Here is a 57,012-nt window from a genome sequence, read left to right as displayed (position 1 = left end):
TTCTGGGTGAAAACATTTCGCGCAACATTTCGCTGGCCAATCTGCGCGGCGTCAGCCCGAAGGGCGTTATCGACGATATTCGCGAAATGAAGGTTGCCGGTGAATATCGCAACCAGATGAGCATTCGCAGCCACAATGTCTTTCAGCAGACGGGCACGCTTTCGGGCGGCAACCAGCAGAAGGTGGTGCTGTCGAAATGGCTGTTCACCGGACCGGATGTGCTCATTCTCGATGAGCCGACGCGCGGCATCGATGTCGGCGCGAAATACGACATTTACACCATCATCAATTCACTGGCGGAGAGCGGCAAGGGCGTGGTCGTCATTTCTTCTGAAATGCCGGAACTGATCGGCATCTGCGACCGCATCGTCGTCATGCATGAAGGCGCTTTCGTCGGCGAAGTCGCCGGCGAAGAGGCAACGCAGGAAAACATCATGCGGGCCATCATGCGGAACAAGGGAAAACGGCAATGAGCGAGAATATTATCGGAAGCAGCCAGACGAGCAGCGTTGGGCGTTATCTCAAGAACAATCTGCGCGAATCCGGGATGCTGCTCTCGCTCGTCGCGATCATGATCTTCTTCCAGATCGTCACGGGCGGCGTGCTGATGAAGCCGCTGAACCTGACCAATCTGGTTCTGCAGAACAGCTACATCGTCATCATGGCGCTCGGCATGCTGCTGATCATCGTAACCGGCCATATCGACCTGTCGGTCGGTTCGGTGTGTGGTTTCATCGGCGCATTGGCGGCGGTGATGATGGTGCATTGGGGCATCCCGTTCCCGATTGCCGCCATTCTCTGCCTTCTGGTCGGTGGTCTGATCGGCGCATTGCAGGGCTTCTGGGTCGCCTATTTCAACATACCGTCCTTCATCGTGACGCTGGCGGGCATGCTGGTCTTCAAGGGCCTGATGCTGGCTGTGCTCGGCGGCCAGTCGGTTGGCCCGTTCCCGGTCGTGTTCCAGAAGCTCTCGTCGGGCTTCATTCCGGAAATTTTCGGCACCACGGCAGGCGGCGTGTACCTGACCTCGCTGATCATCGGCGTGCTGCTGGCCGCTTTCATGATCTGGCAGAATGTGAAGTCGCGTCAGCGCCATATTGCGCATGAAGTGGAAACGGAGCCGTTTGGCCTGTTTGTCATCAAGAACATTCTGTTCTTTGCGGCTATTGCCTATCTGTCGCTCCTGATTTCCATGCATCGCGGCCTGCCGAATGTGCTGATCATCATGGCGGTGCTGATTGCGGCCTATGCGTTTCTCACCAATCGCACGGTGATCGGTCGCCAGATTTATGCGGTCGGCGGCAACCGTCATGCGGCCAAGCTTTCCGGTGTGAAAACCGAACGGCTGACCTTCCTCGCTTTCGTCAATATGGGCGTGCTGGCAGCTCTCGCCGGTCTGGTTTTCGCGGCGCGCCTGAATACGGCAACGCCAAAGGCGGGTATCGGCTTCGAGCTGGACGTGATTGCAGCCTGCTTCATCGGCGGTGCATCGGCTTATGGCGGTGTGGGTCGCGTGACAGGTGCAGTGATCGGCGCGCTTATCATGGGCGTCATGAATAACGGCATGTCGATCCTCGGCATCGGTATCGACTATCAGCAGGTCATCAAGGGTATCGTGCTGCTGGGTGCTGTCTGTATCGACGTCTATAACCAGAAGCGCTGATTATTTTGGCTCTGGCGGCCTGCAAGGCAAGCCAGCGTCACATCATTTTGAGGCTTCGCCGTCGGGGGGCGGGCGAAGCACCAGACCGCGCTGGAAGCAATTCCGGCGCGGTTCTGTTTTGTTAGATCGCCGTGCGGCGAGCGTGGTCGAGATAAATCTCGCGCAGGCGTTGGGCGACCGGACCGGGCTTTCCCGTGCCGATGGTCTTGTCGTCAATGACGGTGATCGGAGTGACGAATGTGCCGGCGCTGGTGAGAAAAGCTTCCTTGGCCGCGTAGGCTTCGTCGATGTTGAAAAGGCGTTCTTCCAGCTTCATGCCGGTCTCGGCAATCAGTTGCAGCAGCGACAGGCGCGTGCAGCCGGGCAGAATGGCGTTGCTGTTGGGGCGCGTGACGACAACATCATCCTTGGTCACGATATAGGCCGTGGACGATGCGCCTTCAGTGACATAGCCGTCTTCGATCATCCAGGCTTCATCGCAACCGGCATTCTTGGCGATTTCCTTGGCGAGCGCTTGCGGCAGCAGGCACACCGTCTTGATGTCGCGGCGCTTCCAGCGCAGATCATCCAGCGAGAGCACGCGCGCGCCGGTTTTCAGCGCAGGCTTGTCGAGCAGATTGGCTTCCTGTGTGAACAGAACTACCGATGGCTTGATACCTTTACCCGGCACAAAGTCGCGGTCGCGGCCATCGCCACGGGTGATCTGGAGATAGACCAGTCCCTCGGTCAGATTGTTGCGGCGTACCAGCTCGCGCTCGATCGCGACGATCTCGTCTTCGCTCAACGGCATCGGAATGCCGATTTCGCCGGTGGAACGGCGCAGGCGTGTCATATGCGGGCCGCTGTCGATCAGCTTGCCTTCCAGCACGGCGGTTACTTCATAAATGCCGTCGCCGAAAAGGAAGCCTCGGTCGAAAATGGAAATGCGGGCATCGCGCGCGGCAACATAGTCACCGTTGACATAGACAATACGGTTCTCGAGGTCTTCTGCTGTAACGGCCATGGTGGAATCTGTCCTGAAAAGAAAGGGCCGCGACGAATGTCGCAGCCCTTTCATAATCCACCCGATATTCTCAAGAAACCGTTATTTTCAGGCAGCCTGTCTGGCTGCCTCAATGGCTTCGCTGCGAATTTCTTCCGTCAGTTTGAGGCGCAGTTCGGAAAATTCCGGGCTTGCCTTGATGTGGTAGGAACGCGGATGCGCGATATCGACCGGCGTGATCGATTTGATCTTGCCGGGGCGTGCGGTCATCGTGACCACGCGTGTGGCCATGAAGATCGCTTCTTCGATATCGTGGGTGACGAAAATCACGGTCTTGTGCTCGCGTTCCCAGATGCCCAGCAGCAGTTCCTGCATCAGGCCGCGTGTCTGGTTGTCGAGTGCGCCGAAGGGCTCGTCGAGCAACAGGATTTTTGGATCATTGGCCAGTGCGCGGGCAATGGCGGTGCGCTGCTGCATGCCGCCCGAAAGCTGTTTCGGCCAGTGATTTTCAAAGCCGCGCAGCCCCACCTTGTCGATATAGCTATCGACGATTTCGCGGGCCTCTTTTTCCGGCAGGCCCTTTTCACGCAGGCCGAAGCCGACATTCTGGCGGATGGTGAGCCATGGAAACAGCGTATAGGACTGGAACACCATGCCGCGATCAGCACCCGGTCCGGCAACCGGCTTGCCTTCCAGCGTCACCGTGCCTGTCGTCGGCTTGTCGAGACCGGCGATGATGCGCAGAAGCGTGGACTTGCCGCAGCCCGAAGGGCCAAGAATGGTGACGAAGTCGTTCTTTGGAATGATGAGATCGGTTGCTTGCAGGGCCAGCGTCGGCTTGCCGCCATGCACGCCGGGGAAGGTGCGGCTGACGCCCTTAACAACCAGTTCCTGATCGGTCTTGGGAGCCATTATGCGAACCTCCATGCAAAGAGCCAGCGGTTGAAATATTTGAAGGCAAGGTCGGAAATCAGGCCGATGACGCCGATGATGATGATGCCGAAAATGATCTGGCCAGTGGCCATCAGCGCCTGGCTGTTGATGATCATATAGCCGATGCCCGATGATGCGCCGATGAGTTCGGCCACGATCACATAGGTCCATGCCCAGCCGAGCACGAGACGCAGCGTTTCGGCAATGTCGGGCGCGCTGGCAGGCATGAGCACGCGGCGGATGATGCCGCTGTTGGACGCGCCCAGCGTATAGGCAGCTTCCACCAGATCGCGGCGGGTATTGGCGACGATGACCGCGATCATGAGGATGATCTGGAACACCGCGCCGATGAAGATAACGAGCAGCTTCTGGGTTTCGCCGATGCCAGCCCAGAGGATCAGGAGCGGCACGAAAGCCGAAGCAGGCAGATAGCGCGCAAAGGAGACGAAAGGCTCCAGCAGCGCTTCGATGGGCTTGTAGGCGCCCATGGCTACACCGACCGGAATGGCAACGAGGCTTGCCAGCACGAAGCCGCCCAGCACGCGCCAGACCGTCATGCCGATATCGGACAGGAAGCCCTGATTGGCGATGAGGTCATAGCCGTCTTTGACCATGGTGATCGGATCGGCGAGGAAGGTGGCGGAGACAAAGCCGCCAAGCGTGGCAATGCCCCAGAACACAAAAAATAGAATGAAAAACAGGATGCCCAGTAAGATCCGGGTCGTGTTGCCTATCGGCTGCAAAGGCTGCATGTCATTGTCCGTTCAGTCGCGCGCCCGTCTTCAAAGAGAGACGGAAGGGGAGAGGTCGGTCCGGGCGTCGCCGCCCGGAACAGCACTCACTATCTGTTCTGAACACTTTGCCCGAAAGGTGTTTCATGCCTTTCGGGCTGCGTTCCAGAAAGCGATCTTACTTGATGAAGCTCGTATCCACGATGTCATCGAGGTTCGGCTTCGACTTGATCACGCCAGCCTGCAACAGCAGATCAGCCGCTTCAGCGGAGAATTCCTTGAAATCGCCATCGAAGAACTTGTGGTTGGCGGCCTTGTCCTGCCAGCGCAGATATTCGGCGGATGCACCGAATTCCTTGCCCGACTGCTTCACGTCCTTGCCCATGATTTCATAGGCCTTGTCCTTGTCCGCAGCGATCATTTCGAGTGCTTCGAAATAGCTGTCGGCAAGCGCCTTGGCAGCTTCCGGGTTCTTTTCGAGGAAGGCAGGCGTGCAGCCAACCGTATCCGTCACAGCCGGATAGTCGAGCGTGGTGGCGAGAATCTTGCCCTTGTCAGGTGCAGCACGCACGGTCGAGAGATAAGGCTCATAGGTCATGGCGGCGTCGTTCTGGCCAGCCACGAATGCCTGTGCTGCCGGTCCCGGCTCCATGTTGACGACCTTCACATCCTTGGTGGTCATGCCGTTTTTGGCGAGCATGAAAGCCAGCAGGAAGTAAGGCGAGGTGCCCGGTGCGGAAGCGGCAATTGTCTTGCCCTTCAGGTCGGCGAAGGAGTTGACGTCGGCGCGCACTGCAATGCCGTCAGCGCCATAGGACTTGTCCATCTGGAAAATCTGCTTGGATTTCACGCCGACAGCGTTCCAGACGATCCAGGTTTCAACGGTAGTGGCTGCGCACTGAATGTCGCCCGATGCCAGCGCCAGATGGCGGCTCGCCTGCGGGATTTTGTTCAGCGTCACGTCCAGTCCGTGTTTTTTGAAAATGCCAGCTTCCTTGGCCAGCGTCAGCGGGCCAAAACCCGTCCAGCCGGAAAAGCCGATGGAAACGGCTGTCTCAGCATGTGCTGCCGATGCGAAAGCGAATGCTGCCAGCGCAACACCTGCAAACCACGATTTTTTCATGAATAGTACCCCTTTTATGTGTTTATAAGCCTATACATATCGATCTTAGCAAATTAGCAGGACCGTATTTCCTGTCCAGAGAGGCCGACAAAGATTTCTTTGCGGGCATTTCCGGCGGGAATTCATTTAAGCGTCTGATCCAATTGCGATAATCGTGATCAGAAACAGGTCTCCCTTACCCTTTAGTTCAACGGAATTTGTGACAGGCGCAGTCAGGATTGCAGCTTCATGGGGACCGAGATGTACGATTCCCGTGTCGGTCTGGAGTGCAAATTCTCCTTCTGCACAGAAAATAAGCAGCGTTTCGCCCGTGGCCCCGGTTTCCAATGTCGCCGCAGCATTGCTCCCGCTGATGCGGCGGACGCGATGCATATAGCGCGTGCGTCGAGTCATGACATTGAGATCGGTAATGGCGGAGCCGATCAGGCGCGCAGCCGAATGGCTGTCTGCCGCAAAGGCCAAGGGCGCGCTGTCGCGGGTGAGGGTGCTCTGCTGTCCGTCGACATCGAGCAGGATGCCGTCGCCCTCGAGCACCGATAAGGTGCGGTCGATACCGGGAAAGACGGAAAACGGGCCGTCATTTGCGACGGTCGCCATGGAGATGCGCCAGTCGAAATCATCGACCGACGCGCCTTGCGGGTGGACGGCGATCTCAACCGTCACGCCGCCGCCGTTTTTCCACGGCATGCGGCGATGATTTTCGGCCTTGAGAAGAGTGACGGCCATTCGACCTCAATTCCCCAGAATGCCGGGCAGGCGCAGGCCCTGCTGCTTGGCCCAGTCGAGCGCTTCTTCATAGCCCGCATCGGCATGGCGCATGACGCCGGTGGCGGGGTCGTTCCACAAGACGCGCTCCAGACGGCGGTCGGCGTCTTCCGTGCCGTCGCAGCAAATAACCATGCCCGCATGCTGGCTAAAGCCCATGCCGACGCCACCGCCATGATGCAGTGACACCCAGGTTGCACCAGAAGCGGTGTTGAGGAGGGCGTTGAGCAGCGGCCAGTCGGAAACGGCATCCGAACCGTCCTTCATGGCTTCCGTTTCGCGGTTTGGCGAGGCGACCGAGCCGCTGTCGAGATGGTCGCGACCGATGACGATAGGCGCTTTCAATTCGCCATTGCGGACCATTTCGTTGAAAGCGAGGCCGAGACGATGGCGATCACCGAGGCCAACCCAGCAGATGCGTGCTGGCAGGCCTTGAAACGCGATGCGTTCTTTCGCCATGTCGAGCCAGTTGTGCAGATGCTTGTTGTCCGGCAGCAGTTCCTTCACCTTGGCGTCGGTCTTCGCAATATCTTCCGGGTCGCCGGAAAGGGCAGCCCAACGGAACGGGCCGATGCCGCGGCAGAACAGAGGACGAATATAGGCCGGCACGAAGCCGGGGAAGGCAAAGGCGTCTTCAAGGCCTTCTTCCAGCGCCATCTGGCGAATATTGTTACCATAGTCGAGCGTCGGAATGCCCATATTCCAGAAATCGACCATCGCCTGCACATGCAGTTTCATGGAGGCGCGCGCGGCCTTTTCGACGGCTTTCGGGTCGCTCTCTTGGCTTGCGCGCCATTCGGCCACGGTCCAGCCGAGCGGCAGATAGCCATGCACCGGATCATGCGCGGAGGTCTGGTCGGTGACGATATCCGGCTTCACACCACGCTTGACGAGTTCCGGGAAGATTTCAGCCGCATTGCCGATCAGCGCGATGGACTTTGCCTCGCCTGCCTTGGTCCAGGCATCGATCCTGGCCAGCGCTTCGTCGAGGCTGTGGGTCTTCTCATCGACATACCGGGTGCGCAGACGGAAATCGGCGCGGGTTTCGTCGCATTCCACGGCGAGGCAGCAGGCGCCAGCCATCACCGCCGCCAGAGGCTGCGCGCCGCCCATGCCGCCGAGGCCGCCGGTCAGAATCCACTTGCCGGTGAGGTTGCCGCCAAAATGCTGGCGACCGGCTTCGACAAAGGTTTCGTAAGTGCCCTGAACGATGCCCTGCGCGCCGATATAGATCCACGAACCGGCGGTCATCTGGCCATACATGGCGAGACCCTTCTTATCCAGTTCGTTGAAATGATCCCAGGTTGCCCAATGCGGCACGAGGTTGGAATTGGCGATCAGAACACGCGGCGCATCCTTGTGGGTGCGGAAAACGCCGACCGGCTTGCCCGATTGCACCAGCAGGGTTTCGTCTTCATTGAGCGTCTTGAGGGTGGCAACGATGCGGTCGAAATCGTCCCACGTGCGGGCAGCGCGGCCAATGCCGCCATAGACCACCAGCTCATGCGGACGCTCGGCCACATCGGGGTCGAGATTGTTCATCAGCATGCGCAGCGGCGCTTCGGTCAGCCAGCTCTTGGCGTTGAGTTCGTCTCCGCGCGGCGCCCGGACTTCGCGCTCGTTATGGCGTGGGTTCGACATGGTGTTCTCCTCAGGCTTTCAGGTCGTGCGCAAGCTTTTCCAGCCGCTGCAAAAGGGTTTTGAGATGGACGCGCAGCCTGTCCGCCTTGGCCGGGTCATAGGCGAAGGGAACGGCTTCGGTCGCAAGATGGGTTGATTGGGCAAGCTCCATCTGGATGGCATGCACGCCGGTTTCCGGCTTGCCGTAATGGCGCGTCGTCCAGCCGCCCTTGAAGCGGCCATTGAGGATCGACGTGTAACCTTGTGCCGCGGCGGTCACTTCGACAGCCGCAGCCTCGATCTTCGGATCGCAGGTCTTGCCCATATCCGTGCCGATGTTGAAATCGGGCAATTTGCCTTCAAACAGAAAGGGAATATGCGAGCGGATCGAATGGCAGTCATAGAGGATGGCAACGCCGTGGATCGCCTTCACACGGCTGATCTCGGCGGCCAGCGCTTCGTGATAGGGCTTGTGGAAGCGTGCCGTGCGGTCGGCAATATCGGCTTCAGTCGGCGCTTCGCCATCCTTCCAGATCGAAAGCCCGTCGAAGTCGGTTTCGGGGATCAGCGTCGTCGTGTTCTGTCCCGGATAGAGGCTTGCGCCCGCCGGATCACGATTGGCGTCGATGCAATAGCGATGGAAGGTTGCACGCACCATGGTCGCGCTGTCGATGAGACCGTCATAGAGGTTGTGAATATGCCAGTCGGTATCGGCAAGAATTTTGCCATTGTCGTTGAGCCGCGCCCAAATATCCTGCGGCACATCGGTTCCGGTGTGCGGCAGGCCGATAATGACCGGCGATGCTCCCTGACGAACTTCAAACGGGCTCATGATCACGCCTCCAGCGCTGGCAGGATGCCGCTTGAAACTGCACCGGCAAGCGCACCGTCAGCCACCAGATCGGCGGCGTTCTTGAGGTCGTCGGCCATATAGCGGTCGTCTTCCAGCGTCGGCACGCGCCCGCGCAATACGGCGATGACCTTGGCCAGTTCCGGGCTGGTGGTCAGCGGCTCGCGCAGCTCGACGCCGAGTCCGCCGGTCAGCGCCTCGATGCCGATAATGGCATTGAGATTGGCGGTCATCTGCAACAGGCGGCGCGCGCCATGGCAGGCCATGGACACATGGTCTTCCTGATTGGCGGAGGTTGGCGTGGAATCGACGGAAGCGGGATGCGCCATCTGCTTGTTTTCGCTCATCAGCGCGGCAGAGGTAACTTCCGCGATCATCAGGCCGGAATTGAGCCCCGGCTTGCGGGCGAGGAAGGCCGGCAGGCCGAAGGACAGCGCCGGATCGACCAGCAGCGCGATGCGGCGCTGGGCGATTGCACCGATTTCGCAGACGGCAAGCGCAATCTGGTCGGCGGCAAACGCGACAGGTTCGGCGTGGAAATTGCCGCCTGATACGGCGCGCCCATCCGAGAGAACCAGCGGATTGTCGGTAACCGCATTGGCTTCAATTTCCAGCGTGCGGGCGGCCTGTCGCAGAATGTCGAGGCAAGCGCCATCGACCTGCGGCTGGCAACGGATGCAATAGGGGTCCTGCACGCGCTGGTCGCCTTCAAGATGGCTCTGGCGAATGACAGAACCGTCGAGCAGGGCGCGCAGTGCCCGGCCAGCATCGATCTGGCCCTTATGGCCACGCAGCGTATGGATTTCCTCGTGGAACGGCGCATCCGATCCCATGGCGGCATCGGTGGACAATGCACCGGTGATCAGAGCCGTCTGTGCTGCGCGATGGGCGCGGAACAGACCTGCCAGCGCAAGGGCCGTTGATGTCTGCGTGCCGTTGATCAGTGCCAGCCCTTCCTTGGCGGCAAGCACGACCGGCTTCAGGCCGGCCTTTTCCAGCGCCTTAGCACCGGAGAGGCGTTCGCCCCGATAGAAGGCTTCGCCTTCGGCGATCATGGCCGCCGTCATATGGGCAAGCGGCGCAAGATCGCCGGACGCGCCGACAGAACCCTTTTCCGGGATCATCGGGATCACGCCTTTTGCCAGCATGTCTTCGAGAAGCGTGATGACTTCAAGCCGCACACCGGACGCGCCGCGACCGAGCGAAATCAGCTTCAGCGCCATGATGAGGCGCACGATATTTTCCGGCAGCGCCTCGCCGACGCCGCAGCAATGCGACAGGATAAGGTTGCGCTGAAGCGTGGCGACATCGCCGGGCGCAATGCGGATTGAGGCGAGTTTACCGAAACCGGTATTGATGCCGTAAACCGGCTCGTCGCCCGCTGCGATTTCTGCAATGCGCGCGGCTGCCTTTTCAACACCGGCATGAAATGCGGGGTCGATGCGCACAGGAACCGCATCGCGATAGATGGTTTCCAGCGTTTCAAGCGGGACAGAACCGGGCTTGAGGATGATGGTCATGACAGGCTCCGTTGCGGATAGTTAGATGTGGCCCTTGAAAACCCGCTTCCACAGCGGGTTGAAGCCGATGCGATAGACGAGTTCGGCGGGCCGCTCGACGTTCCAGATGGCGAGATCTGCATCCTTGCCGACCTCCAGCGTGCCAGTCTGGTCAAGAATGCCCAGCGCCCGCGCAGCCTCGCGGGTGACGCCTGCGATGCACTCATCAACCGTCATGCGGAAGAGCGTTGCGCCCATATTCATGGTGAGCAAAAGCGAGGTCAGCGGCGATGTGCCGGGATTGTTGTCGGTGGCGAGCGCCATCTTTGTGCCCGCGGCGCGGAAGGCCTCGACCGGCGGCTTCTGCGTTTCGCGGATGAAGTAATAAGCGCCGGGAAGCAGGACGGCCACTGTTCCGGCCTTGGCCATGGCGGCAGCACCTTCCGCATCGGTATATTCGAGGTGGTCGGCGGACAATGCGCCATAGGATGCGGCGAGGGCTGCGCCATGCAGATTGGAAAGCTGGTCGGCGTGAAGCTTGACGGCGATGCCATGCGCCTTGGCCGCATCGAATACGCGGGCGATTTCATCCGGCAGAAAGGCGATGCCCTCGCAGAAGCCATCCACCGCGTCGGCCAGATGCTCGGCTGCAATGGCGGGCAGCATGTCATCGATGATCTTGTCGATATAGGCAGCCTTGTCGCCATTCATTTCCGGCGGCAGCGCATGTGCGCCAAGGAAAGTGGTGCGGATTGCCACGTCGCGTTCTTCGCCAAGCCGACGGGCGGCTTTCAGCGACTTGATTTCGCTGTCGCGGTCGAGACCGTAACCGGATTTGACCTCGACGGTCGTAACGCCTTCGGCGATCAGCGCATCAAGACGGGGCAGGGTCTCACGCACCAGATCGTCTTCGCTGGCAGCGCGCAGGTTCTTGACCGAAGAAACAATACCGCCACCGGCCCGCGCGACTTCCTCATAGGAAGCGCCCTGCAAGCGCAGCTCGAATTCATGCGCGCGATTGCCGGCATGAACGAGATGGGTGTGACAATCGACGAGGCCCGGCGTGATCAGCCGGTTTTCACAATCGATTTTGTCAAAGGTCGCATAGTCTTCGGGCAGCGCCGACTGCGGGCCGACATAGGCGATCAAGCCGTCCTTGACCGCAAGCGCTGCATTCTCGATGAGACCGAGACCGTCCGCGTCATCGTCCAGCGTGGCAATGCGCGCATTGATAAAAACGATGCTTGAATTCTTGAGCATGATCGTTTTCTCGCTTCCCCTGTTTTTTGATAATGTATATACATATTAGTGAAACAGCCAAGAGAAAAAATGCGCAGACAAGCGAACTGTTGAAAGATGGCATTTTAACCTGAAAACTGTGACACGGCTTTTCGCGTTGGAATGGGTAAAACAACAAGCGCAGTCTGCGCGGGAACATTCGAGGAGAACCGATCCATGTCAGCTGCTACGCCCGAACAGCGTTTTATCCATGCCGGTCAGGCGCTTCTCGACAATGGTTGGGCGGGAAATGTCCGCATTGGCATCGCTGGCGGAAAGATCGCTTCTCTTGAAGTGGATAAGGCTGCCGGGGCAGGGGATGAACGCCACGCGGCGATTGTCGCAGGCGTGCCGAACCTGCACAGCCATGCGTTCCAGTATGGGATGGCGGGGCTTGCGGAAAAGCGCGGACCGTCTGCCGATTCGTTCTGGAGCTGGCGCGAGATCATGTACAAATTCGCGCTCACCATGTCGCCCGAACAGGCGGAAGCCGTGGCGCTGCGGCTTTATGTCGACATGCTGGAGGCGGGGTTCACCCGCGTCGGCGAGTTTCATTATCTGCATCATGACCGCGACGGTACGCCCTATGCCAATCTCTCCGAAATGGCCGACCGCATTGTCGCTGCCGCAAAGGCGGCGGGCATCGGCCTGACGCTGCTTCCGGTTTTCTATGCGCATTCGGGTTTCGGCGGCAGCGCGCCCAATGGAGGCCAGCGCCGCTTCATCAACGATCCGGACCGCTTTGCGCGGCTGATCGAGGGCTGCAAACAGGCGCTGTCGGGTTTCGACGGCGCGGTTTTAGGCGTTGCACCGCACAGCCTGCGCGCCGTGACGCCGGATGAACTCAATCTGGTGACGAAGCTTCTGCATGAGACGCCAGTGCATATCCATGTGGCCGAGCAGGTGAAGGAAGTGGAAGACAGCATCGCCTGGTCGGGCAAGCGTCCGGTCGAGTGGCTTCTCGATAATCAGGACCTGTCCTCGCGCTGGTGCCTGATCCACGCGACCCATATGACCGATGACGAAACCCGACGCATGGCCAAGGCCGGTGCGATTGCCGGTCTCTGCCCCGTGACGGAAGCCAATCTCGGCGACGGAACCTTCAATGCAACGGTGTTTGCGGAGGCGGGCGGCAAGTTCGGTGTCGGCTCAGATTCCAATGTGCTGATCGGCATTGGCGATGAATTGCGCCAGCTGGAATATTCGCAGCGCCTCCATCATCGCGCCCGCAATGTACTGGCCGAGAGTGAAGCTTCCACGGGTCGCGCCCTGTTTGATGGTGCGGTGCGCGGCGGCAACATCGCGATGGGTCGCGCCGATGACGGATTGAAGCTTGGCGCTTCGGCGGATTTTGTCGCGCTGGATACCGGACGTTTGCCGCACGCCAAGGGTGATGCCGTACTGGATGGCTGGATTTTTGCCGGGCGTGCGCAGGTCAGTGATGTGTGGGTACGCGGCGTGAAACAGGTGGAGGGCGGACGTCACCGCTTGCGCGATCAGGCCGAGCGTGCTTTCCAGAAGGCGATAGGCGAGTTGCTTGCCTGACGCATTTCCGGCAAAAGCGGGAAAACAAAGGGGACGTGGCATGGCGGATGACGATTCAGCGGCAAAAGACGGTCCGGTGCTTTCACTGCATCAGCGTATTTTGGACGATATTGAATCGCGCATCCTGTCGGGGGAATGGGCGCCCGGCCACCGTATCCCGTTCGAGCACGAGCTGACCGAACAATATGGCTGTTCGCGCATGACGGTGAACAAGGCGCTGACCCAGCTTGCCAAGGCTGGCCTGATCGAGCGCAAGCGCAAGTCCGGCAGCTTCGTTTCCTTCCCGCGGTCGCAGGCCGCCATTCTCGAAATTCATGATATTCGCGATGAGGTCGCGGCGCTCGGCGCGCCGTACAGGTTCGAACTGCTTAAGCGCTGGGACCGTCTGAGCGGGCCAGCCGATGCGCAGAAGATCGATATTCCGCGCCACACGCAGATCATCGATCTGGTCTGCCGTCATCATGCCGGACAGCGGGTTTTCGCGCTGGAAGAACGTATCATCAATCTGGACGCGGTGCCGGATGCGGCTGCGGCGGATTTTTCCGAACATTCGCCCGGTCCGTGGCTCGTGGCTTGCGTGCCGTGGAGCAGCGCGCAGCACTCCATTCGCGCCACAGCGGCGACGCCGGAAAATGCTGCATTGCTCGATATTGCGCCGGGTTCGCCCTGTCTGGTCGTTGAACGTCAGACCTGGAATGCCGATCTGCCGGTGACGCATGTGCGCTTCACCTATCCCGGTGACAGCCACGCGCTGGTGGCGAAATTTACACCGTCGCAAGGCTGACCTCGCTAGAGCGGTTCCTATTTTAACAGAATCGTCGGAACCGCTCTATCCATTTGTTTTCACGCATTATCCTACGCATCGAAGCAGGATCAGAAATCAGTCCAGTGGACTGATTTCCCTGCGTAGACGCTTCGCACTTTTGCTGGAAATGCTCCAAGAAAAAAGCCGCCGCAATGGGAGCGGCGGCCAAGTGGCGGTATGATCTGGGTGGTGATCACACCGCGCATTGGTTGGAAGTTTTATGCGGCGCGCTTCAGGGCGTCACGGATGACCGAAACGATCGTGTCGATCTGTTCCTTTTCCACGATCAGCGGTGGCGACAGTGCAATCACATCGCCGGTGACGCGGATCAGCAGGCCCTTCTTGAAGCAATCCACGAAGACGTCATAGGCGCGTGCGCCCGGTGCATCCTTACGCGACGAAAGCTCGATGGCGCCGACCAGACCGAGATTGCGGATGTCGACGACATTCGGCGCATCTTTCAGCGAATGCAGCGCTTCCTGCCAATGATCGGCAAGCTGCGCGCCACGGGTCAGCAGGCCTTCTTCGGCGTAGACTTCCAGTGTTGCAAGGCCAGCGGCACAGGCGACCGGATGGCCGGAATAGGTGTAGCCGTGGAAAAGCTCGATTGCGTTTTCCGGGCCGTTCATCAGGCCGTCATAGACCTTGCGCGCGGCAAAGACAGCGCCCATCGGAATAGCGCCGTTGGTCAGGCCCTTGGCGGTGGTGACGAGGTCTGGAACCACGCCGAAATAGTCGACAGCAAACGGCGTGCCGAGACGACCGAAACCGGTGATGACTTCGTCGAAGATCAGCAGGATGCCGTATTTGTCAGCGGTGGCGCGGATGCGCTCCAGATAGCCCTTCGGCGGCAGGACGACGCCAGCCGAACCGGACATCGGCTCGATGATGACAGCGGCGATCTTTTCAGCGCCGTGCAGCTGAACCAGACGTTCCAGATCATCCGCCAGCTCGATGCCATGTGCAGGCAGGCCTTTCGAGAAGGCATTGCGCTCGATGTCGAGCGTGTGGCGCATATGGTCGGCAGGGATCTGCGGGAAGACGCGGCGATTGTTGACCAGACCGCCAACCGAAATGCCGCCGAAACCAACGCCGTGATAGCCCTTTTCGCGACCCAGCACCATGGTGCGGGTGCCCTGACCGATTGCGCGCTGATAGGCGATGGCGATCTTCAGTGCCGTATCGACCGATTCCGAACCGGAATTGGTGAAGAACACGCGGTCGAGCTGCGCAGCCGGGCCACCCGGCGCGATGGCAGCGAGCTTTTCGGCGAAATCGAATGCAATATTGTGGCCCATCTGGAAGGTGGGCGCGAAGTCCATCGTGGAAATCTGGCGCTCAACGGCTTCGGTAATCCGCTTGCGGCCATGGCCGGCATTGCAGCACCACAGACCAGCCGTCCCGTCGAGAACCTGATGGCCGTCAGTGTCGGTGTAATACATACCCGATGCGCTGGCGAGCAGGCGCGGAGCGGCCTTGAACTGCCGGTTTGCGGTGAACGGCATCCAGAAGTTTTCAAGACTGGGCGCGTTGGTTTTGGTGAGCATGGTAACCTCCTATTTTAAGCCAACAGGACACGCTTTGCGAAGGGCAACAAGCCCTTTTCTTCAAGAGTTTAACCCATTGAAATCATGTGACTTGGAATAAAAAGTTGTGCTATATCGAACATCATAAACAGAAGGGGAATGCCCAATGAGCATCGATATCGGCGGAAGGTTGCGCTATGTGCGCATGCGGCAGAATCTGTCGCAGCGCGAGCTTGCCAAACGGGCTGGTGTGACCAACTCGACCATATCGCTGATCGAGGCCAATCAGTCCAATCCGTCGGTCGGCGCTCTCAAGCGTATTCTCGATGGAATTCCGATCGGCATGGCCGAGTTTTTCGCGCTGGAGCCGGATACGCCGCACAAGGTATTCTATCAGGCGGAAGAGCTGGTGGAAATCGGCAAAGGCCCCATTTCCTACCGGCAGGTGGGCGACCATCTTTTTGCGCGCTCGTTGCAGATATTGAAGGAGCGCTATGAGCCGGGCTCCGACACGGGCAAGGTGCTGCTCATGCATGAGGGCGAGGAGGGCGGCATTGTCATATCGGGACGCATCGAGGTGACAGTCGGCAGCGACCGGCGCATATTGGGGCCGGGAGACGCCTATTATTTTTCCTCAAAACTGCCGCATCGCTTTCGCTGCATCGGGCCGACAGCCTGCGAGGTCGTCAGCGCCTGCACGCCGCCGAGTTTCTAAAGCATTTCCAGCAAAAGTGCGAAGCGGTTTTGCGTTCGGAAATGCGGAGGAAGAAAGTCATTTCCAGCAAAAGTGCGAAGCGCCTACGCGGGGAAATCAGTCCACTGGACTGATTTCTGATCCCGCTTCGATGCGTTCGGAAATGCGGAGAAACACAATGGCGCGCAGGCGGTGTCTTTTTAATTGTAGCGCGAGATGCCGAGATCGTCGGCGCGGATATCCGGCTTGTTGCCGCTGACCAGATCGGCCAGAAGCTTGCCGGAGCCGCAGGACATGGTCCAGCCCAGCGTACCGTGTCCGGCATTGATGAACACATTGTCGTAACGGGTTCCGCCGATGATCGGCGTGGAATCCGGTGTCATCGGGCGCAGACCCGACCAGAAGGTCGCGGCCTTGAGGTCGCCGCCCGGGAACAGATCGCTGACCGACAGGTCAAGCGTTGCACGGCGGGCCGCCGGCAGATCCTTGGTGAAGCCGGACACTTCCGCCATGCCGCCGACGCGGATACGGTCGCCGAGGCGGGTGATGGCGATCTTGTAGCTTTCATCCAGAACCGTCGAGACCGGTGCGCGGGCTTCGTCGATGATCGGTGCCGTGATCGAATAGCCCTTCACCGGATAGATCGGTGCATTGAGGCCAAGCGACTTCACGAGCGCAGGCGTATAGCTTCCGAGCGCGACCACATAACGGTCTGCCGTGAGAATGCCGTCTGACGTTTCCACACCGGAAACGCGACCGCCGGACAGAACCAGCGACTTGATATTCACGCCGAAGCGGAACTTGACGCCCATGCCTTCGGCGATCTTGGCCAGCGCATTGGTGAACTTGAAGCAATCGCCGGTTTCGTCATGGGGCAGGCGCAGGCCGCCGACAAACTTGTCCTTCACGCGAGCCAGAGCCGGTTCAATCTTGGCGCAGTCGTCACGGTCGAGCACTTCGAACGGCACGCCGTCCTGACGCAGCACTTCGATATCCTTGCCGATGCCATCAAGCTGATATTGCTCGCGGAAGAGCTGCAACGTGCCCTGCATGCGCTGGTCATATTCGATGCCGGTATCCTTGCGGAGCTCGACAAGAACATCGCGGCTATATTCCGCCACGCGCACCATACGGGTCTTGTTGACCTTGTAACGGCTGTCCGTGCAGTTGGCGAGCATCTGCATCAGCCAGACATACTGCTTGGGATCGGATGTCGGGCGGATGATGAGCGGCGCATGCTTCTGGAACAGCCACTTTGCCGCTTTCAGCGGAATGCCGGGAGCCGCCCATGGCGAGGCATAGCCGGGCGAAACCTGACCGGCATTGGCGAAGCTGGTTTCCAGCGCCGGACCTTCCTCGCGGTCGATGACCGTCACTTCATGGCCAAGCTTGGCCAGATAGTAAGCCGTTGTGACGCCGATGACGCCGCTGCCGAGTACGGTAATCTGCATGTTCGCCTCTTTTTTGTTATGCATTTTGGCTCGAACGCGCGCTATCCACGTAAATACGGGCATAGCGGTTGCCGAGCGCTGTCAGAATTTCATAAGGGATCGTGTCACATTCGCTCGCCACGTCTTCCAGACGCTGATGCGGGCCGATCAGTTCCACGAGACTGCCAAGCTTGAGTGTGCCTTCCGGCAGAGCGCTGACATCAAGCGTGATGGAATCCATCGAAACGCGCCCGACGATGGGCAGGCGGGTATCGCCATAAAAGGCCGAACCCTTGTTGCTGAGTGCGCGGAACCAGCCATCGGCATAGCCCACTGCAATGGTGGCGATCCGCATGGGGCCTTTGGCGATATAGGTGCCGCCATAACCGATGGCCGCACCCTTTTCCACGTCGCGCACCTGAATGACGCGGGCTGAAAGCGTCAGCACCGGAACGATCCGGTTTTCCGCCTCGTGCTCCGTGGCCGGATCGACGCCATAAAGCGCGACGCCGGGGCGTGCGAGGTCGAAATGATAGGATTTTTCAAGGAAGCTGCCGCCCGAATTCGCAAAGGCGACGGGCAGTTTCGGTAGACGCGCCAGTGCGGCGCGCATGGCGGCAAGCTGGCTCGCATTGGCCGGGTTTGCCGGTTCATCGCCGCTCGCCAGATGGCTGATGATGAACCGCACATCAATGCCGTCGAGCAGCGAAAGATTGTCGGCCAGCCGGTCCAGTTCCTTGGCTGAAAGGCCGAGGCGCGACATGCCGGTATCGACTTGCAGGAGCGCTGGCAGTTTCTTGCCGCTGCTGGCCGCCAGATTGGCCCAGTTTTCAACCTGTTCCAGCGAATTGAGCACCGGCACAATGCCCTCGCGGGCGCAGGCGGCTTCGGTGCCGGGTTGCAGGCCGTTCAGCACGTAAAGCGTCGCATCGGCGTTGAGTGCAGGCCGCAGCGCGATGGCTTCACCCAGATGCGCCACGAAGAAGTCGCGGCAGCCCGCTTCATAAAAGGCGGGTGCAACGCGCTGTGCGCCAAGGCCATAGGCATCGGCCTTGACGACCGCTGCCGCGCGGGTCGGCGCGATATGCCGCGCAACGGCGGAATAATTGTGCCGCAACGCCGCAAGATCGATGGTCAACACGCCGCCAGCGGCGAGATCGCTTTGCTCTTTCGAAAAATGCATCGACATATCAACCATATCCATTGCGCAATTCTTATTGCCCCTTATCCGTCGGATGCGTTGCCGCATCCTAACGGGCATCGAGATATATTAATCGAAGACTATTCGAATGTTTTTGCTATCTGTCGCAGATTATGCGAATTTTGGCACATCCTGCGCACGTTTTAGCTTTTCATTCGAAGAATATGCATGGCGACACTCGACAGTATAGACCGGAACATCATTCGTTGTCTGCGCCGCGACGGGCGCATGACCAACAGCCAGCTTGCCGCCGAAGTGGGGCTGTCCCAGTCCGCCTGTCTGCGAAGGGTGCAGATTTTGGAGGAAGGCGGCGTCATCCGTGGCTATACGGCCATCGTCGGCTCATCGGGCGGTGACGAGCGACTGGTCGCCATTGTGCGCATAACGCTCGACCGGCAGACGGAAGAATATCTCAACCGCTTTGAAGAAGCCGTGCGGCGACACCCGGAAGTGCAGGAATGCTATCTGATGACGGGGGATGCGGATTACATTCTGCGCGTCGAAGCTGAAAACGCTGCGGCTTATGAAATCATTCACAAGGAAATCCTGTCGCGCCTGCCGGGCGTGGCGCGCATCCATTCCAGCTTCGCCATTCGCACGGTGCTGCTCTCGAAAGCGCCGACAGTGCGGGGATAGGGCGCTTGATGTAGCCGCTACGCCTCTCCCTCATCCTGAGCCGGTGCGAAGCACCGAGTCGAAGGACGAGGGCAGGCGTTGTGGCTGTTTTCCCTCGCCCTTCGAGACGCTCTCCTTCGACAGGCTCAGGAGAGGCTCTTCAGGGTGAGGGAAAAGGAAGCGTGGTCGCTTAAAAATTGACCGAATGCAGGACCGATGCGTCGATCGTGTTGATATCGCGCTTGCCGCATAGCGCCATGGTGACGTCGAGTTCCTTGCGGATAATCTCAAGCGCCAGCGAGACGCCTTCCTTGCCCATGGCGCCGAGGCCATAGAGGAAGGGGCGACCGATGAAGACGCCCTGTGCGCCGAGCGCGCGGGCCTTCAGCACGTCCTGACCGGAGCGGATGCCGCCATCGACATGCACTTCGATCTGATCGCCAACGGCGTCGACAATCGGCTTCAGCATGGAAATGGACGAAGGTGCGCCGTCGAGCTGGCGACCGCCATGGTTGGAGACGATGATGGCATCGGCGCCGGTCTTGGCGGCCATCTTCGCGTCTTCAACATCAAGGATACCCTTGAGGATCAGCTTGCCGCCCCATTGTTCCTTGATCCAGGCCACATCGTTCCAGTTCATCTGCGGGTCGAACTGTTCCGCAGTCCAGGAGGAAAGCGAGGACAGGTCGGTCACGTTCTTGGCGTGGCCGGCAATGTTGCGGAAGGTGCGGCGCTGCGTGCCCATCATGCCGAGGCACCAGCCGGGACGGGTCGCCATCTGCCAGATATGCTTCGGGGTGAACTTTGGCGGGGCGGACAGACCGTTGCGGATATCCTTGTGGCGCTGGCCGAGGATTTGCAGGTCGAGCGTCAGCACGAGAGCCGAGCAGCCTGCGGCCTTGGCGCGGCCAATCAGATTCTTCACAAAGTCGCGGTCCTTCATCACATAAAGCTGGAACCAGAACGGCTTCTTCGTCACCGAGGCAACATCCTCGATGGAGCAGATGCTCATCGTGGAGAGCGTGAAGGGCACGCCGAAAGCCTCAGCAGCCTGTGCGGCCAGCATTTCGCCATCGGCGTGCTGCATGCCGGTGAGACCGGTCGGTGCAAGTGCGACCGGCATGGCCACATCCTGACCGATCATGGTCGTTGCGAGCGAACGGTTGGTCATGTCGACCAGCACGCGCTGACGCAGCTTGATCTTCTTGAAGTCATCTTCGTTGGCACGATAGGTCGACTCAGTCCAAGCGCCCGAATCCGCATAATCGAAAAACATTTTCGGGACGCGGCGCTGGGCGAGCCGCTTCAGATCGGCGATTTCAACGATGTTGGACATTACTCTTGCCCCTTGTGGTAAGTTTTCTTGACCACTCGCATGAAGGATCGCGCGACTGAAATCAAGTGCGAAGCTACAAAACACCGACATCAACTGGTCGTCAATTGAAGGGCGGGGCTATTTTGCTTATGCTAATGGTCTCCATAATACGTTCGCAGTGGAACAAGGATTGAGACATGAGCAAGGATGGCAAGGGTTCCAAAACCGGCTTTATTGGCAAAAGCTCAAGTGCTGCCGGTGGCTGGGGGGCTCTGAAAAGCTGCGGCAAGCAGCTTCTGGCCAGCGGTGCGCCGCTGACGGGCGCCCGTGCCTTGCTCAAGGCCAATCAGCCTGATGGTTTCGACTGTCCCGGTTGCGCGTGGGGTGACCCGGAACATGGCTCGTCCTTCGAATTCTGCGAAAACGGCGTCAAGGCGGTGGCCTGGGAGGCGACCGACCGGCGCACCACGCCCGCTTTCTTCCGGGACCATACGGTTTCGCAATTGCGCAAATGGACCGATTACGATCTGGAAAATACCGGCCGTCTGACACATCCGCTCCGCTATAATGCGGCGACCGATAAATATGAGGCGGTTGAATGGGATGTGGCGCTGGAGCGCATCGGCGCGCTTCTGCGTGCGTTCGATCATCCCAACCGGGTTGAGTTCTACACGTCAGGCCGCGCCTCCAATGAGGCTGCCTTTCTCTATCAGCTTTTCGTGCGTGCCTATGGCACCAATAATTTCCCCGATTGCTCCAACATGTGCCACGAAGCCAGCGGTGTGGCGCTGAAACAATCGGTCGGTGTCGGCAAAGGCACGGTGCTGCTTGAGGATTTCGAGCAGGCCGATGCGATTTTCGTCGTCGGGCAAAACCCCGGCACCAATCATCCGCGTATGCTGGGCGATCTGCGTCGTGCTGCCGAACGCGGCGCGCGCATCGCGGTGTTCAATCCAATTCGCGAGCGCGGGCTGGAGCGTTTTGCCGATCCGCAGAACAAGCTCGAAATGCTGCATGGCGGCAGCGAAGCGATTGCCAGCGATTATTTCCAGCCGCGTCTGGGCGGTGATCTGGCAGCGTTTCGCGGCATGGCGAAGGCGGTATTCGCGGCGGATGACGCGGCGCTCGCCGCAGGTGAGCCGTCCATTCTGGCCCGGGATTTTCTGAGCGCCCATACCGCCGAACTCGAAGCCTATCGCGCCGCCGTGGATGCGACGACGTGGGAGGAGATCGAAGATCAGTCCGGGCTGTTGCGGCAGTCTCTGGAGCGGGCCGCGCAGATCTATATGGATGCCGAGCGCGTTATCTGCACCTGGGCCATGGGTGTGACCCAGCATCGCCATTCGGTGATCACCATTCGCGAGATCACCAATTTCATGCTGTTGCGCGGCAATATCGGCAGGCCTGGCGCTGGCCTGTGCCCGGTGCGCGGCCATTCCAATGTGCAGGGCGACCGCACGGTTGGCATTAACGAAAATCCGCCGCGCGCATTTCTCGATGCGCTGGAAAAGGAATTCGGTTTCGATGTGCCGCGTGAGCCGGGCCATAATGTCATCGGTGCCATTGGCGCCATGCTGGACGGCACGGCACAGGCCTTTATCGGCCTCGGCGGCAATTTTGCCCGCGCGACGCCGGACAGCCCGATCATTGCGAAAGCGCTGTCGAGCCAGCGTCTGACCGTGCATATCGCAACCAAGCTCAACCATTCGCATCTGGTGCCGGGGCAGGATTCGTTCATTCTGCCATGTCTCGGGCGCACCGAAATCGACCTGAATTCCAAGGGCGTGGCCCAGATCGTCACGGTCGAGGATTCCATGAGCATGGTGCATGGATCGGGCGGCATCAATTCGCCAGCCTCGCCGCATCTGCGGTCGGAAGTGGCAATCATTGCGGGCATGGCCAATGCGACGCTCGGCCCCAAGCCTGTCAACTGGCTGGAAATGGCCGACGATTACGACCTGATCCGCAACCGCATTGCGCGGGTGCTGCCCGATTTCTACGATTTCAACAAGCGTGTGCGCGTGCCGCGTGGTTTCCATCTGCGCAACACGGCGCGTGAACTGGAATGGAATACGACAAACGGCAAGGCTACGTTCTGGACCGGCGCGCTGCCGGAAGCCATCGAGCACCAGCAGGCGCGCGGGCGACCGGGGCGTTATGTGTTGCAGACCTTCCGCAGCCACGACCAGTACAACACGACCATCTACGGCATGGATGACCGCTATCGCGGCGTCTATGGCGAGCGGCAGGTCGTGTTCATGAATCCGCTCGATATGGCGGATATCGGTGTCGAGGCGGGCGACCGCGCCGATATTGTCGGCGACTTCGTCGACGGTCTGGAACGGGTCGCGCGTGACTTCCGCTTCGTGCCCTATGACATTCCGCGCGGCTGTATCGCTGGCTATTATCCGGAGATGAATGTGCTTGTGCCGATTGGCAGCTCCGGCGACGAGAGCTTTACGCCGACCTCCAAATCGGTGATCGTTTCGTTCCGTCCGGTACAGCCCGTCGCCGCTTGATGGATCAAGCCGCCGCCGACTATATGGCGCTCGTCGAAAAGCTGGCCGGCCATGCACAGGACCTGTCTTCGCTTGGCGCAGGCATTGTTGCCGCGCTGGCGTTGGGCGTCGCGTCCGACAGCCGGAGTTTCGCACGGGTGCTGGGTGTTGCGCATGCACTGGTGCTGCGCGAGGTGAACCTGCTTGGCGCAGACGGCGGCTATATCGTGATCACGCAGCGCGATCCGCGTACCCAGCGCACGCGCTATGAACTTAGCCCCGCCGGTGGCCAGCTGGTCGATAAATTATAGAACCAATCCGCTTCCAATTTGAATAGTCTCTTGGCTGCGTAACGCCGGGCGTAGCCCTGTTGTGTCCAAGAGCTGGCAAAAATCGTCAGCTGCAACGGGCGCTTGCGTATTTCATAAAAACATCACTTGCTATTGGTTCTATATAGGTTCTATCATGCTGGTCATGAATAGAACCACCTTGATCACTTCCATTGAAGAACGCGGCCTGCATGATCCGCAGCGGACGGGGCCGCTTTATCGCAATCTGGCGCGTATTCTCGGTGAACTGATTGAAGAGGGAAAGCTGGCCCCTGCGGTTGGTCTGCCGCCAGAGCGTGATCTGGCCGAGGAGCTTGGGCTTGGGCGCATCACGGTGCGCAATGCCTATAAGGAATTGCTGGCGCAAGGCGCGGTTGAATCCCGGCGCGGCAGCGGTACATTTGTTGCAGAGCGCCCAGCGCGCATCAGCCAGCATCTGTGGCGGCTGACATCGTTTTCTGAAGACATGCTTTCGCGTGGCAAGGAGCCGGGCGCGCGCGTGGTGACGAACCGTATCGACAAACCATCGCCAGACGAAGCCTTCCGGCTGGGCGTCGGCGTGGATACGTCCATTGTGCGGCTCGACCGTTTGCGCCTCGCCGATGGCGTGCCGATGGCTTTTGAGCGCGCTGTGGTGCCGCGCCATTATCTGGATACAGATCGTGTCGATGAAGCGTCGCTTTATGGCGCGCTGGCGCGGCGTGGTTACAAGCCGGTGCGCGCCTTGCAGCGGCTGACTGCCGTTACGCTTGATCCCGGCACGGCGCGTCTTCTCGGCGTGCATCGCGGCGCTCCGGCGCTTCTGATTGAACGCATCTCGCATCTCGATGACGACCGTATCGTCGAATACACCCGCTCGCATTATCGCGCCGACGCCTATGACTTCGTCGCTGAACTGAAAATTGGAGAATGATCATGGTGAACCAACCATCCCTCATGTTGCAGGAAACCGAGCAATCGCCTGCGGTGGTTGCAACGCTTCTGGAAAAGGAAGCCGGTACGCTGGCCGAGATCGCAAAGATTTTCGCGAAGAATGAACCGGCGGTCATCACGACGGCGGCGCGCGGTTCTTCTGATCATGCGGCGACATTCTTCAAATATCTGATGGAAATCACCATGGGCATTCCGGTCGCCTCGATCGGGCCTTCGGTTGCTTCCGTCTACGGCTCGAAGCTGAAGCTTGCCGGCGGCGTGCATTTCACCGTTTCGCAGTCTGGCGCCAGCCCCGACATCGTGGCGGCACAGGCGGCTGCCAAAAAGGGCGGTGCGACGACGATTGCCGTGGTCAATGTGGTGGACAGCCCGCTCGGCAAAGAGGCGGATCTGGTTCTTGCGCTGAATGCAGGCGAGGAAAAGAGCGTCGCGGCCACAAAGTCTTTCATTGCCGCCGTTGCAGCCCTTTCGGGCGTGGTGGCTGCCGCCAGCGGCGATGCCGATGTGCGCGCCGGTTTGCAGCGTCTGCCGGAAGCGCTTGCCGCAACCCGCCCGGATGGGCGCGAAGCGGTCGAGACCCTTCTGTTCAATGCGCGCTCGCTTTATACGGGCGGTCGCGGCACGGCCTATGCCATTGCGCTGGAAGCTGCCCTGAAGGCCAAGGAAACCGCCAATATCCACGCGGAGGCTTTCTCACTGGCCGAGCTGATGCATGGTCCGATGCGACTGGTCGAGGAGGGGTTCCCGATCCTCTCCTTCCTGCCGCGCGATGAGGCTTTCGACACCAATATTCAGGCTCTGAAGCGGCTGCATTCCTTTGGCGCGAGCATTGTGACGCTGTCCGATGCCGAAACGCCGGGCTTCCGCCTGCCATCGGCCAGCACGGGCAGCCCGCATCTTGATCCGCTGGTCTCGCTCATCAATTACTACCGCGTCATTGAAGCGGTGACGCGCCGCAAGGGTTTTGACCCCGACAAGCCGCGCAATCTCAACAAGGTCACGGTGACGGTATGACGAAAAAATCAGCAATCGCCGGTGCGCGGATTTTCGACGGCGAGCGGTTTCACGACCAGTCCGCCCTTGTTTTCAGCGAGGGCAAGGTTGAAGCCATTGTGCCGGAAGCAGCCCTTGGCGAGGCCCATCAGGTCGAGCGCCTGAAGGGCGGCGTCATTGCGCCGGGTTTCATCGATGCACAGGTGAATGGCGGCGGCGGGCGTATGCTCAATGATCAGCCGACGCCGGAGACCATGTTCGTGATTGCCGAAGGTCACCGTAAATACGGCACGACCAGCCTGCTGCCGACGCTTATTACCGACACCATGCTTGTGCGTGATCGCGCCATTGAGGCCGCAGTCGAAGCAGTGAAGGCTGACAAGGGCGTCGCGGGCCTGCATCTTGAAGGACCGCATCTGGCACCTGCGCGCAAGGGCGCGCATCTGGCCGAGCTGATGCGCCCGGTCGATGACGCTGATATCGCTCTCTACATCCACACGGCGGAGCAGATTGGCACATTGCTTGTAACCGTCGCTGCCGAACAGGTCACGCCCGAACAGGTGCGCCGTTTGAGTGATGCCGGTGTTGTAGTCAGTATTGGCCACAGCGACACGACGGCGGAAGAAGCCTTCAAGCGCTTTGACGCGGGTGCGCGCAGCGTGACCCATCTCTTCAACGCCATGAGCCAGATCGGCCATCGCGCGCCGGGTCTTGCCGGGGCGGCGCTCGATCATCCGGATATCTGGTGCGGGATCGTTGCCGATGGTCATCATGTCGATCCGATGGCGCTGCGTCTGGCGCTACGCGCCAAGCGCGGCGACGCCCATCTGTTCTTCGTGACGGATGCGATGTCGCTGGTTGGCTCCAATGCGACAAGTTTCGAAATCAATGGTCGTGCCGTGCAGCGCGTGCCGGGCGGCATCTGCCCCAAGCTGATCCTGTCCGATGGCACCATTGCCGGTTCCGACCTCGATATGGCCTCGGCGGTGCGCTTCGGCGTGGCCGAACTGGAGCTGACGCTGGCCGAAGCCCTGCGCATGGCGAGCCTTTATCCGGCACGGTATTTGCGGCTTGCAGATCGCGGATTGCTGCGTCCGGGCATGCGCATGGATGCGGTGCATCTTGATGACGGGTTGTTTGCGAAGACAACCTGGCGCTCCGGCGTGAAACAGGCAGCCGGGTGAGGGGAAAGCAGATGACAGCCATTACAGACCGCTATTTCAACGATCTGATCGCCCGTCTGACGAGCCTGCGTGACCACCTGGCCGGGCCGATGGAAAAGGCAGCCGACCTGATTGCCGCCGCCGCGCGCGCTGACCGTCGGGTCTATGTGTTCGGCACCGGCCATTCCCACATGATGGCGGAAGAGCTGCATTATCGCGCCGGTGGTCTGGCGATCACCGTGCCGATCCTCTGCGGCGCGATCATGTTGCAGGATGGCGCAGTTGCCAGCTCGCATTTCGAGCGGATCGACGGCGCGGTGCTGCCGATCCTCGATCGCTATGGCATTCGGGAGGGCGACGTGTTGATCGTCGTTTCCAATTCCGGCGTCAATGCCGCGCCAATCGAAGCGGCACGCTATGCCCGCGAGAAGGGGGCGGCGGTGATTGCAGTCACTTCCGTCACCTATTCCAGCGCGATTGCCAAGGGACGCACGCAACTGCTTTCGCTCGCCGATGTTGTTCTCGACAATGATGCGCCTGCGGGCGATGCCGTGCTGGAAGTGGAAGGCAGCGCCCTGAAGGTGGGACCGGTTTCCACCGCGCTTGGCGTGACGATCCTGAATGCGATCTTTGCCGATGTCGCGTCCCGCCTCGTGGATGATGGCGCCGCTCCGGTCTATCTCAGCGCCAATATGCCGGGCTCCGGTGACGTGAACCGGGAACTGGTCGCGCGGTATAGGGATCGCAATCCGCATCTTTGATCAAATAAGAGCAATCTTTCTTCCAAAGTTGCTTGATAGCGCAATCCGGTCAGTGCATTACGCATTCTGGCATGGCGGAGACCGCATCGTGAACTAGTTTCAAGGCGCGCGCTTTGGCTTGCGCCTTCGAAAACTGAGGAAGTCCGATGCATAATTTTGTCCTGACCGTCACCTGCAAGTCCACCCGCGGTATCGTTGCTGCAATTTCGGGTTATCTTGCGGCCAAGGGTTGCAACATCATTGATAGCGCCCAGTTCGACGATCTCGATACGGGTCGTTTCTTCATGCGCGTCAGTTTCATTTCGGAAGAAGGCGTAGCGCTCGAGACCCTGAGCGAAGGCTTCCAGCCCGTCGCAGCGCCGTTTGAAATGGATTTCGATTTCCACGACAACGCCAAGCGCACCAAGACGCTTTTGATGGTCTCGCGCTTTGGCCATTGCCTCAACGATCTGCTCTATCGCTGGAAGATCGGCGCGTTGCCGATCGATATTGTCGGCGTCGTGTCGAACCACTTCGATTACCAGAAGGTCGTGGTGAACCACGACATTCCGTTCCATCACGTAGCCGTCACCAAGGCCAACAAGCCCGAAGCCGAACAGCGTCTGATGGATATCGTCAACGATACCGGCACAGAGCTGGTCGTTCTGGCGCGCTATATGCAGGTTCTTTCCGACCAGCTTTGCAAGCAGATGTCTGGCAAGATCATCAATATCCACCACTCCTTCCTGCCGTCTTTCAAGGGCGCAAACCCTTACAAGCAGGCCTATGAGCGTGGCGTGAAGCTGATCGGCGCGACGGCGCATTACGTCACCGCCGATCTCGACGAAGGTCCGATTATCGAGCAGGACGTGGCGCGCATCACGCACGCGCAGAGCGCTGCCGATTATGTTTCCATCGGTCGCGATGTCGAGGCGCAGGTGCTGGCGCGTGCGGTCCACGCGCATATCCACCACCGTTCATTCCTCAACGGCAACCGCACCGTGGTCTTCCCAGCAAGCCCTGGATCCTTCGCCTCGGAACGCATGGGCTGATATTGCCATTGGATAAATATAAAAGGCGGCTCATTGAGTCGCCTTTTTGCTATCTGATAATTGATCATGAATTGTTGGAATAGATTGAGAGGGATAATAATATAAAAGGTAAATTGTAAAAATTATTTGGAGTGGGATTATGAAAAAATATTTTCTATTTTTCTTCGCAATGCTTTCGTTCAATGTTGTCAGTCATGCGTATGCGGGGGATGACAAATTGAAAGACGGCGACTTTGTTTCCACGCAGAGCGAGTGTGAATCGAAGTGTGATGGACAATGCTTGCAGACAAGCAATCACTGGATGTGCTCCGGTTTCCCTAAGTAGCGAGCGGTTACACCGAACTCTTCGACATTCGGGCGAAGTCCCGGAGTGAAACGTGCAGATATAAAAAAACCCCGCCGGAGCGGGGTTTTCTTTTGACCTTTTTCAAGATCAGTCGATGTCGAAGGAAACGCCCTGTGCGAGCGGCAGAGCCTTCGAATAGTTGATGGTGTTGGTTGCGCGGCGCATATAGCCCTTCCACGCATCCGAACCGGATTCGCGACCGCCGCCGGTTTCCTTTTCGCCGCCGAATGCACCGCCGATTTCGGCGCCCGAAGTGCCGATATTGACGTTGGCGATGCCGCAATCCGAACCTTCAGCCGAGAGGAAGCGTTCTGCTTCCTGCAGGTTCAGCGTGAAGATCGAGGACGACAGGCCTGCGCCAACTTCGTTATGGCTCGCTAGAACGTCGTCGAAGTCGGAATACTTCATCACATAAAGGATCGGAGCGAAGGTTTCTTCGAGAACCGGGCCTTCCTGCTTCGGCATTTCGACGATGGCCGGACGCACATAGTAAGCGTTTTCATGGCCGGTATCGACGCGCTCGCCACCCTGAACCTTACCGCCGTGAGCGGAAGCTTCCTTGAGGGCCTTCTGCATGTTGTCGAAGGCAACCTTGTCGATCAACGGACCGACCAGAGCAGTGGTTTCAAGCGGCGAGCCGACGGAAACGCTGGCATAGGCCTTCTGCAGGCGCGGGACGAGAGCGTCATAAACGCTTTCATGAACGAACAGGCGACGCAGCGTCGTGCAGCGCTGGCCAGCGGTGCCCATGGCGCCGAAAGCAATTGCGCGCAGCGCCATGTCGAGATCGGCCGACGGGCAGACGATACCGGCATTGTTGCCGCCGAGTTCGAGGATCGCGCGAGCGAAACGCTTGGCAAGACGCGGACCAACTTCGCGGCCCATGCGGGTCGAGCCGGTGGCCGAGAGAACCGGAACCTTCGGGCTGTCCACGAGGACTTCGCCGATTTCGCGGTCGCCGAGCAGTACCTGCGAGAGGCCTTCCGGTGCATCGCCGAAGCGCTTGAGGGCGCGCTGGAAGATCGCATCGCAGGCGAGAGCCGTGAGGAGGGTCTTTTCAGACGGCTTCCAGACAACCGAGTTGCCGCAAACGATGGCGAGAGCCGCGTTCCACGACCAGACGGCCACAGGGAAGTTGAAGGCGGAGATGACGCCGACAACGCCGAGCGGATGCCAGGTTTCCATCATGCGATGGCCGGCGCGTTCGGTTGCAATCGTCAAGCCGTAGAGCTGGCGCGACAGACCGACAGCGAAATCGCAGATGTCGATCATTTCCTGCACTTCGCCGAGGCCTTCCGAAGTGATCTTGCCAGCTTCGATCGAAACGAGGCGGCCGAGATCTTCCTTGGAAGCGCGCAGTTCTTCGCCCAGAAGACGGATCAGTTCGCCGCGCTTCGGTGCCGGAACGTTGCGCCAGGCGCGAAAGGCTTCATCGCCCTTGTCGATGATCTTGGCAGCGTCGTCCTTGCTGTGGGTCTTGACGGATGCGATCTGCTCGCCCGAGACCGGGCTGAAACCAGCAAGGTCGCCTGCGGTGTAAACGGCAGCGTCAACACCGAGCTTGGCGAGAAGCTCTGCGGCTTCCTTCTTCACGTCGACTTTTCTGACAGCGGTGTTCATAGCTTTCCTCTCTATGTCTTAACTTTACTCTGCCGCTTCAAGGCCGCCGAGGCGGGCCTGTACGGCTTCGATGGATTCACGTTCGATACGGGCGTAATGCTCGAATTCGTTGAGAACCTTGGCGCCAAGGTCTTCTTCAAAGCGCTTCTGGTTCGGGCTTTCCACGAATTCCTGCGTGTCGTCATCGCCCAGATTGGACTGGAATATACCGGCAGCGCTGACCGGCAGGAAGTCTTCATAGGTCAGCGGGTCGAACTGAACCGCGCCAGCGGCTACAAGAAGCTCGATATCGGTGTTCGGCTTGAAGCTTGCAAGCTTTGCGGCATCCTTGACCGAATAGGCGAAGTAGCCGAGGCCTGCTTCACGAATGCCAGCCCATGTGTCCGGGAAAGCCGCGAAAGTGTCGCTCAGCGCCTTAACGTAAGCGCCTGCATTGGAGCCATCCGGGGCCGGACGGGCAATGGCGCGGGTGTCGTTGAGAAGCTTGTCGTAAAGGCCGCGACCCTTTGGCGTCAGCGCAATGCCGCGCTGTTCAATTTCACCGAAACGGGCGGTGTGCGAGCCGGGGGTCCACTGACCGTCGCCGCCGATAAAAGAGACTTCTTCTTCCAGCGCCTTGAACGAGGTCTGGCGCAGAAGGATCAGGCACTTGCGGGTCGGCGGGCCTTCGACAACAGCCTTCGGATTGATGCCGCGTTCCGGCATCTGGTCCTGCACGGCGTCGATGTCGAGCGTGCGCGGCGTCAGATGGTTGATGTGCGGGCCCTTGAACGAAACAACGTCGGCAATCAGGCGATGCGCATCATGCAGGCGATGATAAAGCGCAGTCGAGACATTGGCGTGATCGTGCCAGCGGAAGGTTTCCAGCACTTCAGCCACGAAAGCCTTGGCGTCGGCATCATTGAGGCCGCCTTCGGCTTCTGCCTTCTCGACGAGCACTACCGCGCCCGCGGTGAAGATGTTGCGCTTGGCCAGAACGTCTTCAGACTCTGCCCGCAGCTTCTCGTCGGCGATGAGATCGAGCCGCAAAAGCGAGGTGAAGACGCGGAACGGATTGTGCTTCAGCGCGGCATCGTCAATCGGACGAAAAGCGGTGGAGTGAACGGGAACGCCAGCGGCGCTCAGATCATAATAGCCGACCGGGAACATGCCCATGACCGCGAAGACGCGGCGCATCATGGAAAGTTCAGCAGCGGTGCCGAGGCGAATAGCGCCATGACGCTCTTCGGAAATACGCTCCAGCGAGTCGGTTTCCGTCAGGCGTTCGTGCAGATGGCTATCGTCCGCCAGAACCTTGGCGTTCACATCTGCGACGAGTTCCATCAGGGTGCCGTAGGCAGGCACTTCTTGCTTGTACATGCCGGACATCGCAGCCGAAAAGGCGGAGCGAATGGCGTCTGGCGATACGAATTTCTGCGCGTTCATGGCGTATGCTTCCGTAGAACTTGGATCGTCTTTGTAGGGGTCATATTCTGCATTGCGAAAACATGACGGGATTATGATGAAAATGTATCATATCAGCCGCTTTCCGGTTATGATTGCGCCGAAAGCAACTATGTTAATGCGAGATTGGAATGAAGCTAAGCAGGAGACTGATTCCGGACATCGCCACTTTGCAAGCCTTTGAATGTGCTGCACGGCATGGCAGCTTCACCCAGGCGGCCAATGAACTCAATCTCACCCAGAGCGCCGTCAGCCGTCAGATCAAGGATCTGGAAAGCCAGCTCGGCGTGCTTCTGTTCGAGCGTATCCGCCAGCGCATTCTCCTGTCCGATGCGGGGCGCAAGTTTCTGCCGGAAGTCCGGCGTCTTCTCAACCAGACCGAAGATACGATGTTGCGCGCCATGGCTTCGGCGCAGTCCACATCGTCGTTCAGCGTCGCAACTCTGCCGACATTCGGCACGCGCTGGCTGATGCCGCGCATCCCCGATTTTGTCGAGAAACATCCGGGCATTGCCATCAATGTGGCATCGCGTTCGGGCGTTTTTGATTTCGAGGAACAGCCGCACGATCTTGCCATTCACTATGGGCAGCCGGTCTGGGCGCACGCAACCTGCACTTTTCTGTGCAGCGAGGTGATTGTGCCCGTCGCAAGCCCGCGCCTGCTGGAAGCGCGCCACCCGGCCGCGCCGGAAGATCTTGAAAGCGAGCCGCTTCTGCATCTGGCGACACGTCCGAAAATGTGGGCGCAATGGTTTGAAAGCTGCGGCGTCGAGGGGCAGTCAGCCTATCGGGGGCACCGTTTCGACCAGTTCTCGATGGTGATCGGGGCGGCTCTGGCCGGTCTCGGCTTTGCGCTTCTGCCGCTTTATCTGATCGAGCAGGAGCTGCGCGATGGCGATCTGGTGCTGCTTTTCGAAAAGCCCATGCGCACGGAGAATGACTATTATCTCGTTGTGCCGGAAGGAAAACTGGAGAATCCGCTGACCCAGGTGTTCTGCCAGTGGATCGCCGGGCAGGTGGGCAATACGGACTATTCGGCACTGGTTCATTCCAAACCGGAATGAATTGTTGCGCAATTAGCGCTGTCCATCCGGCTTTCGCGGCGTGAAATAGATACAGTCGGGCGGATAGCCCGTTTTCCAGTATATGAAATGGTTGCTCTCAATGTTGAACGATCCGCGCTCTCATGGTCTTTGGGAAAAGACCGCTCCGGCTGCTCCGAAGACCACGTCGCTGCAAGGCGACCTGACGGCGGACGTGGTGATTGTGGGCGGCGGTTTCTCCGGTCTTTCCACGGCTTTGCATCTGGCGGAAAAGGGCGTGAAGGCGATCGTCCTTGAAGGCATTGAGATCGGCTTTGGCGGTTCGGGGCGCAATGTCGGTCTGGTCAATGCCGGCATGTGGGTGATGCCCGATGATCTGCCGGGTGTTCTCGGCGAAAAATACGGTGCGCGTCTGCTCGATGTTCTGGGCAATGGCCCGAAGCTGGTTTTCGAAATCATCGAGAAAAACAAGATTGCCTGCGAAGTCGAAAAGCAGGGCACGCTGCATTGCGCCGTTGGCGCGAAAGGCCTGAAGGAACTGGAAGACCGCTGTGAGCAATGGGCGCGTCGTGGCGCCAATGTGAAACTGCTCGACGCCAGGGAAACCGAAGCCAAGGTCGGCACCAAGGCCTATGCGGGTTCGCTGCTAGATCTGCGTGCTGGTACGATCCAGCCGCTGGCCTATGTGCGCGGTCTGGCCCATGCGGCAGTTGGCGCAGGCGCACAGATTTTCACCGGCAGCCCGGTGGTCGGTGCTGAAGAAAAGAACGGCAAGTGGACTGTCAAAACCGCCAAGGGTTCGGTCACGGCGGACTGGGTGGTCGTTGCCACCAATGCCTACACCAATGCGCCATGGGCCGAAGTCCGCGCCGAACTGGTGCATCTGCCTTATTTCAACTTTGCAACCACGCCGCTCTCCGACAATCTGAAGAAGAGCATTCTGCCGGAACGGCAGGGCGCGTGGGACACGAAGGAAGTTCTGTCGTCCTTCCGTTTCGACCAGCAGGGCCGTCTGGTGTTCGGCAGCGTCGGCGCCCTGCGCAATACAGGTGCTTCCGTGCACAAGGCCTGGGCGAAGAAGTCGCTCAAGCGCCTGTTCCCGCAGATAGGCAATGTCGAGTTCGAAGCGGAATGGTATGGCAAAATCGGCATGACTAATGACAGCCTGCCGAAGTTCCATCGTCTGGCGCGCAATGTGGTCGGCTTCTCCGGCTATAATGGTCGTGGCATTGTGCCGGGCACCGTGTTTGGCAAGATCCTGTCGCAGCTCGTTTCGGGCGAAATCAAGGAAGACGATCTGCCGCTGCCGGTCAGCGATCCGAAGGCGCAGAATTTCCGTGGTGTTCGTGAAGCCTATTACGAAGCGGGCGCGCAGATCGCCCATGTGGCGGAAATGGTAATCTGATTTTTTTGCACCCCTGCGGCTTGTCATAAAACCGCAGCGCAAATCCTCTATTGCGATGCGCATCGTCTCCAGATTGGAGGGATGCGGATCGCTGATAGGCAAAAACATTCAATGCCTTATAAGCCTTCCGATGGACGTGATTCCGCCGGAAGGCTTTTTGCTTTCCAAGCATTTCCAGCAAAAGTGCGAAGCGGTTTTGCGTCGGATAATGCGTAAAGACAAATAACTGGAGCGGTTCCACCGCTTCGAATTTACGACGCAGGATGTTTGACAGGTGCAGCATGAATGGAAATGATCGTGCCTATCGCCATAACAGTATCTGCGCGCTATCAGTTCGCACGCGGCAGGGCTGCGCTGGCATTGCCGGCCATGCTGGCGAGCATTACACCGAAATTCGAGGAGCAAACCCCATGAACAAGATGCTGAAGCGGGCCGTCGCCGTACCTGCGCTTCTTGCTCTATCCATCGCTGTGGCACAGGCCGACACGCTGACGCTTTATACCTCGCAGCCCGAAGCGGATGCGACCAAAACCGTCGAGGCTTTCCGCAAGGCCAATCCGGGAACGGAAGTGCAGATTTTCCGCTCTGGCACCAGCGAACTCCTCACCAAGCTTGCCGCTGAATTTTCCGCCGGTGCGCCACAGCCAGACGTGCTGCTGATCGCCGATGCGGTGACCATGGAAGGCCTGAAGAAGGACAAGCGTCTGCTCGCCTATCCTGAAGCGAAGGTCGATGGTTTTGCCGCCGACGCCTATGATGCCGACAAGACCTATTTCGGCTCCAAGCTGATCACCACCGGCATTGCCTATAATACCGGCGCATCGCAGAAGCCGGAACATTGGGCCGATCTCGCCAAGGCTGATTATAAGGGCCAGGTGGTCATGCCGAGCCCGCTTTATTCGGGCGCAGCAGCTTACCTGCTGAGCGGTTTTGCGCTCAACAAGGATCTGGGCTGGGATTACTTCAAGAATCTCAAGACCAATGAGCTGGCAAGCGTGAAGGGCAACGGCGCTGTGCTGAAGTCTGTTGCCAGCGGTGAAAAGCCTTATGGCATCCTCGTCGACTTCATGGCGCTCAACGCCAAGGCCAAGGGCTCGCCGGTCGAGTTCGTGTTCCCGTCGGAAGGCGTGCCTGCCGTGACCGAGCCGGTCGCCATCATGGCCACTGCCAAGAATGTCGATGGCGCCAAGAAGTTCGTTGACTTCATCCTCTCTGACGACGGCCAGAAGCTGGCGCTGGATCAGGGCTATCTGCCTGCCAAGGAAGGCGTTGGCCGTCCTGCCTGGCTGCCGGAAGGCACCAAGATCAACATCATGTCTATCGACACCCAGAAGGTTCTCGATCAGACTGATGCCGACAAGAAGCAGTTCTCCGAGCTGTTTGGCGGATAAGGCATTTCGATGCGTATCATGAAAGACCTTCAGGGCCGCGATGCGGCCCTGATTGTTGGCGTAACACTGATCGTGGCGGTTCTGTCGCTTCTGCCGATGGGCAGGCTGCTGGTGGAGCTTGTTGCGCCGCAGGGGCAGTTTTCAACATCGGTTCTGGTTGAGACGCTGGGCAGCCAGTCGACATGGGTTGCGACATGGCATTCCCTGCAAATCGGCATTGGCGGCACGCTGCTGGCACTTGCCTTCGGCATTGCCGCGGCCTTGCTGGTCGGCCTCACCAATATGCGCGGCCGCAATGTCTTCGTGCTGTTCTATGTAACGCCGTTGTTGATCGCACCGCAGGTAACGGCGCTGGCCTGGCTCCAGCTGTTCGGGCCATCGAGCCAGTTTCTGAAACTCCTCGGCATGGCTCCGCCACTTGGCAGTCGCAATCCGCTCTATTCCGTCTGGGGCATTATCTTTCTGCTCGGCGTGCAATATGGGCCGCTGGTTTTTCTCATCGTGCGGGCGGGCCTGCGCAAGCTGCCGCGTGAACTGGTCGAGGCCGGTTTGAGCGCAGGTGCGAGCAAATGGACTGTGCTGCGCACCATCATATTGCCGCTGATGACGCCATCGATCATCGGCGCTGCCGCTCTGGCCTTTGTTTCCTGTGTCGGCAATTTCGGCATTCCGGCTTTTCTCGGTATTCCATCGAATTATCTCGTCCTGCCGACGCTGATTTATCAACGCCTTGCCGGTGGCGGTCCATCGGTCCTGTCGAGCGTTGCCGTGCTGTCGGTGCTGATCGGGCTGATCGCCATGGCGGGCATTGCAGCGCAGGATTATGCATCGCGCAGGCGCGATTTCCGCATCGTTTCCACATCCTTGCCCGCAGCCCCTTTCGCGCTCGGCCCCTGGCGTCTTCTGGCGGAAGTTGTGGCATGGCTGATGATTGTCGTTGTACTCGCACTGCCATTGATCGGGTTGACGCTTTCGGCGCTGGTCCCGGCCTATGGCGTGCCGCTGACTTTCGCCACCGCGACATTTGAAAATTTCCGCTTCGTGCTCATGGAACATGGCGGCGCGGCGCGCGCCTTCGGCAACAGCATCCTGCTGTCGCTGATCGCAGCACTCTTCGCTGTTCTCATCGCCGTGCCGCTTGCCTATATGCTGGCCTGGCGCAAGCGGCGCTGGACCCCGGTGCTCAATTTTGCCGCCGAGCTGCCTTATGCTCTTCCCGGCGTCGTGCTGGCGATTGCCTGTCTGTTGCTGTTCCTGAAACCGCTGCCTGTGATCGGCGTCAGCCTGTACAATACACTCTGGATCATCCTGTTTGCCTATCTCGCGCGCTTCTTCGTGCTGGCGCTGCGGCCAACGGTTGCCGGTCTGCACCAGATTGACCGTGCGATGGAGGAGGCGGCACGCGTTGCAGGTGCGGGGCTTTTCTATCGGCTGCGCACGATTATATTTCCTCTTGTCGCACCGGCGACGCTTGCAGGCGGCGTGCTCATTTTCATGACCGCGTTTTGCGAGCTGACGGTTTCTGCGCTTCTCTGGGCGTCGGGATCGGAAACGCTGGGTGTGGTGATGTTTTCTTTCGAACAGGCGGGTGATTCCGCCTATGCGGCTGCCCTATCCATTGTGGCCGTTGCGGTGACATTCATGCTGATGCTTGCAACAAATCTGTTTGCGCGGCGTCTTCCAAACGGAGTCCTGCCATGGCGCGACTGAAGATCGACCAGGTATCCAAGACGTTCAACGGGTTTCAGGCTCTGTCCGGCGTGACACTGGATGTGAATGACGGCGAGTTCGTTGCCATTCTTGGACCTTCCGGCTGCGGCAAGACCACGCTTCTGCGCATGATTGCGGGCTTCGAGGAAGTTGATGGCGGTGAAATTAACATCGGCGACAAACGCGTCTCACATGCAGGCGGCAACGTGCCGCCAGAAAAGCGGCAGGTCGGCATCGTCTTCCAGAATTATGCGCTCTGGCCGCATATGACCGTGGCGGAAAATGTTGGCTACAGTCTGCGCGTGGCCAAGGTCGCCAGGGCCGAGCGGGAGCGCCGGGTGAGGGAAGCGCTTGCGCTGGTCGATCTCGACGGTTTCGGTGACCGCCGTCCCGCCAACCTCTCCGGCGGACAACGCCAGCGCGTGGCGCTCGCCCGCTGTCTGGTGGCGGCACCCTCGCTGGTGCTGTTTGATGAGCCGCTGGCCAATCTCGACGTGCATCTGCGCGCCTCGATGGAAGACGAGTTCGCCGCGTTCCACAAGCGCACCGGCACCACGATCATCTACATCACCCATGATCAGGCGGAAGCCATGGCGCTTGCCGATCGCATCGCGGTGCTCGATCATGGCAAGCTTCAGCAATTTGATACGCCGCGAAAGCTCTATGAAGAACCCGCCAGTGAAATGGTGGCCTCCTTCATTGCCCATGGCATGGTTCTGCCTGCCGAAGTGGTGTCTTTTGCGCAAGCGGGACATTGCGAAGCGCTGGTGTTGGGCAGCCGCGCGCAGGTGCGCTGTTCAGGCATCGAAATGCCGCGCGCCAATGCGCAGCTTTGCGTGCGGGCTGCCGATCTGAAACTCACCGAAACCGGCGGAATTCCGGTCCGCGTGAAGCGCTCCGTCTATCGCGGCGGTGGTTCGCGTATTGAGGCCGAAGTCATCACCAGGCCGGAAATTGCGCTGCATTTTGAAGTGCGTGATCCCATCCGGCTGGACGAAGGCGACGAGGTGCGCATCGCCATTTGCGGCGGCTGGATCATCCCGACCGAAGATATGCCCGTGCGCAAGGTGTCGACGGGCTTTCCGATCGGCAACAAGATCTGACGCTAACCAAAACGCGCAAGTCTTCTTGTGAGAAATGGTGTCTCCATATAAGCTTCAGCTAATGTTTTCGCTGGAGGGGAGATGGCGGCAGCGCGTTTTTCCAATATTGATGGCCTGCGTGCGATAGCCGCAACATCAGTTGTGTTTCATCACTTCTTCGCCGATATACTGCATCACGCGACCTATAAGGACACGCCGCTATTCGGCATATTGATGTCCTTGGTCACAAGCTTCGACTTTGGCCGTTTCGGCGTTGTTCTGTTCTTTCTGATCAGCGGTTTTGTGGTGCCGTTCAGTATCAGGAGCGGCAATAAGGGCGAGCATCCGATCCGGCGTTTTGCCATAGGGCGCTTCTTCCGCCTCTACCCGGCTTTCTGGCTGTCTCTGGCTTTCATGTGGGCCTATCTGACGTTTACGGGTGACAGTCCGGAATTGAAAACACTGGCCGCCAACGTGACCATGGCGGCAAATATGTTCGGCCAGCCGTGGCTGTCGGGCGTTTATTGGACGCTCTTTATCGAGCTTGCCTTCTATGTCCTGATCGCACTGGCTTTCATGGCGGGCGTTTTGCGTCAGCCGCTGATGATCTTCGCTGCCGGGCTGCTGCTGGCGGCTTCCACCGGCGTGCCGTTCATGCTGCGCTCGTTCGGCATCAACTTGCCGGTGATCTATATCGGGCTGCATTTGTCGTTTCTGTTTTGTGGTCTGCTCTTGCGTCTCGCCGTTATCGAAAAGGCGCCGCACGCGGTCTGGACCGCGCTGGTGCTGGTGGTCGTGCAGATGAGCATTATCGGTTCGATTGGTGATTTCTCGCTGGCCCGGAACGACACATTCTTCATCGTCGGCAAGTTTCCGGTCATTGCCGCCTATATCGCGGCCTATGCGGTTTTTCTGCTGTCACTCTGGACCATGCGACCGAAATCCGAAGTTTTGGCCGCGACGGGCGAAATCAGCTATTCAATCTATCTCTTTCACGTGCCGGTGTTCTGGACGATCTTTCTGTTCCTGCCGCCGACCGGCTTGTGGAGCGACCTGATAACGATGGTGCTCTGCGTGGTGGCTGCCTTTGCCGTTTCCAGCCTGACCTATCGTTTTGTTGAAAAGCCGATGATCGCCTTTGGCCGACGGTTGGCCGGGCAGGCAAAACGCCCGGTGCCGCAGGTACAAAACTAGAGCATTTCCAGCAAAAGTGCGTAGCGGTTTTGCGTAGGATAATGCGTAGAAACAAATAGATAAGCGCATCACGAAAAGTGTGAAACGGCCTTCACGTGGGTGGTGAAGGCCGTCTGGTTCTTATTTCTTCTTCATTGCTTCCAGCAGTGCAGCGCCGAACCCGCCTGTTGCGGGCTGTTCCTGCTTGCGCTGCGGCGTGAAGTTTTTGGCCGGGCGTTGGTCACGGGTGTTGGGACCACGCGGAGCCGGGGCATCGCCACCATCTTTGCGCCCGGTGGCATCGCCACCATCTTTGCGCATAGAAAGGCCGATGCGCTTGCGCGGTACATCCACTTCCACCACGCGCACCTTCACCACATCGCCTGCTTTCACCACTTCATGCGGGTCCTTGATGAAGCGGTCTGCGAGTTGCGAGACATGGACCAGACCATCCTGATGCACGCCGATATCCACGAAAGCACCGAAGGCCGCCACGTTGGTCACGGTGCCTTCCAGCATCATGCCGGGTTTCAGGTCCTTGATGTCGTCAATGCCGTCGGCAAAGGTTGCGGTCTTGAATTCCGGACGCGGATCGCGGCCCGGCTTGTCCAGTTCGGCAATGATGTCGCGCACGGTCGGCAGGCCGAACCGTTCATCCACGAAAACCCGCGGGTCGAGGCTTTTCAGCGCCACGCTGTCGCCCATCAGCGAACGCACATCGCGACCGCATGCGGCCACGATCTTCTTCGCCACGCCATAGGCTTCCGGGTGAACCGATGAAGCGTCGAGCGGTTCACTACCGTTCGGAATACGCAGGAAGCCCGCGCATTGCTCGAAAGTGCGGTTGCCAAGACGCGCAACTTTGAGCAGTTCCTTGCGGTTCTTGAAAGCGCCTTCGGCATCGCGATGGGCCACAATGGCCTCGGCGATGGATGTGCCAAGCCCCGACACGCGGGCAAGCAAGGAGGCGGATGCCGTGTTCAGATCGACACCAACCGCGTTCACCGCGTCTTCCACAACGGCATCGAGAGCGCGGGCAAGGCGTATCTGGTCGACATCATGCTGGTATTGGCCGACGCCGATGGATTTCGGCTCGATCTTGACCAGTTCGGCCAATGGGTCCTGCAAGCGGCGCGCAATGGAAACCGCACCGCGCAGCGAAACGTCCAGCTGCGGGAATTCCGAAGCGGCGGCTTCCGATGCCGAATAGACCGATGCACCAGCTTCCGACACGATGACTTTCAGCGGTTTTGGCGCTGGCATGTCCGACAGCATGTCCACGACAAGACGTTCCGTTTCGCGACTACCGGTGCCGTTGCCAATCGCGATGAGTTCAATCTTGTGCTTGCGGACAAGGCTGGCGAGTTCAGCCTGTGTGCCGCGCACATCGTTTTTCGGCGGGAAGGGGTAGACGGTGGTGGTGTCGAGCAGTTTTCCCGTGCCGTCGACCACCGCTACCTTGACGCCTGTGCGGATGCCCGGATCGAGACCCATCGTGGCGCGCGAACCGGCAGGTGCAGCCAGCAACAGGTCTTTCAGATTGCGGGCGAAAACATTGATCGCCTCTTCTTCGGCGCGCTCGCGCAGGTCGCGCATCAGGTCGAGCGAAAGCGAGAGCGAGAGCTTCACGCGCCATGCCCAGCCTGCCACTTCCATAAGCCACCGGTCGCCCGGCAGCGTGCCGCCAATTGCATAGGCGGCAGCGATCTTGCGCTCGACGGGTTTCACAGGTGAGGTGTCGTCGGCATCGATTTCGATGTCGAGCGACAGAAAATCCTCGTTGCGTCCGCGCAGCATGGCGAGCGCACGGTGACCGGCGACGGTGGCCCAGCGTTCAAAATGATCGAAATAATCCGAGAACTTCGCGCCTGCCTCCTGCTTGCCGTCGACAACGCGTGAACGCAGAACGGCGCGGTCCTTCAGATAGTTGCGCAGATTGCCGATCAGCTCGGCATTTTCCGCAAAACCTTCGGCGATGATGTCGCGCGCGCCATCGAGTGCTGCTTTCACATCGGCGACTTCGCCGGTGACATAGGACGCCGCAATCTCGGCAGGCACAAGGCGGCGGTCGGTGAGGATCGCCTCGGCCAGAGGTCCAAGGCCGCGCTCGCGGGCGATTTCCGCACGGGTGCGGCGCTTCGGCTTGTAGGGCAGATAAAGATCTTCCAGCTCGGCCTTGGTCTGGACATTGGCGATCTTCAATTCCAGTTCGGGCGTCAGCTTTTCCTGACTACGGATCGATTCCAGAATGGATGTGCGGCGCGCTTCAAGCTCACGCAGATAGGCAAGGCGTTCGGACAACTGACGCAACTGCGTATCGTCGAGCCCGCCGGTGACTTCCTTGCGGTAGCGCGCGACGAAGGGCACGGTCGAGCCTTCGTCCAGCAGACCGATAGCGGCGAGTGCCTGCTCTGGCTTTGCGTTGATTTCCGCCGCGATAATTCCGGCAATGCGCTTGCTGTCGTCCGCCATCTTCATTCCAATCTCAAATATTTGCAGCGAACATAGTCGGATGTCCGTTCGGCGCAATCAAGGCGGTATCGATGTTCCACAGGAAAGGCGGCAGTTTGGCCGTTCACGCCGATGTGAACACCTCACCCCTTTTTAAATCGGGTTTCAGCGATATCTATATCGTGAAATGACGATATGCATTAGATCAGCGAGGTGATTGCAATGTCGGACGTTCAATCCACAGTCTCGGCGATACCCTTGGATGAGATATTCAAGGCACTTAGCAATCCGGTGCGTCTCGAAATTTTGAGCTGGCTCAAACAGCCGGAGGAACATTTCTCCGCTCAGCACATGTCTTTGGAGATGGGCGTTTGCGCGGGCCAGTTCGAACGGTGCGGTCTGTCTCAATCCACCGTTTCAGCCCATTTGTCCGTGCTGACAAAAGCGGGGCTGATAACGCCCCATCGTGTCGGCCAATGGACGTTCTACAAACGTGACGAAGAGGCAATTGCCGCCTTCATCGCGTCGCTATCCGGTCTTTGACCAGCTTTCCCGTTTGACCAACTTTTCCAACTTGCCCAACTTTTCCAACTTGAAGGAAATGCACTATGGCCACCTTGTTCGATCCTGTCACCGTCGGTGATCTGAAGCTTGCCAACCGCGTTGTGATGGCGCCGCTGACGCGCAATCGCTCGCCGCGCGCCGTGCCGAATGACCTTAACGTCACCTATTACGAGCAGCGCGCCAGTGCTGGCCTCATCATCACCGAGGCAACGCCGATCAGCCATCAGGGGCAGGGCTATGCCGATGTTCCGGGCCTTTATTCGGCCGAGCAGCTCGCTGGCTGGAAGCGCGTAACCGATGCCGTGCACACCGCTGGCGGCAAGATCGTCGTGCAGATGTGGCATGTGGGCCGTATTTCCCACAACACCTTGCAGCCGAATGGCGGCAAGCCGGTTGCACCTTCGGCAATCATTGCCAAGTCGAAGACCTATCTGGTTCATCCTGATGGCACGGGCGAATTCGCGCCGACCTCCGAGCCGCGCGCGCTGGAAAAGAGCGAGATTGCAGAAATCGTCGCCACCTATGCCAAAGCCGCCAAGGATGCGATTGACGTTGCCGGCTTCGACGGTGTCGAAATTCATGCGGCCAATGGCTATCTGATCGACCAGTTCCTGCGTTCGGGCAGCAATCAGCGCACCGACGAATATGGCGGCTCGATTGAAAATCGCGCGCGCTTCCTGTTCGAAGTGGTCGATGCGATCACCAAGACGGTCGATGCAGGCAAGGTCGGTATCCGTCTTTCGCCGGTCACGCCCGCCAATGATGCCTCGGATTCCGATCCGCAGCCATTGTTCGATTATGTCATCGACAAGCTTGCCGCTTATGGCCTTGCCTATGTCCATATTATCGAAGGCGCAACCGGCGGTCCGCGTGACTTCCAGCAGGGCCCGCAGCCTTTCGACTATGCTCATCTGAAGCAGGTCTATCGCGACGCTGGCGGCGATGCCGCCTGGATGGTCAATAATGGCTATGACCGCGAGCTGGCCGAGGAAGAAATTGCAAGCGGTCGCGCCGATTTGGTGGCATTCGGCAAGCCGTTCATTTCCAATCCGGACCTCGTGCGCCGTCTGAAGGAAAATGCGCCGCTCAACGAACTGGACCAGCAGCATATGTATGGCGGTGGCGCCAAGGGCTATACGGATTATCCGGCTCTCGCCTGATATTGAAAATGAAAAAAGCCCGGTCGCGAGACCGGGCTTTTTCTTTGCGATACTTGAATAATCAGAGCCTGGCGCGTGTCGAACGCGGCGTGGCCAGCAGCAGGTTCGTTTCGCTGGCCTTGATGCCGGGCACCAGGCGGATACGACGCAGCACTGCATCGAAGTCGGTGAGGGTGGCCGCGCCCAGCTCAACCACCAGATCGAAACGACCATTGGTGGTGTGGACGGCGGAAATTTCCGAGAAACCGCCAAGCGCCTTGACCACACGGTCGGCGACATGGCCCTCGATTTCGATCATCATGATGCCGCGCACCGGCAGGTCGACAGCGTCGGAGCGCAGAATGACCGTATAGCCCAGAATATCGCCTGAACGTTCCAGCCGCTCCATGCGCGCACGTATCGTTGCTCGGGAAACGCCAAGGTCGATCGCAATGTCGGAAATGCTGCGGCGGCCGTTATGGCGCAAAAGCGTAATAAGCTTTTCATCCAGATCGTCCATAGTTTCTCCAATTTGAAAAGCCAATCCGACATTCTGATAAACCAAACCGATAAAATTGCCAATCCGGTTGGTTCACATCGCCAAATAAAAATGATGAATCTTGGGACAATAATCAGAAGGAACCTTGTTTAATGCATTGCAAGATTTTGGGACTGCCCGTTCAGGAAGGCACTGGCCGCGCAGGCTGCAATATGGGTCCCGATTCCTACCGAGCTGCCGGTATTGCGGATGCCATCCGCGAGCTTGGTCACGGCTTTACGGATCTCGGCAATCTGGTTCCAAGCCCCGCTCTGGCTGCAAAGGCCCCGCAGGAACATCCAAACCACGCGATCAAGGCGCTGCCAAGCGCAGTTGCATGGATTGAGGCGATCAGCGATGCGGCTTTCCGCGAGAGCGAAGAGGGCTTCCCGATTTTCCTCGGCGGCGATCATCTTCTGGCCGCCGGAACGGTTCCGGGCATTGCGCGCCGCGCCGTCGCAAAGGGTCGCAAGCAGTTCGTGCTCTGGCTTGATGCGCATACGGATTTCCACACGCTGGAAACCACAACCAGCGGCAATCTGCATGGCACGCCGGTCGCCTATTATACCGGGCAGAAGGGCTTCGAAGGCTATTTCCCAAAGCTTGAAGCCGCTATCGATCCGCACAATGTCTGCATGCTGGGTATCCGAAGCGTCGATCCGGCGGAACGTCTGGCCATCCAGAAAACCAAGGTTTCGGTTTTCGACATGCGCATGATTGACGAGCACGGCGTGGCCGCTCTGTTGCGCCGTTTCCTCGACCGCGTGAAAGCGGAAGACGGCCTGCTGCATGTCAGCCTCGACGTCGATTTCCTTGACCCGTCGGTTGCACCAGCTGTCGGCACCACGGTTCCGGGCGGCGCGACCTTCCGCGAGGCGCATCTCATCATGGAAATGCTGCATGACAGCGCCCTGGTGACGAGCCTCGACCTTGTCGAGCTGAACCCGTTCCTTGATGAACGCGGCCGCACAGCCACGGTCATGGTCGACCTGATGGCAAGCCTTCTGGGCCGCAGCGTCATGGATCGTCCGACGATCAGCTACTAAGGCGCCTCACCTGTCTGCACGGGCCATTGCTGCGGCCCGAGGCAACAGAATGACGCTCCGATCATTGTATCAATACGCAATGCGTTCCGAAGGTCGTGTCAGTCTTTCGGAGCGTGTTTAAGGAGAATTTGAATGACCCAGCCGAACCTCAACATCGTCCCCTTCGTCAGTGTCGACAACATGATGAAGCTGGTGCTTTCCATCGGTGTCGAGACTTTCCTGAAGGAACTCGCCGATTATGTGGAAGAGGACTTTCGTCGCTGGGAAAATTTCGACAAGACCCCGCGTGTTGCGTCCCACTCCCGCGAAGGCGTGATCGAGCTGATGCCGACGAGCGACGGCACGCTCTATGGCTTCAAATATGTCAACGGCCACCCGAAGAACACGCGTGAGGGTCTTCAGACTGTCACGGCTTTCGGCGTTCTGGCCGATGTCGGCAGCGGCTATCCGATGCTCCTGACCGAAATGACGATCCTGACGGCGCTGCGCACGGCTGCCACTTCTGCGGTTGCCGCCAAATATCTCGCGCCGAAGAATGCCCGCACCATGGCGATCATCGGTAATGGCGCGCAGAGCGAATTCCAGGCCATGGCGTTCAAGGCGCTGCTCGGCGTTAACAAACTTCGCCTGTATGATCTCGATCCGGAAGCGACCGCGAAATGCATGCGCAACTTGGCCCATGCAGGCTTTGACATCGTCGCCTGCAAGTCGGTTGAGGAAGTGGTCGAGGGTGCCGACATCATCACGACTGTGACGGCTGACAAGGCCAATGCCACCATCCTGACCGACAATACGGTTGGCGCGGGCGTGCATATCAATGCCGTTGGTGGCGATTGCCCGGGCAAGACCGAATTGCACGGCGATATTCTGCGTCGCTCCGATATTTTCGTCGAATATCCGCCGCAGACCCGCATTGAAGGTGAAATCCAGCAACTGCCAGAAGACTATCCGGTCAACGAGTTGTGGGAAGTCATCGCCGGCAAGGCAGAAGGCCGCAAGGATGCGCGCCAGATCACCCTGTTCGACTCCGTCGGCTTTGCCACGGAAGATTTTTCGGCGCTGCGTTACGTGCGTGACAAGCTGAAGGATACAGGCCTTTACGAGCAGCTCGACCTGCTGGCCGATCCGGATGAGCCACGCGATCTCTTCGGCATGCTGCTGCGTCACGAAAAGCAGCTGGAAGCAGATAAGTCGAAGCCCGCCGCCTGAGTGTCTGATCCAAAAGCCGCCATGCTGGTCTGCAAATGGCAATTTCTGCGCTTCCGGTGCTCACGTACCTTTAAGTACGGCTCAAGCTCCGGTTCTCGAAATCACCATTTTCGCCATGGCCTGTCGCTTTTTTGATTCAGACACTATAGCGGACGGCGAGCATGACGCGGGGCGGCGATACGCCCCGCTTGCGTTGCAATGGCCATTTCGAAGCTGTCGGCAATGCGCCTTGCGCGGTCGATGAAGATGATCGCCGCTTCCGCAGGATAAATATCGCGTGCGGTTTGCTCGAATAGCGCAAGCCAGCGGTCGAAATGCTCATTCTTCAAATTGAGCTTGAGATGTGGCGGCATGGGTCGCCCTTCATATCCGCCGGTCTTGAGAATGACCGACGACCAGAATTGCGCAATCTGCGCAATATGATGATCCCAGTCATGCACGGCCTCCGCAAAGATCGGCCCGAGCAACTCATCTTCCCGCGCTCGTCCATAAAATGTGGCCACCAGTTCCTGAATGGAAGCAATGTCTATCGATGGATGCGGCTGGTTGATGAGAACGGTCATGACGAGGCTTTCAGGGTTGTACCTGCCGGATATAGGCGCTCGTCTCCGGCTTATCCAGCGCAGCTTTGCCGCATGCTTGTTCTATTCTTCGAAGCGGCCTTGATTATCGCGGTCACGCTCATAGCGCTTCTTGAGCGGAAAGGGTGGCAACCAGCTCTCGCGGCGGATCGTCCAAAGCTCGTAGGTCGGCACGAATTGATCGGGGGCATCCAGTGAGCCCAGATTGATCTCGATCTCATCACCAGACTGGCCAAAGACCGTGGAACCACAGCGCGGGCAGAAATGCCGTCCGGCATAATCGCGCGTCTCGCCGCTAACCGTGACTGCATTCAGCGGGAATATCGCCGAGGCATGAAAGAGCGCCCCGTGATGCTTGCGACAATCCAGACAATGACAGAGGCCCACCCGATAGGGACGCCCCGTAGCTACCAGCCGGACATTGCCGCACAGGCAACCACCCGTGAACCGCTCCATGGTGCACCTCCTCGATCCAGCGCGTTACTCTTCCTATAATGAGGCGCTTTGCCAGCAATGCAACCGATGCAAATACTGCCGAAATATTGCATGGATGACGGCTTTCGTTGTGGTCGAATCTGTCGTCGTCGCTCCAGCCACGGTGGCTGAAGTTACGGATACTGAGCAAAGGAGCACTTTTATTCGCGGCAGCCCACATTGGTCATTTATAGTAAATTTGAGGTGCCACCGTTATTTTTTTAACAAAATCAATAAGTTTCTTACAGTTTAATCGATGTTGCTAATATTTGTTTATCTTCTATGAAGATTTGAAATTATCTACTGTAAATTTAAGTATTGCCCCTCAAATTAAATTAGTTTCTTAATGCCCCAGGGCTTTAATGCAATGAACTGAGGGGTTTCGATGCATTTAGGTGTTCGCGGATTGACGGCCGCCCTATTGCTTTCCACGACGGCGCTGTTCACGGTTGGCGCTGTGCTTCTGCAATCTGGGGATGCTCAGGCAGCGTGTGTGTTTACACCGACTGCTGGTGACGATGTTTTCATCTGTGATAGCGGCACCTCCGCAGCAGGTCTGACGGATACAAGCGGCAACAACACGCTCCTGCTGCCCGAAGGCGGCAGCGGCACGGTCAATGGCAATGTGACCTTCGGAGCCGGGGCAGACCGCATCGAACTGCATTCGGGGTCGATTGTCGGCAATGTCGATCAGGGAAGTGGGGCAGACGCCTTTGTCATTACCGGCGGCTCTGTGACGGGCAATGTCCAGCAGGGCGCGGGTATCGACGATTTCCAGATGACTGGTGGCCAGATCGGGTCGCTCAATCAGGGTGATGCCCGCGATACGTTTTTCATGTCGGGCGGACGGATTGTCGGTGCCTTCGAAGATGGTGATTATGCCGTCATGACGGGCGGGCGTATCGGTCGTGTGGATATGAAGCTCGACAAAAACTACTTCAATATGTCGGGCGGCATCATCGACGGAAATCTGGTGACGGGTTTCGACACTGATACGATCATCATTTCCAACGGCAGCATCGGCGGCAATATCAGCGTCAGCGGTGGCGCGGACAGCGTGACAATCACAGGCGGTACGATTGGCGGCAATGTTCTCATGAGCGTCGGCAACGATCAGTTCACCTGGAACGGTGGCGGCGTCGTGAATGGCTTTGTTGATCTCGGCGGGGACAACGACGTTGCCGTGCTCGCCAATCTGACCGATGCCAATATCGGCGCAACGTCGCGCATCACCGGTGGTGTGGGGATCGACAGCCTGACCTTCGACAATGTCGTGGCAGGTGGTGTCAGCCGCTTTGACAGTTGGGAAACCGTCAATCTTACCAACAATACCAGTCTGACTTTCGATACGGCGTTCACGCTGGGTGACGCCGGAACCGGCACGGGCACGCTCAATATCGACGCGACGAGCACCATTCTGGGCGGCTCTGCACAGTCGAGTATCGTGCCTTTCACGGCGGGACAACTGGTCAATGTGGTCAATGCGGGCCGCATCGACCTGACAAATGGCGGCTCCAGCACGACCGACAGTTTGACGATCACGGGCAACTATACCGGACAGAACGGACTGTTGCTCATCGATACGGTATTGGCGGGCGATGGTTCGCCATCGGACAGACTGGTGATCGACAGTGGTACCGCTTCCGGCAACACCACAATCGAGGTGAACAATGTCGGTGGTGCGGGTGCCAGAACTGCTACCGATGGTATCATGGTGGTACAGGCGCTCAACGGCGCGACCACGACTGCGGGCGCTTTTGCGCTGAATGAGCCTCTCGCGGCGGGTGCATACCAATATTACCTGTTCAAGGGCGGCGTCTCCGCCAACACGACAGAAAACTGGTATCTGCGCTCGACAATCGTGCAGGGAATTACGCCGACCGCACCTGTCGTACCAACGCCTGTGCCGCTCCCGGCGCCAGGTGTTGCGCCGCCATCGGCTGATGCGACGCCTGTTGAAGGCGATGTCGTCACGCTTTATCGCGAAGAGGTGCCGGTCTATTCCGCGCTGCCGCCAGTCGCGCATCATCTGGCGCTGACCACGCTCGGCACATTTCATGAGCGCCGGGGCGAACAGGACCTGCTCAAGAGCGGCGGCTATCTGCCGTCAAGCTGGATGCGGGTGTTCGGTCAGGACGTGGAGATGAAGTGGAAGGGCACGGTTGGGCCCGGCGTCGATGGCAGTCTTCTCGGCGTTCAGGTTGGGCAGGATTTGTTCGGTTATGAATCGTCCGGCGGTCATTTTGATCGCTTCGGCGTCTTCTTCGGTTATGCGCGTGCCACGGGCGACATTACCGGTCAGGCGCTTGGCTGGAACGATCTTGCAGTTGGCGATCTGGACGTTTCGGGCACCAGTTTCGGCGGCTACTGGACTCATATTGGCCCGCAAGGCTGGTATCTTGATGCCGTGTTGATGGGGACATGGTTCGACGGCAGCGCCAGTTCCAACGCACAGCAAAGTATCGATGTCGGCGGTCATGGCGTGACGGCCTCGCTGGAAGGCGGCTATCCGGTGGCGCTGGGCGGCAACTGGACACTGGAGCCACAGGCTCAACTGATCTGGCAGCATCTGTCGCTCGATGATCAGGCAGACAGCTATTCCAGCGTGACATTTGATTCCGACAATGCGTGGACCGGTCGCATCGGCATGCGCTTGCAGGGTACGCAAGACACATCGTTCGGCAAGCTGCGCCCCTATCTGAAGGCCAATCTCTGGCAGAATTTTTCATCGGATCAGGTCGTCATCTTTGGCACCGATCCTATCACCACGAATTTGAAAGGCACCTCGCTGGAAGTGGGCGGCGGGGTAACAATCGATGTAACGGAAAAGGCCAGTCTGTTTGCGACGGCCGACTACACAACCAATCTCGGAGGAGAGCGAACGCGCAGCTGGGAAGGCAATATTGGACTGAATGTAAAATGGTAATTTTAATGGCGGCTGACGGCGTCGCCATATTCATTTCAGATGAGGGAACACGATAATGGGCAGACGCGCATATGATAAACTTGCGAAGATTTGTGCATCTCTGAATACGTCCGAACAGGAACTGGCTTACGCACTCGGCATATCGCGCATCGCGCTCAAATCAATCGAACGGCCCGACGCCCCCCTCTATCTGCGTCTGGCGCTTGCAGCGCTGTTGTCGGACATGGACCCCGATGAAGTGCTGAATGCTACGCATTCATCCCCCACGATCGACGTACCGCTGCACATCTTGTCAACGCGGTAGAACTCAAAGGTTGAAGACCAGAGGGTGTTGTCATGACAAAAACTGTCGCCCTGCTTCTCTTGATTGGCTTCTTAGCTTACCCGCAACTGGCGTCGGCGGCATGTTCGCAGGCGGCCAGTGCTTCTGAGCTTATGGCGCAAAGACAGCTTACTGCCTTGCGCGCCATGGAGCGGGGGCGCGGGTGCAAAGGCGACAGCGGCGGGGGGCTGTTCAATGCTTGCCGCGACCTGTCGGTGCGCATTGCGGAAGTTCAGCGGCAGATTTCAGCCGGGCTCGCGTCACGGTCCTGCTCCGACGCATCATCTGCAACACAGAGCGCCCGCGTGGACCGGCCAAAGGCAGCGACTGTCACGGCAAAAACCGACGACAAGTCTACGCCGTCCTGGGGAGGAAAAGGTGCACTGACCTATTGTGTTCGCCTTTCGGACGGTTATCTGTTCCCGGCGCCGCATTCGCAATTCGACAAAGCCAACAGCACCTCGGAAACGCTGGCTCAATGCCGGTTCATCTGCCAGAATCAAAATGTCGATCTCTATGTTCTGAGTGACCCGAATGGCGAAACGGCAGATATGATTTCCGCCACCAGCGGCAAATCCTATGTCGATCTGCCGACGGCTTATAATTATCAAGGCGGCGGTGATTTCCAGAAATGCGACTGGGCGGGCTATGTCGCCAAGGTAAGCGAGCTGCGTTCTAGCAATCGATCCGCCAAAGCCATGCGCAATGTGGTCATGCCGATGCCGGACAATCGCCCGGCACGCAATGCCGATACGGTTGATACGGTCGCCACAGCTGCTTTCGCGCCATTGACGGACCGGACGGTTCGCGTTGTCGGCCCGGCTTTCATTTTCGACGAGAGTTTGAAGAATTAGCCCATAGTAAGGGATGAACGGGTACAGGTTTCAGAGAACATCCGCTTCCAGATCGGACGGATATGTCCGTCATAGGTGATGCACTCGGAGTAAAGGCCGCTTTGGACGCGGCTTTGTCCGACAGCTTCCCAATGCGGCGAATAGTCATTCTGCCAATCAAAATCTTGCGAAAGAAGTGTTTCCTGATCGAAAGCGGTCGGGTCGCAGGCCAAAATTCTCTGCGCTTCTTCCGCCAGAGGCGTGTATTTTTCGACTGCGGCAATCTTTCTGCTTCGCGCGGCTGAATCCAGCTGAAGCACGACTTCAGTTTTTCCCGTAACATTTGTGGTTGCCGCAGAACAGAGATGACGAGCCGAAATGGCCGATGCGACAAGACGATGCTGCACCATTTTACCAAACGCCCAGGCCATATCGTGCATCGGATTGTAGCCATCCAATGCATCAGAAATAATCTCCACAGGCCGGTCCAGAGGGATATCATCGAGAATTGCATTGAGCATTGTTGTGAAAAGTGCGCTTTGACCACCCAGTATCGCGCTGTACCACGCCTTGTCTGTTATTGTGCCGAAGACAGCACCGGGCAACCCGCCTGCGTTTTCAATAACAGCTCTGGAATAGTGGGTTCTGGATGATAGCTTGCCGCCTGATCCATCCGTCAATAAATATACCGTCGGCCGGTGCAGCTCTAACCAATGGTGAATTCTAAGTTCGTGGCCCGGATGAGCCAGAATCAGGATGTTCCGTGTTGGTGTGGGCATGTGGCCTCTGCGTCGTATATAGGCTAATCCTTCGCACACTAACTATAAATTGCAAGGGCTTTCCAGAGTGCGCGTTCTTATCACAAATCTGTTCATACACTCGAATTCGGGCACGGAAACCGTGTCGGCCCTGTTGGCCGATGGCTTGCGTCAGGCGGGGCATGAAGTGGTGGTCTTTGCCCCCACGCTGGGCGGTCTGGCGCTAGGAATGCGCGCGAGGGGCCATAAAGTCCATGATCGTATCAGCGAAATCGCCGAGAAGCCTGATGTTATTCATGCCCATCATTTGACGCCGACGCTAATCGCCATGGCGCGATTTCCCGATGTGCCTGTCGTGTTTACGTGCCACAGCTCTTTTTTTGAGGTTGAGGCGCCGATGCTTCATCCGCAAATTCGTCAATGGGTGGCGGTTGATGAGGCGTGCCGGGCGAAAAGTCTGTCACGCGGCGTTCCGTCGGATCGCTTGAGCATCATTCACAACGCGGTGGATTTGAAGCGCTTCAAGCCGCGAGAGCCTCTTCCGACAAAGCCCGTGCGGGGGCTGTTACTCACCAAAAACCGCGAACATCAACAGGCGGTGCGGCAAGCCTGCGCGAATATGAATGTCACGCTGGACGAGATGGGGCCAGCGACGGGTAAGATTTCGGGTGAAATCGAAAAAGATCTCCTGAATTACGACGTCGTTTTTGCAACCGCGAGAATGGCAATCGAAGCGGCGACAGTGGGCTGTAGCGTGATCGTCTGTGACGCACGCGGCTTTGCTGGTCGCCTTTCGACCGAGAATATGGAGCACTGGCGGGATTGGAACTTCGGCGTTGGGCTCTTGGCCCAGCCAACAACGATTGAAAATGTGACGCAAGCCATATCCGAATATGATGCAGACGATGCACACGGTGTGATGCTCTATATGCGATCAGTCGCCGGGCTTGATGCTTATATCGATGACTATGTGCGGATTTATGAGAAGGCAGTTGACGACCATACGCCGCTCAATACGACAGAATGCCATCTGGCATCGGCGCATTGGATCGAGGAACTGGCCGTGACCAGCGAAAAAAGAAAATGGCATGCGGTTGCCACTGAGCTGGGCCAGCTTCAGGAGAACAATTATCAAGATGTTTTTCTGGCACGTCTTGGTGATGTTGAAGCAGGCTTGAGAGATGTTCGCAGGGACGCCCAGGAAAGCTCTGTTTCCGTTAGAAACCAGCTTGAGGCAACGAATGATCTGCTTGCTTCCATAAATGGATCGACCGCTGCTGTTGGACGCTTCACAGATCAGGCAAGAAATTTCTACCAAGCGCTCATTCCCGCATCTGTCCGCATGTTGTTTGACACTCGTTATTAGATTTTATGGGATTGTCCGAAATTACGTGAAATTATCTGAAAATATGCATTATTTCAAAGGCTTAATTAGTGGCCTGTGAGGGCGGCTGATAGAGCAAATTTGACACTTGAAATCGGAAAGTCAAGCGAGATTCCCACTAACGCAGGAAAATGGGCTCTGGCTTTTAAACTGCCCTCAAAAAATCCGCCACATCCTTTTAATTATCCGCAAATCGTTGATTTTATTTATGCTGCTCTAAAAGAGGGGCTTTTAAGAGCCTCCGAACCCCTCTTTGAAAAAGCCGTAAAGCAGGCCGAAAATCAATTTTAAGTAAGAACTGCGGTTCCATCTTAAGCGGAAAGTCTGAAAGTCATTTAAAAACAAAGTCATATAAACTGCCTTCTGCGTTCGCATCCTATTTTAAATCAACTCATGATCTACGAGGATGACGGCGGCTTCGTCCAGCGATGGGCAACGGATATCAGGCGGAAGATAGTCAGGCAAAGCGGACCATGCTTCCGCATGATCGCCTTCGGCTTCGCCCTTCAAGAGCCGCCAGTAGAACAGAAGCCATACAGGCGTGACATTTGAGGGTGCAACTTCTACGAGTGTTTTGAGCAAGCGGGCATACATTAAAGTCACCATCTAAAAACGGTTGATCGTGACTTGATGTTGGCGGGTAGCTGCCTTCCAGTGAAGGCCGAAAGGGCATGGCAAAATTGCCATAAAAAATAGGCGCGGCCCGCGAAGGCCACGCCTATCAATAATGGCAAGGTGGAATGGGTTATGCGGCCTTTGTCGCGCTGACCTTTTGGGACGGAGTTGCCATCCGCTGCATTGCTTTTTCTATGGCCGAAATCTTGACATTCAGCGATTGCGATATGTGGGAAAGCGAATAGCCTTCCTTGATTTTTTCAGCAATGAACTGGTCGCGCAGACTCTTTGGATCGGCATAGAGGTCATCTGCGACTTGCGGCGACATTTCATAGCCGGTGCTCAAGCCGAATTCTTTTCTGATTTTCACTTCCAGCCAGGGCAACATACTGCCGATCTCAAGCAGATCGGTAGAGCCGTTCGCTTTCTCTATCAACTCGTTATATTGATCATAGGTTGGGTAGAAGACGCGTTCTTGTTGCTCCTCTGACCAGTCAGAATAATATTCGGGCAAATCAAACCCGGCTTCTCTGGCCGCTTCTACACGCATTCTTGTGATGCGCTCTGCCAGTTCTGTAATGAATGACGGCTTACGGGAAATTTCGGGGAATAGTGCGTGCAGGCGGAATACGTCTGCCAGCAACAAACTCCTGACATTCTTGATTTCTTCGACTTCCCTGTCGAACAGGAAGCGTACGCCGACGCCGATTTCAATCAGTTCGGAATTATCCAGTGTTTCTCCAACCATATGAGCAAGGGCCGTTAGGCGATGTTGAATGTCTTCGAGTGCGTCTAACACCACACTGGCAGGGTTACGCTTGGGCGCAGTTGTGCTATTGCTGGCTACAGCTTCGGGCATGGGGTCTACTCCTTTGCCTGCGGTTAGGCCGCGTAAGGTGTTAGCGCATCTTGCGCGGCTGCTTTATTTATGGCACCATGAATCCAACAAGTCAATATATGGCGCTATAAAACTATGAAGCAAAAAAAGATTGGACGTCCAGCGGTAGACACTGAGGCGGTCAACGTTCGCCTCCCTCGGGAAGTCATTGAAGCCGTTGACGCTTATAGGAAAAACGAGCCTGATTTACCGACAAGGCCGGAAGGCATTAGGCGCTTAGTGACAGTCGTTCTTCGCGAAAAAGGCTATCTGTCCGATGACAAGTGAGCAGCAACAGCAACGCCGCTGGCTTCCTATTAGTGATATATTGGTGCCATCTGACCGCTTGCGTCCGGTCAGCGACGAGGCGACGGAATCCTTGGCCGCTTTGATAAAGGAGCAAGGACAGCTAAGCCCGATTGCTGTCTATATGTCCAGCGCTGCGGAACGCCCTTACACGTTGATCTATGGTGCGCGGCGGCTGCGGGCGATGGAGTTTCTCGGAGAAGAGCGTATCGAAGTGGTCTTGCGGCGCAGAGAAGATGCGCGTATGTTGGAGATAACCGACAATCTTAATATTGCCGGGTTGTCGCAGATAGAGCGTGCCGATTTTCTTTTTGCTTATCGCAAATGCTGGGAAGAACAGCATGGAAAGATCAAAATAGGCAGAAGAAAATTATTATCTCATGATGAGATAATTAAAGAACCCAATTATTTCAATGACTTAGAGTTAAAATTAGGTATTTCAAGAGCGCTTGAGAACAGGCTTTACCGCATTGCGGCGCATCTCCACCCCGACTTGAAAGAGACCTTGCGGCACTCGCCAGTCGCGAACGATCAGTCAGCTTTGCTCAAATTCGCGAAGATGGAGCCGGTCAAGCAGCATCAGGCGGCAATAGCGTTCCGTGAGACTGGCGATCTCAAGATGACTTTGAAGGTCATTGAGCCGACCAAGGGACGTATGGATGAGCAGACACGCCTGCTCGGCAATTTCATTGAATCGTGGTCGCGTATGAATGAGGCGACCAAACAGAAGGCGTTGGAACATGCAGGGCTGACCCGCGCACCGATGCCGAAAGATAGTCTGACAGAACTGGCCCGAAAATCGCCGGAATATGCGCTGCCCGACGTTTTCGGCACATTGGTTGAGCGGGAAGCCGTGCCGAGGACAAACCGCGAGTTTGACAAGCGGTATAGGGACCATCTGTATGAGGGACACTTAGCCGATATCCGCGCGGAAGAGCGCTGGCGGGAATTAGCGGAGGCGGCAAAAAAGGCCCCCAAAAAGGAACCAGAGAAACGGCGCAAGAAATCCGCAAACGGCAAGGTTTTGGGAAGGCCCCGCAAGACGTTCGCAATGCGGCTTCATGAGTGGTTCATTCCGCAACTGGCGGAGCAGCTTTTGCGACACAAGGTTGATGAGAAGGCTCCGCTCCTGAAGGTTTGCCGGGAATTGACCGATGAGAAGCAAGAGATACTTGCCGCTTGGCTTGCCTATCCATCCGGCTTTGATCTGGATGAAGCTCATGGTTGGGCAACAAAGGTTCTCTCTGAAGGCGAGCCACCGGAAACGCAGTCTGATTATTTTGAAGACGGACAGGATATCTCGCGTACTTTGAATTAGAGGCACTTTAAAAGCCCTTGGAGCGCGATTTAATGCGTCGCAGCAATTCGGTTGGCGGCTTTAGGCGGGAAGCGCGCCAGCGGCCAAATTTGGGGCTTGCGCCAATTTGGCGGTTATGGTGTCCTATGCGCAGGCGCGAGCCAGTTTAACCGGGACGGTTTACCGGACCCGCGAG

52 protein-coding genes (1 of these 52 only partly in view) are annotated in these 57,012 nt (G+C 58.2%); 30 read left to right on the top strand and 22 right to left on the bottom strand.

All coding sequences use genetic code 11. From position 1 onward, the window contains the following. A protein-coding gene (gene mmsA / locus FGI60_RS12410; protein WP_138785431.1) for a multiple monosaccharide ABC transporter ATP-binding protein crosses the window boundary here: on the top strand, positions 1 to 473 show its 3' portion. The gene continues 1,120 nt to the left of window position 1, outside the view; 473 of the gene's 1,593 nt are visible here — the last part of the coding sequence; the start codon falls outside the window, past its left edge; the stop codon is at positions 471 to 473. Next, complete coding sequence (gene mmsB / locus FGI60_RS12405) at positions 470 to 1,663, top strand: multiple monosaccharide ABC transporter permease (RefSeq protein WP_138785430.1); 1,194 nt, start codon at positions 470 to 472, stop codon at positions 1,661 to 1,663. Before mmsA ends, mmsB begins: the two co-directional genes overlap by 4 nt. 121 nt (positions 1,664 to 1,784) lie before the next feature. Here the strand turns inward: mmsB and FGI60_RS12400 are convergent, their stop codons facing one another. From FGI60_RS12400 to hutI, 9 genes are all read right to left on the bottom strand, one after another. Beyond that, positions 1,785 to 2,666 (bottom strand): D-amino-acid transaminase, encoded by an 882-nt coding sequence (locus FGI60_RS12400; RefSeq protein ID WP_138785429.1) that lies wholly within the window; start codon positions 2,664 to 2,666, stop codon positions 1,785 to 1,787. Between the two features lie 87 nt (positions 2,667 to 2,753). Then, positions 2,754 to 3,557, bottom strand: coding sequence for an ABC transporter ATP-binding protein (locus tag FGI60_RS12395; protein WP_138785428.1), 804 nt, complete (start codon positions 3,555 to 3,557; stop codon positions 2,754 to 2,756). Next, a complete protein-coding gene (locus FGI60_RS12390) occupies positions 3,557 to 4,330 on the bottom strand; it encodes an ABC transporter permease (protein ID WP_138785427.1) in 774 nt (257 codons plus the stop codon). Before FGI60_RS12390 ends, FGI60_RS12395 begins: the two co-directional genes overlap by 1 nt. A gap of 157 nt (positions 4,331 to 4,487) precedes the next feature. Next, entirely contained in the window at positions 4,488 to 5,432 is a 945-nt protein-coding gene (locus FGI60_RS12385; protein ID WP_138785426.1) for an ABC transporter substrate-binding protein, read from the bottom strand. Positions 5,433 to 5,558: 126 nt separating this feature from the next. Next, positions 5,559 to 6,158 carry a HutD/Ves family protein gene (locus FGI60_RS12380; RefSeq protein ID WP_138785425.1) on the bottom strand — a complete coding sequence of 200 codons (600 nt, stop codon included), beginning with the start codon at positions 6,156 to 6,158 and terminating at the stop codon, positions 5,559 to 5,561. Between the two features lie 6 nt (positions 6,159 to 6,164). Beyond that, positions 6,165 to 7,838, bottom strand: a complete 1,674-nt coding sequence (gene hutU / locus FGI60_RS12375; RefSeq protein WP_138785424.1) for a urocanate hydratase — start codon at positions 7,836 to 7,838, stop codon at positions 6,165 to 6,167. Positions 7,839 to 7,848: 10 nt separating this feature from the next. Continuing rightward, the gene (hutG, locus tag FGI60_RS12370; protein ID WP_138785423.1) at positions 7,849 to 8,649 is read right to left on the bottom strand and encodes an N-formylglutamate deformylase; all 801 of its coding nucleotides are present in this window, start codon (positions 8,647 to 8,649) and stop codon (positions 7,849 to 7,851) included. A gap of 2 nt (positions 8,650 to 8,651) precedes the next feature. Then, the gene (gene hutH / locus FGI60_RS12365; protein WP_138785422.1) at positions 8,652 to 10,187 is read right to left on the bottom strand and encodes a histidine ammonia-lyase; all 1,536 of its coding nucleotides are present in this window, start codon (positions 10,185 to 10,187) and stop codon (positions 8,652 to 8,654) included. Between the two features lie 21 nt (positions 10,188 to 10,208). Continuing rightward, positions 10,209 to 11,426, bottom strand: coding sequence for an imidazolonepropionase (hutI, locus tag FGI60_RS12360; protein WP_138785421.1), 1,218 nt, complete (start codon positions 11,424 to 11,426; stop codon positions 10,209 to 10,211). Positions 11,427 to 11,621: 195 nt separating this feature from the next. Between hutI and FGI60_RS12355 the strand changes: the two genes are divergently transcribed. Both FGI60_RS12355 and hutC read left to right on the top strand, forming a co-directional pair. Beyond that, the gene (locus FGI60_RS12355) at positions 11,622 to 12,989 is read left to right on the top strand and encodes a formimidoylglutamate deiminase (protein WP_138785420.1); all 1,368 of its coding nucleotides are present in this window, start codon (positions 11,622 to 11,624) and stop codon (positions 12,987 to 12,989) included. A gap of 40 nt (positions 12,990 to 13,029) precedes the next feature. After that, positions 13,030 to 13,773, top strand: a complete 744-nt coding sequence (gene hutC / locus FGI60_RS12350) for a histidine utilization repressor (RefSeq protein ID WP_138785419.1) — start codon at positions 13,030 to 13,032, stop codon at positions 13,771 to 13,773. Positions 13,774 to 14,012: 239 nt separating this feature from the next. Here hutC and FGI60_RS12340 read toward each other — a convergent pair whose 3' ends face one another. Continuing rightward, a complete protein-coding gene (locus FGI60_RS12340; RefSeq protein WP_138785418.1) occupies positions 14,013 to 15,341 on the bottom strand; it encodes an aspartate aminotransferase family protein in 1,329 nt (442 codons plus the stop codon). Between the two features lie 145 nt (positions 15,342 to 15,486). Between FGI60_RS12340 and FGI60_RS12335 the strand changes: the two genes are divergently transcribed. Further along, positions 15,487 to 16,035, top strand: coding sequence for a cupin domain-containing protein (locus FGI60_RS12335; RefSeq protein ID WP_078338831.1), 549 nt, complete (start codon positions 15,487 to 15,489; stop codon positions 16,033 to 16,035). Between the two features lie 179 nt (positions 16,036 to 16,214). Here FGI60_RS12335 and FGI60_RS12330 read toward each other — a convergent pair whose 3' ends face one another. After that, positions 16,215 to 17,465: a D-amino acid dehydrogenase gene (locus tag FGI60_RS12330; RefSeq protein WP_138785417.1), complete on the bottom strand. Its 1,251-nt coding sequence runs from the start codon at positions 17,463 to 17,465 to the stop codon at positions 16,215 to 16,217. Between the two features lie 16 nt (positions 17,466 to 17,481). Next, on the bottom strand, positions 17,482 to 18,642 hold the full coding sequence (gene alr / locus FGI60_RS12325) for an alanine racemase (protein WP_138785456.1): 1,161 nt from the start codon (positions 18,640 to 18,642) through the stop codon (positions 17,482 to 17,484). A 171-nt stretch (positions 18,643 to 18,813) separates the two neighbouring features. Between alr and FGI60_RS12320 the strand changes: the two genes are divergently transcribed. After that, entirely contained in the window at positions 18,814 to 19,281 is a 468-nt protein-coding gene (locus FGI60_RS12320) for an Lrp/AsnC family transcriptional regulator (protein WP_138785416.1), read from the top strand. A 169-nt stretch (positions 19,282 to 19,450) separates the two neighbouring features. On the opposite strand, the gene FGI60_RS12315 is transcribed toward FGI60_RS12320, so the two are convergent. Then, on the bottom strand, positions 19,451 to 20,596 hold the full coding sequence (locus FGI60_RS12315) for an alpha-hydroxy acid oxidase (protein ID WP_078338829.1): 1,146 nt from the start codon (positions 20,594 to 20,596) through the stop codon (positions 19,451 to 19,453). Between the two features lie 176 nt (positions 20,597 to 20,772). Between FGI60_RS12315 and FGI60_RS12310 the strand changes: the two genes are divergently transcribed. The 7 genes from FGI60_RS12310 (at position 20,773) to purU (ending at position 28,283) form a co-directional block, all read left to right on the top strand. Further along, positions 20,773 to 23,094, top strand: coding sequence for an FdhF/YdeP family oxidoreductase (locus FGI60_RS12310; protein ID WP_138785415.1), 2,322 nt, complete (start codon positions 20,773 to 20,775; stop codon positions 23,092 to 23,094). Then, a complete protein-coding gene (locus FGI60_RS12305) occupies positions 23,091 to 23,384 on the top strand; it encodes a hypothetical protein (protein WP_138785414.1) in 294 nt (97 codons plus the stop codon). Before FGI60_RS12310 ends, FGI60_RS12305 begins: the two co-directional genes overlap by 4 nt. A gap of 163 nt (positions 23,385 to 23,547) precedes the next feature. Continuing rightward, on the top strand, positions 23,548 to 24,315 hold the full coding sequence (locus tag FGI60_RS12300; protein ID WP_078338879.1) for a GntR family transcriptional regulator: 768 nt from the start codon (positions 23,548 to 23,550) through the stop codon (positions 24,313 to 24,315). Positions 24,316 to 24,320: 5 nt separating this feature from the next. Then, on the top strand, positions 24,321 to 25,349 hold the full coding sequence (locus FGI60_RS12295; RefSeq protein WP_171058763.1) for an SIS domain-containing protein: 1,029 nt from the start codon (positions 24,321 to 24,323) through the stop codon (positions 25,347 to 25,349). Further along, on the top strand, positions 25,346 to 26,512 hold the full coding sequence (gene nagA / locus FGI60_RS12290) for an N-acetylglucosamine-6-phosphate deacetylase (RefSeq protein WP_138785412.1): 1,167 nt from the start codon (positions 25,346 to 25,348) through the stop codon (positions 26,510 to 26,512). The genes FGI60_RS12295 and nagA overlap by 4 nt, the downstream gene beginning before the upstream one ends. A gap of 11 nt (positions 26,513 to 26,523) precedes the next feature. Further along, entirely contained in the window at positions 26,524 to 27,252 is a 729-nt protein-coding gene (locus tag FGI60_RS12285) for an SIS domain-containing protein (RefSeq protein WP_138785411.1), read from the top strand. A 146-nt stretch (positions 27,253 to 27,398) separates the two neighbouring features. Continuing rightward, entirely contained in the window at positions 27,399 to 28,283 is an 885-nt protein-coding gene (gene purU, locus FGI60_RS12280; RefSeq protein ID WP_078338824.1) for a formyltetrahydrofolate deformylase, read from the top strand. 433 nt (positions 28,284 to 28,716) lie between these two features. Here the strand turns inward: purU and amaB are convergent, their stop codons facing one another. Together amaB and hglS are read right to left on the bottom strand one after the other, a co-directional pair. Continuing rightward, positions 28,717 to 30,249, bottom strand: a complete 1,533-nt coding sequence (gene amaB / locus FGI60_RS12275; protein WP_138785410.1) for an L-piperidine-6-carboxylate dehydrogenase — start codon at positions 30,247 to 30,249, stop codon at positions 28,717 to 28,719. 24 nt (positions 30,250 to 30,273) lie between these two features. Then, positions 30,274 to 31,674, bottom strand: coding sequence for a 2-oxoadipate dioxygenase/decarboxylase HglS (gene hglS / locus FGI60_RS12270; protein ID WP_138785409.1), 1,401 nt, complete (start codon positions 31,672 to 31,674; stop codon positions 30,274 to 30,276). A gap of 149 nt (positions 31,675 to 31,823) precedes the next feature. Here hglS and FGI60_RS12265 point away from each other — a divergent pair, with 149 nt between their 5' ends. From FGI60_RS12265 to FGI60_RS12235, 7 genes are all read left to right on the top strand, one after another. Then, the gene (locus FGI60_RS12265; protein WP_113533836.1) at positions 31,824 to 32,756 is read left to right on the top strand and encodes a LysR family transcriptional regulator; all 933 of its coding nucleotides are present in this window, start codon (positions 31,824 to 31,826) and stop codon (positions 32,754 to 32,756) included. Positions 32,757 to 32,856: 100 nt separating this feature from the next. Beyond that, positions 32,857 to 34,140, top strand: a complete 1,284-nt coding sequence (locus FGI60_RS12260) for an NAD(P)/FAD-dependent oxidoreductase (RefSeq protein ID WP_138785408.1) — start codon at positions 32,857 to 32,859, stop codon at positions 34,138 to 34,140. 285 nt (positions 34,141 to 34,425) lie between these two features. After that, positions 34,426 to 34,554, top strand: a complete 129-nt coding sequence (locus FGI60_RS26665) for a hypothetical protein (protein WP_268898820.1) — start codon at positions 34,426 to 34,428, stop codon at positions 34,552 to 34,554. Further along, entirely contained in the window at positions 34,551 to 35,531 is a 981-nt protein-coding gene (locus tag FGI60_RS12250) for an ABC transporter substrate-binding protein (protein ID WP_138785406.1), read from the top strand. The genes FGI60_RS26665 and FGI60_RS12250 overlap by 4 nt, the downstream gene beginning before the upstream one ends. A 9-nt stretch (positions 35,532 to 35,540) precedes the next feature. Then, on the top strand, positions 35,541 to 37,241 hold the full coding sequence (locus tag FGI60_RS12245) for an ABC transporter permease (RefSeq protein WP_078338819.1): 1,701 nt from the start codon (positions 35,541 to 35,543) through the stop codon (positions 37,239 to 37,241). Further along, positions 37,229 to 38,344 carry an ABC transporter ATP-binding protein gene (locus FGI60_RS12240; protein WP_138785405.1) on the top strand — a complete coding sequence of 372 codons (1,116 nt, stop codon included), beginning with the start codon at positions 37,229 to 37,231 and terminating at the stop codon, positions 38,342 to 38,344. The genes FGI60_RS12245 and FGI60_RS12240 overlap by 13 nt, the downstream gene beginning before the upstream one ends. Positions 38,345 to 38,425: 81 nt before the next feature. Continuing rightward, positions 38,426 to 39,517 carry an acyltransferase family protein gene (locus FGI60_RS12235; RefSeq protein WP_138785404.1) on the top strand — a complete coding sequence of 364 codons (1,092 nt, stop codon included), beginning with the start codon at positions 38,426 to 38,428 and terminating at the stop codon, positions 39,515 to 39,517. A gap of 120 nt (positions 39,518 to 39,637) precedes the next feature. Here FGI60_RS12235 and FGI60_RS12230 read toward each other — a convergent pair whose 3' ends face one another. Beyond that, the gene (locus tag FGI60_RS12230) at positions 39,638 to 41,968 is read right to left on the bottom strand and encodes a Tex family protein (protein WP_138785403.1); all 2,331 of its coding nucleotides are present in this window, start codon (positions 41,966 to 41,968) and stop codon (positions 39,638 to 39,640) included. A 201-nt stretch (positions 41,969 to 42,169) separates the two neighbouring features. Between FGI60_RS12230 and FGI60_RS12225 the strand changes: the two genes are divergently transcribed. Continuing rightward, a complete protein-coding gene (locus FGI60_RS12225) occupies positions 42,170 to 42,490 on the top strand; it encodes an ArsR/SmtB family transcription factor (protein WP_138785402.1) in 321 nt (106 codons plus the stop codon). Between the two features lie 65 nt (positions 42,491 to 42,555). Beyond that, the gene (locus FGI60_RS12220) at positions 42,556 to 43,671 is read left to right on the top strand and encodes an alkene reductase (RefSeq protein WP_078338815.1); all 1,116 of its coding nucleotides are present in this window, start codon (positions 42,556 to 42,558) and stop codon (positions 43,669 to 43,671) included. Positions 43,672 to 43,732: 61 nt separating this feature from the next. Here FGI60_RS12220 and FGI60_RS12215 read toward each other — a convergent pair whose 3' ends face one another. After that, positions 43,733 to 44,170 (bottom strand): Lrp/AsnC family transcriptional regulator, encoded by a 438-nt coding sequence (locus tag FGI60_RS12215; RefSeq protein WP_078338814.1) that lies wholly within the window; start codon positions 44,168 to 44,170, stop codon positions 43,733 to 43,735. Positions 44,171 to 44,301: 131 nt separating this feature from the next. Between FGI60_RS12215 and rocF the strand changes: the two genes are divergently transcribed. Together rocF and FGI60_RS12205 are read left to right on the top strand one after the other, a co-directional pair. Beyond that, positions 44,302 to 45,234, top strand: a complete 933-nt coding sequence (gene rocF / locus FGI60_RS12210; RefSeq protein WP_138785401.1) for an arginase — start codon at positions 44,302 to 44,304, stop codon at positions 45,232 to 45,234. Between the two features lie 132 nt (positions 45,235 to 45,366). Next, positions 45,367 to 46,443: an ornithine cyclodeaminase gene (locus tag FGI60_RS12205; RefSeq protein WP_078338812.1), complete on the top strand. Its 1,077-nt coding sequence runs from the start codon at positions 45,367 to 45,369 to the stop codon at positions 46,441 to 46,443. Positions 46,444 to 46,586: 143 nt separating this feature from the next. Here FGI60_RS12205 and FGI60_RS12195 read toward each other — a convergent pair whose 3' ends face one another. Together FGI60_RS12195 and FGI60_RS12190 are read right to left on the bottom strand one after the other, a co-directional pair. Then, positions 46,587 to 47,006 carry a group III truncated hemoglobin gene (locus FGI60_RS12195; protein ID WP_138785399.1) on the bottom strand — a complete coding sequence of 140 codons (420 nt, stop codon included), beginning with the start codon at positions 47,004 to 47,006 and terminating at the stop codon, positions 46,587 to 46,589. 81 nt (positions 47,007 to 47,087) lie between these two features. Further along, positions 47,088 to 47,480, bottom strand: coding sequence for a GFA family protein (locus FGI60_RS12190; RefSeq protein ID WP_138785398.1), 393 nt, complete (start codon positions 47,478 to 47,480; stop codon positions 47,088 to 47,090). 403 nt (positions 47,481 to 47,883) lie between these two features. Here FGI60_RS12190 and FGI60_RS12185 point away from each other — a divergent pair, with 403 nt between their 5' ends. The 3 genes from FGI60_RS12185 to FGI60_RS12175 are packed head-to-tail and all read left to right on the top strand — an operon-like array spanning position 47,884 to position 51,600. Next, complete coding sequence (locus tag FGI60_RS12185; RefSeq protein ID WP_138785397.1) at positions 47,884 to 50,424, top strand: autotransporter family protein; 2,541 nt, start codon at positions 47,884 to 47,886, stop codon at positions 50,422 to 50,424. Positions 50,425 to 50,479: 55 nt separating this feature from the next. Beyond that, positions 50,480 to 50,728: a hypothetical protein gene (locus FGI60_RS12180; protein ID WP_078338808.1), complete on the top strand. Its 249-nt coding sequence runs from the start codon at positions 50,480 to 50,482 to the stop codon at positions 50,726 to 50,728. 32 nt (positions 50,729 to 50,760) lie between these two features. Beyond that, entirely contained in the window at positions 50,761 to 51,600 is an 840-nt protein-coding gene (locus FGI60_RS12175; RefSeq protein ID WP_138785396.1) for a DUF2865 domain-containing protein, read from the top strand. On the opposite strand, the gene FGI60_RS12170 is transcribed toward FGI60_RS12175, so the two are convergent. After that, on the bottom strand, positions 51,597 to 52,358 hold the full coding sequence (locus FGI60_RS12170) for a hypothetical protein (protein ID WP_138785395.1): 762 nt from the start codon (positions 52,356 to 52,358) through the stop codon (positions 51,597 to 51,599). The two genes, FGI60_RS12175 and FGI60_RS12170, sit on opposite strands and share 4 nt — an antisense overlap. Before the next feature lie 67 nt (positions 52,359 to 52,425). Between FGI60_RS12170 and FGI60_RS12165 the strand changes: the two genes are divergently transcribed. Then, the gene (locus FGI60_RS12165) at positions 52,426 to 53,703 is read left to right on the top strand and encodes a glycosyltransferase (protein WP_138785394.1); all 1,278 of its coding nucleotides are present in this window, start codon (positions 52,426 to 52,428) and stop codon (positions 53,701 to 53,703) included. Between the two features lie 99 nt (positions 53,704 to 53,802). Continuing rightward, positions 53,803 to 54,012 (top strand): hypothetical protein, encoded by a 210-nt coding sequence (locus FGI60_RS12160; protein ID WP_138785393.1) that lies wholly within the window; start codon positions 53,803 to 53,805, stop codon positions 54,010 to 54,012. Between the two features lie 90 nt (positions 54,013 to 54,102). Here the strand turns inward: FGI60_RS12160 and FGI60_RS12155 are convergent, their stop codons facing one another. Together FGI60_RS12155 and FGI60_RS12150 are read right to left on the bottom strand one after the other, a co-directional pair. After that, on the bottom strand, positions 54,103 to 54,315 hold the full coding sequence (locus FGI60_RS12155; protein WP_138785392.1) for a hypothetical protein: 213 nt from the start codon (positions 54,313 to 54,315) through the stop codon (positions 54,103 to 54,105). A gap of 151 nt (positions 54,316 to 54,466) precedes the next feature. After that, a complete protein-coding gene (locus tag FGI60_RS12150) occupies positions 54,467 to 55,195 on the bottom strand; it encodes a hypothetical protein (RefSeq protein WP_138785391.1) in 729 nt (242 codons plus the stop codon). Between the two features lie 295 nt (positions 55,196 to 55,490). Here FGI60_RS12150 and FGI60_RS12140 point away from each other — a divergent pair, with 295 nt between their 5' ends. Next, positions 55,491 to 56,837 (top strand): ParB/RepB/Spo0J family partition protein, encoded by a 1,347-nt coding sequence (locus FGI60_RS12140; protein ID WP_138785389.1) that lies wholly within the window; start codon positions 55,491 to 55,493, stop codon positions 56,835 to 56,837. Positions 56,838 to 57,012 lie beyond the last annotated feature (175 nt).

The sequence above is a fragment of the Brucella haematophila genome, from assembly GCF_005938105.1.
In the GTDB taxonomy this organism is placed as follows: domain Bacteria; phylum Pseudomonadota; class Alphaproteobacteria; order Rhizobiales; family Rhizobiaceae; genus Brucella; species Brucella haematophila.
This window is presented reverse-complemented; position numbering and strand designations above follow the sequence as displayed.

What these genes read in the sequence shown, in the direction of transcription:
- FGI60_RS12250 (WP_138785406.1), top strand. Translation starts at nt 34,551, where the DNA reads ATGAACAAGATGCTGAAGCGGGCCGTCGCCGTACCTGCGCTTCTTGCT.
- FGI60_RS12355 (WP_138785420.1), top strand. Translation starts at nt 11,622, where the DNA reads ATGTCAGCTGCTACGCCCGAACAGCGTTTTATCCATGCCGGTCAGGCG.
- FGI60_RS12265 (WP_113533836.1), top strand. Translation starts at nt 31,824, where the DNA reads ATGAAGCTAAGCAGGAGACTGATTCCGGACATCGCCACTTTGCAAGCC.
- mmsB (WP_138785430.1), top strand. Translation starts at nt 470, where the DNA reads ATGAGCGAGAATATTATCGGAAGCAGCCAGACGAGCAGCGTTGGGCGT.
- FGI60_RS12190 (WP_138785398.1), bottom strand. Translation starts at nt 47,480, where the DNA reads ATGGAGCGGTTCACGGGTGGTTGCCTGTGCGGCAATGTCCGGCTGGTA.
- FGI60_RS12285 (WP_138785411.1), top strand. Translation starts at nt 26,524, where the DNA reads ATGACAGCCATTACAGACCGCTATTTCAACGATCTGATCGCCCGTCTG.
- FGI60_RS12205 (WP_078338812.1), top strand. Translation starts at nt 45,367, where the DNA reads ATGACCCAGCCGAACCTCAACATCGTCCCCTTCGTCAGTGTCGACAAC.
- alr (WP_138785456.1), bottom strand. Translation starts at nt 18,642, where the DNA reads ATGGTTGATATGTCGATGCATTTTTCGAAAGAGCAAAGCGATCTCGCC.
- FGI60_RS12400 (WP_138785429.1), bottom strand. Translation starts at nt 2,666, where the DNA reads ATGGCCGTTACAGCAGAAGACCTCGAGAACCGTATTGTCTATGTCAAC.
- FGI60_RS12230 (WP_138785403.1), bottom strand. Translation starts at nt 41,968, where the DNA reads ATGGCGGACGACAGCAAGCGCATTGCCGGAATTATCGCGGCGGAAATC.
- FGI60_RS12195 (WP_138785399.1), bottom strand. Translation starts at nt 47,006, where the DNA reads ATGACCGTTCTCATCAACCAGCCGCATCCATCGATAGACATTGCTTCC.
- hglS (WP_138785409.1), bottom strand. Translation starts at nt 31,674, where the DNA reads ATGAACGCGCAGAAATTCGTATCGCCAGACGCCATTCGCTCCGCCTTT.
- FGI60_RS12395 (WP_138785428.1), bottom strand. Translation starts at nt 3,557, where the DNA reads ATGGCTCCCAAGACCGATCAGGAACTGGTTGTTAAGGGCGTCAGCCGC.
- FGI60_RS12385 (WP_138785426.1), bottom strand. Translation starts at nt 5,432, where the DNA reads ATGAAAAAATCGTGGTTTGCAGGTGTTGCGCTGGCAGCATTCGCTTTC.
- FGI60_RS12240 (WP_138785405.1), top strand. Translation starts at nt 37,229, where the DNA reads ATGGCGCGACTGAAGATCGACCAGGTATCCAAGACGTTCAACGGGTTT.
- FGI60_RS12185 (WP_138785397.1), top strand. Translation starts at nt 47,884, where the DNA reads ATGCATTTAGGTGTTCGCGGATTGACGGCCGCCCTATTGCTTTCCACG.
- purU (WP_078338824.1), top strand. Translation starts at nt 27,399, where the DNA reads ATGCATAATTTTGTCCTGACCGTCACCTGCAAGTCCACCCGCGGTATC.
- FGI60_RS12330 (WP_138785417.1), bottom strand. Translation starts at nt 17,465, where the DNA reads ATGCAGATTACCGTACTCGGCAGCGGCGTCATCGGCGTCACAACGGCT.
- FGI60_RS12340 (WP_138785418.1), bottom strand. Translation starts at nt 15,341, where the DNA reads ATGCTCACCAAAACCAACGCGCCCAGTCTTGAAAACTTCTGGATGCCG.
- FGI60_RS12225 (WP_138785402.1), top strand. Translation starts at nt 42,170, where the DNA reads ATGTCGGACGTTCAATCCACAGTCTCGGCGATACCCTTGGATGAGATA.
- FGI60_RS12300 (WP_078338879.1), top strand. Translation starts at nt 23,548, where the DNA reads ATGAATAGAACCACCTTGATCACTTCCATTGAAGAACGCGGCCTGCAT.
- FGI60_RS12220 (WP_078338815.1), top strand. Translation starts at nt 42,556, where the DNA reads ATGGCCACCTTGTTCGATCCTGTCACCGTCGGTGATCTGAAGCTTGCC.
- amaB (WP_138785410.1), bottom strand. Translation starts at nt 30,249, where the DNA reads ATGAACACCGCTGTCAGAAAAGTCGACGTGAAGAAGGAAGCCGCAGAG.
- FGI60_RS12320 (WP_138785416.1), top strand. Translation starts at nt 18,814, where the DNA reads ATGGCGACACTCGACAGTATAGACCGGAACATCATTCGTTGTCTGCGC.
- FGI60_RS12310 (WP_138785415.1), top strand. Translation starts at nt 20,773, where the DNA reads ATGAGCAAGGATGGCAAGGGTTCCAAAACCGGCTTTATTGGCAAAAGC.
- hutC (WP_138785419.1), top strand. Translation starts at nt 13,030, where the DNA reads ATGGCGGATGACGATTCAGCGGCAAAAGACGGTCCGGTGCTTTCACTG.
- FGI60_RS12150 (WP_138785391.1), bottom strand. Translation starts at nt 55,195, where the DNA reads ATGCCCGAAGCTGTAGCCAGCAATAGCACAACTGCGCCCAAGCGTAAC.
- FGI60_RS12390 (WP_138785427.1), bottom strand. Translation starts at nt 4,330, where the DNA reads ATGCAGCCTTTGCAGCCGATAGGCAACACGACCCGGATCTTACTGGGC.
- FGI60_RS12245 (WP_078338819.1), top strand. Translation starts at nt 35,541, where the DNA reads ATGCGTATCATGAAAGACCTTCAGGGCCGCGATGCGGCCCTGATTGTT.
- FGI60_RS12140 (WP_138785389.1), top strand. Translation starts at nt 55,491, where the DNA reads ATGACAAGTGAGCAGCAACAGCAACGCCGCTGGCTTCCTATTAGTGAT.
- FGI60_RS12235 (WP_138785404.1), top strand. Translation starts at nt 38,426, where the DNA reads ATGGCGGCAGCGCGTTTTTCCAATATTGATGGCCTGCGTGCGATAGCC.
- FGI60_RS26665 (WP_268898820.1), top strand. Translation starts at nt 34,426, where the DNA reads ATGGAAATGATCGTGCCTATCGCCATAACAGTATCTGCGCGCTATCAG.
- FGI60_RS12170 (WP_138785395.1), bottom strand. Translation starts at nt 52,358, where the DNA reads ATGCCCACACCAACACGGAACATCCTGATTCTGGCTCATCCGGGCCAC.
- FGI60_RS12260 (WP_138785408.1), top strand. Translation starts at nt 32,857, where the DNA reads ATGTTGAACGATCCGCGCTCTCATGGTCTTTGGGAAAAGACCGCTCCG.
- FGI60_RS12335 (WP_078338831.1), top strand. Translation starts at nt 15,487, where the DNA reads ATGAGCATCGATATCGGCGGAAGGTTGCGCTATGTGCGCATGCGGCAG.
- FGI60_RS12215 (WP_078338814.1), bottom strand. Translation starts at nt 44,170, where the DNA reads ATGGACGATCTGGATGAAAAGCTTATTACGCTTTTGCGCCATAACGGC.
- hutG (WP_138785423.1), bottom strand. Translation starts at nt 8,649, where the DNA reads ATGAGCCCGTTTGAAGTTCGTCAGGGAGCATCGCCGGTCATTATCGGC.
- FGI60_RS12155 (WP_138785392.1), bottom strand. Translation starts at nt 54,315, where the DNA reads ATGTATGCCCGCTTGCTCAAAACACTCGTAGAAGTTGCACCCTCAAAT.
- hutI (WP_138785421.1), bottom strand. Translation starts at nt 11,426, where the DNA reads ATGCTCAAGAATTCAAGCATCGTTTTTATCAATGCGCGCATTGCCACG.
- nagA (WP_138785412.1), top strand. Translation starts at nt 25,346, where the DNA reads ATGACGAAAAAATCAGCAATCGCCGGTGCGCGGATTTTCGACGGCGAG.
- hutH (WP_138785422.1), bottom strand. Translation starts at nt 10,187, where the DNA reads ATGACCATCATCCTCAAGCCCGGTTCTGTCCCGCTTGAAACGCTGGAA.
- FGI60_RS12175 (WP_138785396.1), top strand. Translation starts at nt 50,761, where the DNA reads ATGACAAAAACTGTCGCCCTGCTTCTCTTGATTGGCTTCTTAGCTTAC.
- hutU (WP_138785424.1), bottom strand. Translation starts at nt 7,838, where the DNA reads ATGTCGAACCCACGCCATAACGAGCGCGAAGTCCGGGCGCCGCGCGGA.
- FGI60_RS12180 (WP_078338808.1), top strand. Translation starts at nt 50,480, where the DNA reads ATGGGCAGACGCGCATATGATAAACTTGCGAAGATTTGTGCATCTCTG.
- rocF (WP_138785401.1), top strand. Translation starts at nt 44,302, where the DNA reads ATGCATTGCAAGATTTTGGGACTGCCCGTTCAGGAAGGCACTGGCCGC.
- FGI60_RS12380 (WP_138785425.1), bottom strand. Translation starts at nt 6,158, where the DNA reads ATGGCCGTCACTCTTCTCAAGGCCGAAAATCATCGCCGCATGCCGTGG.
- FGI60_RS12315 (WP_078338829.1), bottom strand. Translation starts at nt 20,596, where the DNA reads ATGTCCAACATCGTTGAAATCGCCGATCTGAAGCGGCTCGCCCAGCGC.